Source organism: Holtiella tumoricola, from assembly GCF_027857615.1.
In the GTDB taxonomy this organism is placed as follows: Bacteria; Bacillota; Clostridia; order Lachnospirales; family Cellulosilyticaceae; genus Holtiella; species Holtiella tumoricola.
Genome location: NZ_JAQIFT010000043.1, coordinates 1 through 57,671 on the forward strand (window position 1 = coordinate 1; position 57,671 = coordinate 57,671).

Consider the following 57,671-nt stretch of genomic DNA (forward strand, 5'->3'; position numbering starts at 1 on the left):
GACTATGTAAAACATAGTCTTTTCTTACTTTATGATAAGATTTCTTACCATTTATCAAGTTATTAAAAGGTTAGAAGTAGAAAAAAATCAATAAAAATTAATATATTTCATGGTAAAAAAATGTGTAAAAGTATAAATTTTAGATATCAAATTACACAGGAGGGGTAGTAATGAAAAGAAAGTTATTTACAGCTGTATTAAGTGGTCTAATGGTAGCGTCATCATTAGTAGGATGTGCAAGTGGGGGAGTTAGTGATACAGAGAAAACAGATAGTACAGTAGCGGATACATCTTCTAATGAAAACAAACAAGAGAGTGGTAGTAATACAGAAAAGAAAGAGAGTTTAAGTGGAACACTTACTTTTGCTATTTGGGATAATAACTTAAATGATTTTATTGAAGAAAATGATATGATAGGAAAATTCCAAGAACAATACCCAGATATTGATATCGAAGTAGAAAAGATTAAAGATGATAGTGAATACTGGAATGCCATGAAGATGCGTTCATCTGCTAACCAATTACCAGATGTTATGTTTAATAAACCTTTTACATTAGCAAGATTTAAAGATTACTTAGTAGATCTTTCATCAACAGAGGCTTGTGCAAATAATGAATTAGCGGAAGGTTATGCAATTGATGGCAAAGTATTAGGTATTCCTATGACTTCAGGCTATGAGTATGTGTACTATTGGAAAGATATGTTTAAAGAAGCAGGGGTAGAGGTACCAACAACATGGCCAGAACTTGAAGAAGTAGCAAAAAAACTACAAGATTACTATGGAAAAGATAATAAAGATTTTATGGCTATTGCATGTGGTTTAAAAGATGAATGGCCAGACTATCCTTATATGGAATTTATGCCAGCTCTAGAATCAGGTAATGGACAAAACTGGAATACAATGGCGTCACAAGATGAACCATTTGCAGAAGGAACAGATGTTTATAAATCTTACGAAAAAATTTATAGATTATTTACATCAGGTGTACTTGGAAAAGACCCATTAGGTCTAGGAAATGATCAAGTAACTTCATTATTTGCAACCAAACAAGCAGCGATTATTGCATTAGGTGACTGGGGACTTCAAAATATCCAAAACAGTGGAGAAGATATTTTAGAACTTGGCACATTCTACTTACCAGCAAGAAATACAGTAAGTGATCCATATAATGTCATTGTACAAGGTGACTCTTTCATGGGTGTAACCAAACACTCTAAAAATCCAGAAGCAGCAATTGCTTTTGTAGAATGGTTCTACTCTGATGCATGGTACCCAGACTTTATTAACTATGTATCTTCAGCATCTTCAATGTCTAACTTCCCTAAAGACAAAGATCCTATTTTAGCGCAAGCAGATGAGCTATGCCCTGATAAAGTACTTATTATGTATGATGGCGGTGGCGATAACTTTATGGCTATCCAAAATGAAACAACTTTTGACTATAAGAAGTTAGGGGCTCAAATGTTAACACAAGGCTTTGATTTACAAGCTACATTTGGGGATTTGAATAGCAAATGGACAAAAGCAAGAGAGAAACTAGGGATTCAATAAGTAAATAGAAGATCTAAATATGAGGACTTAGTAATTAAGTCCTCATATTTGAATAGGGGGGCAGTCATGAATCAATTAGCTAAATCAAGATGGAAATTTATCATTATATCACTTATTATTCCTATTACACTTCTTATTGGTTTCGTTGTATTTCCGGGAATAGATTTAATTAGAATGAGCTTTACAAATTGGGATGGATATTCACCTAATAGCCAATTTATTGGATTAGATAATTATATTTCTATGCTACAAAATAAAGACTTGTGGTTATCTTTAAGAAATAATGCAGTGTATTTCTTTGTGCATTTACTCATGATTGTAGTAGAACTTGCCTTTGCTGTATTACTAACAAGTAAATTGCGTGCAGCCAAGTTTTATAAAACTATGGTATTTTTACCCTACATTATCAATGGAGTAGCTATTGCTTATGCATTTTCTTATTTCTTTTCACCAATAAATGGTGCTTTTGATGCTATTTTAGAATTTTTTAACTTAGAAGCATTTATTCGTAGTTGGTTGTCAGATCCTAAGGTTGTTAACTTTGTATTATCAGCAGTATCTGTTTGGCGCTTTAGTGGTTACCATGTCATTTTATTTATGGCGGCACTACAATCTATACCTCAAGATATCGAGGAGTCAGCAAGAGTGGATGGTGCAAACCAATGGCATTTGTTTAGATATATACAAATCCCATCTATTATGCTTATGGTAGATTTTGTACTCTTTGATAATATTAGAGGGGCTCTACAAGTATTTGACATTCCGTTTGTTATGACATCAGGCGGACCAGGATATGCATCTTCTACCTTTACTTTGTATACTATTAAAACGGCTTTTACCTTTTCGAACTTCGGGCTTGCAGCAACAATGGCAGTAGCTATTATGGTTATGATTATTATCATTTACTTCATACAAAATAAAATCATTCATGGCATTGTATTAAAAGAGAGGAGGGAGAAGAATGTTTAAACGTACGATGACACAAGTACTTAAGCAAATCATTTGTATTGGTATGGTTATTGTTGTTATTGCCCCTATACTTCTTACATTATTTGCAGCACTTAAAACAAAGGGAGATATGGCGACTACATCACCTCTTCTCTTACCTAGCTTTGATCGTATTACATTTGATAACTTTAGAAAAGTATTTTCTGATAAATACTTATTGATAGGATTTAAGAATACAGGAATTATCTTAGTCGTTTCTATTTTCTTTAATGTTATTTTTGGTACAATTACAGCTTTTGTTATTGAAAGATTTGATTTTAAATTTAAGAATTTTATTATTATGCTTTTCTTTATGGGCATGCTGATTCCTAGTTTTGTAACAGAAATAGCAAGATTCCAAATTATTCAAGGTCTTAACTTATATAATACTTTGGGTGCGCCTATTGTTATTTATGTCGCTTCAGATTTAATGCAACTTTATATCTATAGGCAATTTATTTCAAAATTACCGGTTTCCTTAGATGAAGCCGCACTAATAGATGGATGCTCCTACTTCGAATTATTTATTAGAATTATTTTTCCACTTCTTAAGCCAGCAACGGCAACAGTATGTATTATTAAAGCCATTAATATCATTAATGATATGTACATTCCTTATTTATACATGCCAAAAAATAAGTTGCGTACATTAACAACATTTTTAATGGATTATGCCAATGCACAACAAGGATCTTGGCAAACGCTAGCAGCAGGTATCATTATTATTATGATTCCAACTGTAATCATTTATATATTCTTCCAAAAATATATTTTAGCTGGAGTAGCTGCTGGAGCCGTAAAAGAATAAGAGAAAAGAGGAAGAAGAAAGGAAGGTATGATGGAAGCAGAAATAAAATGGTTAGATAATCCAGAAATTTTTCGTGTAAATCAATTAGCAGCTCATAGCGATCATACTTTTTATGAGAGCGAAGAGGCTTATCATAAGGGGGAAAGTGCACTTTTACAAAGTTTAGATGGTAAGTGGCGATTCGCCTATTCTGAAAATAGTAAGGTGAGGCCAGTAAGCTTTTATGAAGTAAGCTTTAATGATGAAGCATTTGATACAATTCAAGTGCCAGGACATATTGAATTAAGTGGTTATGACAAGATACATTACATCAATACAATGTATCCATGGGAAGGACATATTTTTAGAAGACCAGCTTATATCTTTGATGAAACGAGAGAAGGCATTGGATGTTTTTCAGAGGCAGCGTACAATCCAGTAGGTTCTTATAGAAAGTGTTTTGATTTAGATGAGGGGCTTAGAGAAAAAAGGGTATGTATTCGCTTTGAGGGTGTAGAAGAAGCCTTGTATGTATGGCTAAATGGTCATTTTGTAGGATATGCAGAAGATAGTTTTACACCTTCAGAGTTTGACTTGACACCTTATATAAAAGCAAAGGGGAATATACTTGCTGTAGAGGTACATAAAAGAAGTACAGCAGCCTATTTAGAAGATCAGGATTTCTTTAGGATTTTTGGTATATTTAGAAGTGTGATTTTATATGCCAAACCAGTTATGCATATTGAAGACATTTGGATTAAACCCGTATTACAAGAAGATAATGTAACGGGGCAAATAAGTGCAGATATAAAAATATCTGCTAAAACATTTGTTGGAAAGGTAAAAATGATACTTTGTGATAAAGATGGAAGCTGTATCTTAGAAAAAGAAGCTGCAATCGATCAACAGGTATGTTTTATGGTGGAAAAGATAGAACAGGTTAGTTTATGGGACTATCATAATCCCTATTTATACACTTTGATTATAGAACTTTGGAATGAGACAAATCATTTGGTAGAAATTGTTCCTTATCAAGTTGGATTTAGAAGGATTGAGATAAAAGATAAATTAATCTTATTAAATGGTAAACGCTTAATACTTAATGGTGTGAATAGACATGAATGGAATGCAAACAGTGGGCGATGCATTACTATAGAGGATATGCAATGGGATATTGAATGTTTAATGCGAAATAACATAAATGCAGTTAGAACCAGTCACTACCCTAGCCAAATACCATGGTATACAATGTGTGATCAACATGGTATCTATGTTATGGCAGAAACCAATTTAGAATCTCATGGTTCATGGCAAAAGATGGGAGCAATAGAACCTTTATGGAATGTTCCAGGAAGTCATCCTAAATGGAAGGATGCTGTGTTAGATAGAGCAAAAACAAACTTTGAGACTTTTAAAAATCATCCTTGTGTTCTATTTTGGTCATTAGGAAACGAATCTTATGCAGGCAACAACCTTTTAGCAATGCATGAGTATTTCAAAAAGATAGATCCATCCAGACTTGTACACTATGAAGGTGTATATCATAACCCTAAGTATAAAGATACTATTTCTGATGTAGAAAGTCGTATGTATGCAACACCACAAGAGATTAGAGCCTATTTAGAAAATGAACCTAAAAAGCCTTTTATATTATGTGAGTATATGCACGATATGGGAAACTCTTTAGGCGGGATGAAGTGCTATATAGATTTAATTGATCAGTATGAGATGTATCAAGGGGGATTTATATGGGATTACATTGATCAAGCGCTTTGGGTAGAAGATGAAATTACTGGGAAAATGGTATTACGTTATGGAGGCGATTTTGATGATAGACCTTCTGATTATGAATTCTCGGGTAATGGAATTGTATTTGCAAATCGTACTGAGAAACCAGCGATACAGGAGGTAAGCTATTATTATGGACTGTACAAATAAATTTAAAATAGTATATGGTGATGTAACGTTAGGTGTACTGGGTGAAGGATTTCATTATATATTCTCTTATCAGTATGGTGGATTAGAATCTTTAGTTATCGAAGGTAAAGAATGGCTTTATCGTACGCCTAAACCTACTTTTTGGCGTGCAATGACAGATAATGATAGAGGCAGTGGGTTTGGTATAAAATCTGGAATGTGGTTGAGTGCAGATATGTTTATGACATGTAAGGATATAGAAATAGCTATTGATGGAGAAAGAGTGCCTCAAGTCATAGCACCTTTTAATAATCGATTTATAGGAAATGAAACAGCTAATGAATTAAGCATAAGTTTTATCTATGAAACGATTACAGTACCTAAAACAGAAGTAAAGGTAAAGTATGATGTTACAGCAAACGGAGAAATTAAAGTTCATGTACATTATTTTGGAAAAGAAGGATTACCAGAACTTCCGGTATTTGGTATGCGCTTTGTGGTGCCAACTGCAGCAACGGGTTATACTTATGAAGGCTTATCAGGAGAAACTTATCCTGATAGAATGGCGGGAGGAAAGCTTGGGGTGTATCACGTAGAAGGCTTACCTATTACACAGTATTTGGTGCCACAAGATTGTAATGTACATATGGAGACAAAATGGCTAGAGATTTATCGTAGTAAAACCTTAAATAATGCCGATAAAGATGAAGTCACAACTAAAATACGTTTTTCACAAGGAGAGAAACCTTTTGCATTTTCTTGTATTCCTTATACTGCAGAAGAGTTGGAAAATGCAACTCACCATGAGGAGTTACCACTTGCAAGAAGGACTGTAGTAAGTATCTTAGGAGCTGTAAGAGGTGTAGGAGGTATTAATAGTTGGGGAGCAGATGTAGAAGACGGCTATCGTATAAGTGGTGAACATGACATAGTGTATTCTTTTATAATTTCGAGATAAATTAAAACAAGTAGAGAAGTGGCGATAGCCACTTTTTTATTAGAGAAAAAAGAAATAATATGATAAGATTTAAAAAGATAGAACCAGTTATCAAGAAGCAAGGGGAGCTTAGCATGAAAATACAATATTTTAAAGATCAAAAGCATGAAGAAAATTTTTATTCGTTACTTGAGCAAGCAGAGTTGTTAGGCTTAGAGAAAAGGGGAGAAAGGTTTGAGAGCTTATCTGAACAAATGAAAATACTCCGTTTTGAGGATAACATAGAGAAAAAACAGGTTGCCTTTTTATATCTAATTGCTCTTTATCAAGATGATTTTATAACCTACGAAGGAATGCCTTTTTATGTAGAAGTTTATGAAGAAATAAGCCTGGATGGTCCAGTTTATTTATTAGATGAAAAAGTTGGGAAGCCCACATATGAGCATGAATGGGGTGTTTACTATGGAAAAAAAATACTTCAAAATGAGCGAATTAATTTAGAAGAGGTTCCAAAAAATATGAAGAAGTTTGTAGAAAATGCTATGAAGATGTGTGGTTTGGTATAAAATATAAAAAAGACCAATAGAGAAGAACAAGAAAGGAAAGACACGTGAGCTATCAACAATATTTACTAGAATGGTTTGACAAAAATAAAAGACAAATGCCTTGGAGAGAAAGAAGAGATGCTTATAGTATTTGGGTTTCAGAAGTGATGCTTCAACAAACTCAAGTGGATACAGTAAGGCCTTATTATGAAAGGTTTATGGAGCGTTTTCCAACGGTAAAGGATTTGGCTAGTGCCGACAAAGAAGAAGTCTATACTTATTGGCAAGGATTAGGTTACTACAGGCGAGCAGACAACTTACATAAGGGTGCAAAAGTTGTAGCTGAGCAGTATGATGGTGTGTTTCCAATGGAAGCTAGATTGGTAAAAGATATACCAGGAATAGGACCTTATACTATGGGAGCAGTTTTAAGTATTGCTTTTAACTTGCCTTACCCAGCTGTAGATGGCAATGTAATGCGTGTTTTATCACGTCAATTTTTAATAGATGATGATATTGCTGTAGCTAAGACACGTAAGATTTTTGAAGCAAAAGTGATGTCATTGATGCCTGAAGACGCAAGGAATTTTAACCAGGCATTAATGGAATTAGGTGCTCTTATTTGTACACCGAAAAATCCTAAGTGTAATATATGTCCAATGCAAACATTATGTATGGCTTATCATGAAGGTGCACAAACAGAATATCCTGTTAAATCAAGTAAAACAAAAGCAGAGCCAGAATTTTATAAAGCGCTTGTTATTAAAAAAGAAGATAGTATTTATCTAGAAAAAAGAAAAGATGAAGGACTCCTGGCATCACTATGGGGAGTACCTCTTATTACACTAGAACAATGGGAAGTTGTTCAAAAGATGGGGATTGAATTTGAAGTATTAGATCAAGTGAAGCATGTGTTTACTCATAGAGTTTGGATGATGAGCCCTATTGTTATAGAGTATAATGAAAAAGTACAGGAAATAATAAATCGAATTTTACAAAATACTGGTGAGTTTGTGCCTGAAGGTCAAATTAAGGAGTATCCTGTAGCAACGGCTTTTACAAAGATTTTAAGAAAGTTGTAACAAATATTAAATTATGGGTGGAAATTTTTTAAAACTATAGTATAATAAAGTTATATCAATTATATGATATTTCCATTTCACTTAGGATTAAGATTGAAGTAAGACAATAGTGCTGTACTTCATTTCTTAATCCTATAAAACAAAAAGATATTGAGTACTCAAAAAGAGTGGAGGCAGAATACGGTTCTGATCCACTCTTTTATTATATGTTTTGAAACATTTAATAGGAAAGGATAGTGTAGAAATATCCCGAAAAACGTGATATACTATAACCTATACACTATATGAAATTATAGACTTGAAAAGGAGGGAGAAAAATGTTAGAAGAACTTAAGACTTTTATACAAGTAGTGAAGGATCGTAACTTTACAAAGGCAGCAAAAAAAGTAAACTTATCACAACCTACTGTAAGTTTGCATATTAAAAGACTTGAGAATTACTTTGATACTACCCTCATAAAACGATCAAGTAAGAGTAAAGAAGTTTTGATAACAAAAGAAGGTCAGCTTTTATATGAGAGAGGCCAAGATTTAATAGCAGGTATAGATTGCTTAAAGGAAGATATATTTAAACTTAGTCATCATGCTAAGAAGAAAATAGTAGTAGGTGCAAGTAAGACCATAGGTGATTATTATTTACCACCTCTTATTGGTGCCTTCTCAGAGGCATACCCTCATGTACAATTAGAAATCTTAATCGAAAATACTGCTCATATTTGCGATATGATGAATGAGGGAGAAATACAAATAGGATTAATAGAGGGTATAGATCCGTATTATGACTTTATAAGAGATTACTTTTATGAGGATAAAATGGTTATTGCCGTAAGTAATCAATCAAAGCTGGTTGAAAGTCCTGTTAACTTATCAGATTTAAATGATCAAGTTTGGATTAGTAGGGAAGAGGGCTCTGGTACTCAAGAGTACTTAAATCTCTTTTTGAAGATGCATCATATTACACCAAGAAATGTAATTGTATTCAATAGTAACTATGCAGTAAAGGAAGCAGTTAAGAATGATTTAGGCATTACTATTATATCGGAATGCGTGGTTAGCCATGCAGCCTTTGACAAAGAACTTACAATCTTACCTCTTGAAATAGAGCCTAAACGTAACTATTCATATATTTTACCTAAAGACAAAGTACTTGATGAAGATGTTGAAGCATTTATCAGAATACTTAAGGAATATAAACGATAAAGGATAGACTTTTGTATAACGTCAGTGAGTTATATAAGAGTCTATCTTTTTTTATTAACATATGTTAGAAAAATATCAAAGTCAATATGTAAACCTATAAATAACCATTACAAAACATAATGGTTAGCATTGAAATGTTAAATTGTAAAGTTGTCTATAGCTATAGGCAGGGGGGGTAAATAGGCATATAATAGAGATACAGCACTCCGTTAAAAATGTAACGGGGGGAATATGCGAATGGAGGACAAGAAGATGGGCTATAAATTAAGCTTTGAAACAGTTAACAGTCTCTTTAACGAATTAAGAAAAGAGTACAAAATTTATGCACCAAAAAGATTTCCAAAAGCAGGACGTTACTCAGATACAGATATTATCCGTTACGCTGAGATCAAAAATGTAGAAGAAATCGTATTTGACGAAAAATCTGACTATCCAGCAAAAGATGTGGTTTCACCAATCACTCAAACTTTATTCTACTTCACAGAAGATGAATACCGTGAAGCTAAAGTTCACGATAAAAAAGTTTTAATCTTTGCTAGACCTTGTGATATTAATGCACAAATGAACCAAGATAAAATTTTCTTAGAAAACGGTTTTGAAGATACTTTCTACAAACGTATGAGAGATAAAGTAAACTACGTAATGATGGAATGTTCTTCAAGTGAAGATACATGTTTCTGCTGTTCAATGGGAACAAACAAAACAGATAACTATGGCTTAGCTGCTCGCTTCGAAGACGGACAAGTTCTTATTAGCGTTAAAGATGAAAAATTCGCTCCTTACTTTGAAGGTAAAGAAGAAGCTGAATACACAGTTAAATTCATCGAAGAAAACCAAACAAAAGTTACAATCCCAACAATTCCAAACAAAGAAGTTCTTAACAAACTTAAAGAACATGAAATGTGGAATGAATTCAACAAACGTTGTATCAGTTGCGGAAGCTGTACAATTGCTTGTAGCACATGTACATGTTTCACAACAACAGATATTGCTTACAATGAAAATGGTTCAGTAGGTGAAAGAAGAAGAACTGCTGCATCTTGTCAAGTTGCAGGATTTGACGAAATGGCTGGTGGTCATGACTTTAGAAAAACAACTGCTGCTCGTTACAGATATAAAACACTTCACAAAATCCATGATTACAACGAAAAATTTGGCGAAGGCCATATGTGTGTAGGTTGTGGTAGATGTACGGAAAGATGTCCAGAGTTCATCTCATTCTCAGCGACAATCGAAAAAGTAAACAAAGCTGTAAAAGAAATCTGCGGAGGTGAATGCAATGCATAATGAATTAATGCCAGTAGCTTGTCAAATTCTTGAGTTCAAACAAGAAACAGAAACAGAATTCACAATTAAAGTTGCAACAGGTGACCTTAAAGTTGAACATGGTCAATTCTGTCAATTATCACTTCCTAAAATTGGTGAATGTCCAATCTCTGTAAGTGATTACGGCGATGGCTGGATGGATTTCACAATCCGTGCAGTTGGTAAAGTAACTGACGAAGTATTCAAACTTGAAGCAGGTGATACTTTATTCGTTCGTGGTGCATACGGTAAAGGTTGGCCAGTAGATCAATTCAAAGGTAAAAACGTTGTAATCATCGCTGGTGGTACAGGTGTTGCTCCAGTTAAAAGTATGATCAACAAATTTGCAAATGAAGAAGGTTTCGCACAAAGCGTAAACATCATTGCAGGTTTCAAAGATGAAAACGGTATCCTTTTCAAAGATACACTTAAAGTTTGGGAAGAAAAATTCAATACTATCTTCACATTAGATAGAGATGAAAAAGAAGGATTTAGAACAGGTCTTGTAACTAAATTCATCGAAGAAATCCCATTCAAAGATTTTGGTGATAACTATGAAGTAGTAATCGTTGGACCACCAATCATGATGCATTTTGCAGGTCTTGAATGTGTAAAACAAGGTATTCCAGAAGAAAAAATCTGGGTTTCATTTGAAAGAAAAATGTCATGTGCAATCGGTAAATGTGGACACTGCCGTATCGATGAGACATACGTATGTCTTGAAGGACCAGTATTCAACTACACTGTAGCAAAACAATTAATTGACTAGGAGGCCACACAATGAATCACGATATTGATGTAAAAGCAACCAGAATTAACTGTTTCCGTCAATCTAAAATAGCTGGAGAATTCATGTTACAATTACGTGTTCCAGGTTCTATTATCGATGCGAAACATTTACAAGCTGTACAACATATAGCACAAACTTGGGGTGATGGCACATTCCACGTAGGTATGAGACATACACTTAATATCCCAGGTATTAAATATCCAAGCATTCCAGAAGTTAACGAATACATCAACGAATACATCAAAGAAGTAGAAGTTGTTGAATGTGACGCTGAAATGGAAACATGTGGTAAAGGTTACCCAACAATTGGTGCACGTAACATCATGGCTTGTATCGGTAACACACATTGTATTAAAGCTAATATCAATACACATGAATTAGCTAAAAAAATCGAAAAAGAAGTATTCCCAAGTCACTACCACATTAAAACAGCTGTTTCAGGTTGTCCAAATGACTGTGGTAAAGGTCACTTCAATGACTTCGGTGTAATCGGTATTGCTAAAATGAACTACGATAGAGATCGTTGTATCGGATGTGGCGCATGTGTTGAAGCTTGTTCACACCATGCTACTCGCGTACTTTCATTAGTAAATGGTAAAATCGAAAAAGATACATGTTGTTGTGTAGGTTGTGGTGAGTGTGTAATCGCTTGTCCAACAAGCGCATGGACACGTGATCCTCAAAAATTCTATAGAATCATGCTTGGTGGTCGTACAGGTAAACAATATCCACGTATGGGTAAAATGTTTGCTAACTGGGTAACAGAAGATGTAGTACTTTCTATCTTCAGAAACTGGCCAAAATTCTCTGCATGGGCACTTGATTACAAACCAGTTTACCTTCACGGTGGTCACTTAATCGATAGAGCTGGATACATCAAATTCAAAGAACTTATTCTTGAAGGTGTTGAACTTAATCCAGAAGCTCAAATTGCTGAACGTATTTACTGGCATGAAGATGAAAAACGTGCTAACATTAACGTTAAACCAATTGCTAAACACAATTCAGCAGGTCCTGGTAGCCAAGACGGTCACCACTAAGATTTAGTTTATAGAGTCTTTACAAAAGATAAACTAATTTGATATACATCAGATAAAATGGGCAGGGTATTATAGGGGGCATTCTATAATACTCTGCTTTTTTATTAGGTAAGTAATAATTATTATTATTTTGAGTTTAGTAGTATTTTTAACTGGTAATAAATATAGTATAATAAAGGATGCAAAAGTTTATTGACTTAAATTAAGAGGTGGATAATGGATATTGCAGTAATTGGACTGAGTCATGTTACGGCTCCAGTCGAAGTTAGGGAAAAAGTAAGCTTTACAGATTCTAAAAAGATGGAAATTATAGATATACTTTTAGAAAAGTCAAGCAAGGAACTTGTCATTGTTTCAACGTGCAATCGTAGTGAACTTTATATTGCAGCAAAGAACATTGAAAATGCAATAGAAGATGTACATGAGTTATTAAATACAATATTAGGACAAGAAGCAAAAAGCTACCTTTATATAGAAACGGGAGAAGAAGCAATTAAGCATCTATTTGATGTAGCAGCAGGTCTAAAGTCTATAGTTATTGGAGAAGATCAAATACTTGGACAGGTAAAAGATGCACATGCTTTTGCTATGGAGATAGGTGCTAGTGGAAAAGTGCTCAATAAACTATTTAGAGAAGCCATCACTTGTGGCAAACTTATTCGTAGTGAACTTAAAATATCAGAATATCCTCTATCTATTAGCTATATAGGTATTAAGTTTTTAAAAGAAAGGCTAGGAACATTAGCAGATAAAAAGATACTTGTACTAGGTGCAGGGAAAATGAGTAAACTAGCTTTAAAATATCTAGCTTTAGAAGAGCCAGAAGTAATCTATATTGCTAATCGTACATTCTGTAAAGCAAGTGATTTAGCAGATGAGATAGACAAGGCTATACCAGTAGGATTTGATAAACGCTATGAGTTATTACAAGAGGTAGATGTAGTAATTACTTCAACAGCTTCACCACACCTTGTATTGCTAAAAGAACAAATGCCACATTTAAACAAACCTCTTACTATATTAGATATTGCAATGCCACGTGATGTTGAGAGTCAAGTTGCTACATTAGAAGATGTAAGTCTTTATGATGTGGATGACTTACAAGATATATCAGATAAAAATAGTGCTAAACGCGAAGAACTAGCAGAGGAAGCAGCAAAAATAACTAGAAGCTATGTAGAAGAATTTATTACATGGCTTAAGATGACAAAAATTGATCCAACGATACAATCACTCAATGAGAAATGCCAAGAAATTCATAGAGATAGTATGCATTATATAGAAAACAAACTGGACCTTACATCAAGAGAACATAAAATTATTGATAAGATGATGATGGCCTCTTTAAAACGTTTAATCAGAGAACCTGTTAAAGCGTTAAAAGAAATGGATGACACAACGAAACAAGAAGCTTATATGTCTATGTTGCAGGAACTTTTTGACCTTTAAATATAAGTTCTTTAGTGCATAATAGAATAAAGGAAGCAAAAGATTGAAATTAAGCAAAAGATTAGGATGGTGACGAGGATGAAAGTTGTTGTAGGGACAAGAGGAAGTAAGCTTGCACTAACACAATCCAAATGGGTAGTTAGTCAACTAGAAGCTTGTAATCCTGAAGTAGAATTTGAAATAAAAATTATAAAAACTAAAGGAGACCTTATTCAAAATGTACCTTTAGATAAAATTGGAGATAAAGGACTCTTTGTAAAAGAGATTGAACAACAGCTTTTAGATAGAGAAATTGACTTAGCAATTCATAGTATGAAAGATATGCCAAGCGAAGTATGCAAAGGCTTACAATTTACTTATACACCTGTTAGAGAAGATGTAAGAGATGTACTTATCTTAAAACAACCTATTAATGATTTATCTGAACTTCCTCATGGTGCACGTATTGGAACAGGAAGTAAACGTCGTAAATATCAACTTTTAGAAGCTAGACCAGATCTTCAAATTGAACCGATTCGCGGAAATATTGATACACGTATTAGCAAAATTGAAACAGAAAACTTAGATGGTATTGTACTTGCGGCAGCGGGTGTTAGACGTATTGGAAGAGAAGATGAAATAGGCTATTATTTACCAGTAGATGTGGTTTTACCAGCACCAGCACAAGGAGCATTAGCTATAGAAATTCGCGAAAATGATGAACGTATTTATAACTTAATTCGTCCAATTGAAGATATGAAAAGTCAAATACAGATAGAGGCAGAGCGTGCTTTCCTTGCGGGTGTAGAAGGTAGTTGCCACTTACCAATTGGTGCTTATGCCAATCTTGAAGCAGGAAGACTTCATTTAACAGCTTTACTAGGTGATGAAGAGGGAACAAAACTTGTAAAACAAGCATTAACAAGTGAATGTGGTAGCATTGAAGTAGCTAGACAGATGGGGTATAAATTAGCAGACAGCGTAATGGAGGAGCTAAACAGATGAGTGGAAAAGTTTATTTAGTAGGTGCAGGACCAGGAGACTTTAGACTGTTAACTTTAAAAGGATTGGATTGTATTAAAGAAGCTGAAGTACTTGTATATGATAGATTAGCAAATGCAGAGTACTTAAAGCTTGCAAGACCAGATGCAGAATTAATCTATGTTGGGAAAGCTTCTAGCAATCATACAATGACTCAAGATGAAATCAACGAAGTCTTAGCTGTAAAAGCAAAAGAAGGAAAAGTGGTAACACGTCTTAAAGGGGGAGACCCATATGTATTTGGACGTGGCGGCGAAGAAGGTGAATATTTATTAGAAAGAGATATTCCTTTTGAAGTTGTACCAGGTATTACTTCTGCTATTGGTGGACTTTGCTATGCAGGTATACCTATTACTCATCGTGACTATACACCATCTTTCCATGTTATTACTGGACATCTTAAAGATGAGACAAAAGACCGTATTAACTGGAGTGCACTTGCGAGTATGCAAGGAACACTTGTTTTCTTAATGGGACTTAGTAATTTAAATAAAATTTGTACCAACTTAATGCAGAATGGATTAGCAGAATCTACTCCAGCAGCAGTTATCAATTGGGCAACAAGAGCCAATCAAAAAGTAGCAACAGGTACACTTTTAACAATTGAAGAAGAAGTGAAAAAAGCAGGGCTTACTTCTCCAAGCTTAATTGTAGTAGGTGAAGTGGTTCAGTTACGTGATAAACTTAATTTCTTTGAAAAACGCCCTCTCTTTGGAAAAAATATTGTTGTAACACGTTCTCGTACACAAAGTAGCGACCTTAAAGCTAAGCTTCAAGAGTTAGGAGCAAATGTTTTTGAAATTCCAACAATAGAGATTGTGGCAAGACAGACAGATGAGATAGATGAAACTTTAAATAGATTAAATGACTATACTTATGTTGTATTTGGTAGTCAAAATGCGGTAAGTTTATTCTTTGATAGGCTTTATGCATTACGAAAAGATGCAAGAGCACTTTCTAATCTTAAAGTTGTAGCAGTAGGAAGTGCTACTGCAAAGGTACTTGAAGGTTATGGTATTCGCTCAGACTTTATGCCAGAGCGCTTTACACAAGAAAGTATTGCTGAACTTTTAGAAAGTAAATTGACAAATGAAGATAAAGTACTTATGCCACAAGGAAGCCTAGCGCGTGATATCCTTTCTACACGTTTACAAACGATTTGCCAAGTAGAACAACTTTTAATGTATGACACAGTGCTTAATAAAAATTCTAAAGCCTTATTAAAAGAAATTTTAGATGAAGAGACTATTGATTATATTACTTTCACAAGTTCTTCAACAGCTAATAATTTAATGGCACTTTTAGATGAAGAATATAAAGAAAAAGTTAAGACAATAAAATGTATTTCTATTGGTGAAATTACAAGCAAAGCCATGAGAAACTTAGGATTAGAAGTATATAAAGAAGCAAATCCGTTTACCATAGAAGGTTTGATTGAGTGTTTATGTGAAGCATAAACAGATTTCTTAGTTCAGGTGGAGTTTTATACTCCATTTGAACTTTAGAAATCGTTATCTAGGGACGTAGCATCTGTTTACTCCAGTTTATAAAGGATGGAGTATTACGGATGGTAGTCATCAGATAAATAAATTTGCCAGACTTTGTATATTGGAGTAAAATTTAAAGGATGTATACTGATGTTATAAACAAACAGTATACAAAAAGTCTAATAGATAGAAAGAAGGCTATATGATGATTAAAAGACCAAGAAGATTACGTGGTAATTTAGCAATTCGAGAAATGGTAAGAGAAACAACATTAGAAAGAAGAAACCTTGTGTATCCTATCTTTGTAGTAGAAGGTACAAATAAAAAAGAAGAAATATCTTCTTTAAAGGGCATCTTCCATTATTCTGTTGACCGTTTAGAAGAAGAAATTAAAGAACTTGTAGACCTTGGTATTAAATATGTAATTTTATTTGGTGTGCCAGATGAAAAAGATGCTTTTGGAAAAGAAGCTTACAGTGAAACAGGTATTGTACAACAAGCTATTCGCAAAGTGAAAGAGCTTGCACCAGATATGTATGTGATTACAGATGTATGTATGTGCCAATATACAGACCACGGTCACTGTGGTATTTTAGATAAAACAGGAAATGTACAAAATGATGTGACACTTCCTTACTTAGCACGTATTGCAGTAAGCCATGCAGTTGCAGGTGCTGATATGGTAGCGCCATCTGATATGATGGATGGAAGAGTAGGTGCCATTCGTACAGCATTAGATGAAGCAGGATTTATGAATGTACCTATTATGGCTTATAGTGCAAAATACGCTTCAAGTTTCTATGGACCATTCCGTGCAGCAGCACATTCAGCACCAGCATTTGGAGATCGTAAAACATACCAAATGGATATTTCAAACACAGATGAAGCTTTACGTGAAGTAGAGCTTGATATTGAAGAAGGTGCAGATATTGTTATGGTTAAGCCAGCACTTTCTTATTTAGATATTATTAGACGTGTAAAAGATAACTTTAACATGCCTATTGCAGCCTACAATGTAAGTGGTGAGTATGCTATGATCAAATTAGCGGTAGAAAATGGCCTTTTAGATGAGAAAGCAATTTATGAAAGTGTGCTTTCTATCAAACGTGCAGGAGCAGATATTATTATTACTTACTTTGCAAAAGAATTATGTAAGTGGATATAGGATGGTGGAGATTACAATGGAGCATAAACGTTCAGCAGAGATTTTTGAAGAAGCAGTAAAGTATATTCCAGGTGGGGTAAATAGCCCTGTTCGTGCATTTAAATCAGTAGGAATTAATCCTATTTTTATTGATCATGCACATGGAAGTCATATTTGGGATGTAGATGGTAATGAATATATTGATTTTATTTGTTCATGGGGCCCTCTCATTTTAGGTCATAGCAATGAACAAATTACAGCGGGTATTGCCGACATGGTAGCTAAAGGAACAAGCTATGGTGTACCTACTGCTATTGAAGTTGAAATGGCAAAACTTATTGTAGATGCCTATAAAGGAATCGATAAAGTACGTATGGTAAATTCTGGTACAGAAGCGACAATGAGTGCTTTACGTGTAGCAAGAGGTTACACAGGACGTAACAAGATTCTTAAATTTGAAGGATGCTACCATGGGCATTCAGATGCATTACTTGTAAAATCAGGTTCAGGTACAATTACTTATGGTGTACCAACTAGCCCAGGTGTACCAGCTGATGTTGTTAAACATACACTTGTAACACCATATAACAATATTGAAGCATTAGAAGCTATCTTTAACGAACAAGGTGACGATATTGCAGCTGTTATTGTAGAGCCAATTGGTGGCAACATGGGACTTGTACCAGCAGAACGTGACTTCTTAGAAGCACTTCGTAAAATAACACAAGAACATGGTACAGTACTTATCTTTGATGAAGTTATTACTGGATTTAGAATTGCATATGGTAGCAGCCGTGAGTACTTTGATATTGAACCAGATATGGTATGCTTTGGTAAGATTATTGGAGGCGGCCTTCCAGTAGGTGCTTACGCAGGTAAAGCAGAAATTATGGATATGGTTTCACCAGTAGGACCAGTTTATCAAGCAGGTACATTGTCAGGTAACCCACTTGCTATGTACATTGGTAAGAAACAACTTGAATATTTACGTGATCATCAAGAAGTATACAAAGAATTAGAAGAAAAAGCGAACTACCTTGCACAAGGTATTCGTACACATTTACAAGATTTAGGCTTAAATTATCATGTAGCACAAGCTGGCTCATTAGTATGTCTGTTCTTCACAGATAAAGAAGTACGCAACTATGAAGATGCCATGACATGTGATACAGAGAAATTTAATCATTACTTCCAAGCTTTACTCGAACAAGGTGTTCTCGTTGGACCAGCTCAATACGAAGCAATGTTCTTAAGTACAGCACATACAAAAGAAGATTTAGATAAGGCACTTGTTGCAATCGGCAATGCATTACGTATAGCACACAATAAATAAAAATACGATACAAGTCAATCTGAGAATACCCTCTTCCTTAGAAATGGGTAGACTTAGGTTGGCTTGTATTGTTGTATGGCAAAATCTATTGACAATAAGGAAAAGCAGTTGTTTAAAAGAATATAAGGTTTAAGTGCAATAAAGTGGTAGAGTATAAATGAAAATATTTGTGATAAATTGACTATTACATAAAATTAATAGATAAAGAACAATAAGGAGAAACAAAATGGTAACAATTGGAACAGGAATGGCTGTTATAGGTGCACTAGGATTTATTGTGGCAATCTGGATTTTATTTGGCTATCTTTATTTCAAAAAAGGGAGCGTAAAAAAAGGTTTCTTACTTTTAATTATCTCTTTGCTACTTGTAGCCGGTGGCGTAGTTGTAGGTATACAAGGAGAATGGAATAATGCAGCAGAGGGAATAACACTATCAGAAGATGTGATTCAAATTATTGATAACATCAGTGTAGAGGATGCGTCACAAGAGCAACAAGCAAAAGTAGGGCAAAGCGTATACTTGAAAATCAATGAAGAGGATTGGACAAAATACGAAGATAAAATTATGGAATATTATGTAGCATGGCAAAAAAGCTTAAATGATCAGGTGGATGAAGAGATGCTTAAAACAGAATTTGAAAACTTAAGACAGAAAGCCCTTTCAAATTAAGTAAAGAGGAAAAAGATGATAGATATAAGGATATTCGGTGCTAATAGTACGATGAATCGTCTCATAAATCCTAGCTTGAATGAGGATTACTTAGGATGTTATAATATTAATAATAAGTAATAATATCAAATAGTAGCACACCTGTTGGTAAGGCTACTATTTTTCATATGATAAAGTATGGCAAAAATCAGGAAACGATAAGAGAGATTGGACATGAATAAATTAGTAATAGGAATACTAGCCCATGTAGATGCCGGTAAGACTACATTATCTGAGGGGATGCTTTACCTAAGCGGTAAGCTGAGGAAGCTTGGGCGAGTCGATAAAAAAGATGCGTTTTTAGATACGTATGAGTTGGAAAGACAAAGAGGAATCACTATTTTTTCTAAGCAAGCTGTGATGGATTTAGAAGATATACAAATAACTTTATTAGATACCCCAGGACATGTGGATTTTTCTACAGAAATGGAACGTACGCTACAAGTATTAGATTATGCGATTTTGGTGATAAGTGGAGCAGATGGGGTACAGGGGCATACTGAAACACTGTGGAGATTATTATCTAAATATAAAATACCTGTCTTTTTATTTATTAATAAGATGGATCAAGATGGAACAGACAAGGATAAGCTTCTAGAAGAATTAAAGAAGCGTCTTGATGAGGGATGTACGGACTTCTCAGATGAGCAAGGTGAGGACTTTTATGAAAGTGTGGCAGTGTGCGATGAAGGGCTACTAGAAGCTTACTTAGAAACTGGAAAAGTTGAAGATGAAGCTATAAGTGAGCTGATTGCAAAGCGTCAACTTTTCCCATGTTACTTTGGTTCTGCTTTAAAGCTTGAAGGAGTTAAAGAATTTATGGCAGGTATAAGTAAGCATGCAAAAGTGCCAGAATACCCTGAATCATTTGGAGCAAAGGTCTTTAAAATTGCAAGAGATGAGCAGGGGAATCGCTTGACTTATATGAAGATTATAGGTGGTAGTCTTAAAGTAAGGTCAGTACTTACGAAAGAAGAGGAAAAGGTTAATCAGATTCGTATTTATTCAGGTAATAAGTTTGACGCTATTAATGAGGCTTTGCCTGGGACAGTTTGTGCTGTAACAGGGCTTACAAAAACTTATCCAGGTGAAGGGTTAGGCAACGCCGAAGCGACTAATCAACCTTTGCTTGAACCTGTACTGACTTATCAAATTATATTACCTGATCAATATGATCCTGCAGCAGTACTACCAAAGCTATTACAGCTCTCAGAAGAGGATCCACAGCTTCATATCGTATGGGATGAAGCTTTACAGGAAATCCAAGCGCAGATTATGGGTGAAGTTCAAATAGAAATCTTAAAACATATGATATTAGAGCGATTTGGAATAGACGTAAGCTTTGGAGCAGGCAATATTGTTTACAAAGAAACAATTACTAATGCAGTAGAAGGGGTAGGGCATTTTGAGCCATTACGCCATTATGCAGAGGTTCATCTTTTGATGGAGCCACTACCACAAGGAAGTGGTGTACAATTTGCTACAGATTGTAGTGAAGATAATCTAGGTAAAAACTGGCAACGTCTTGTATTAACGCATCTACAAGAAAAAGAACATAAAGGTGTATTGACCGGTTCCGTCATAACAGATATGAAAATTACTTTAGTATCTGGTAGGGCACATAATAAACATACTGAAGGTGGAGACTTTAGAGAGGCAACTTACCGAGCGGTAAGACAAGGATTAAAGCAAGCACAGTCCATACTTCTTGAACCATTTTATGAGTTTCGTTTAGAAATACCAGAAAATATGGTTGGTAGGGCAATGATGGATGTTGAGAAGATGTGTGGAAAATCTAATCCACCAGATATAGAAAAGGGAATGGCTATACTAACAGGAACAGCTCCAGTAGTGACGATGAGAGATTATCAAAAAGAGGTTATAGCTTATACCAAAGGGCATGGAAGGCTATTTTGTAGCTTGAAAGGCTATGAACCATGTCATAATGCTGAAGAAGTCATATCAGCTTATGGATATGATTCAGAAGCTGATATTGATAATCCAACAGGTTCAGTATTTTGTGCCCATGGTAGTGGATTCCTAGTAAGCTGGGATAGGGTCTATGACTATATGCATATTGAATGCCGCAAGTTGGGAAATACTACCACTCAAGAAGTTACTATACAAAATGAAGCTTATTGGGAAGAAGAGAGCATTGGTACAGACGAAATAGACGCTATTTTAGAAAGAACCTTTTACTCTAATCAAAAAAAAGAATATGTACCTAGAAAACGTATGGGCAAGCGCAATGAATGGGCTACTCAAATGCCTATTATTAGAACGGCAAGTAAGCCTACAAGTAAAGAAGAATACTTACTAGTAGATGGTTATAATGTCATTTTTGGATGTGAAGAATTAAATGAGACAGCCAGAACACACATTGATGCAGCAAAAGATAGATTGTTAGACTTGCTTTGTAATTACCAAGGATATCATAAGTGTCATCTAATGGTTGTTTTTGATGCCTATCGTTTAGAAGGTCATCCAACAGAAATTTATGACTATCATAATATCCGTGTTGTATACACAAAAGAAGCAGAAACAGCAGACCAATTTATCGAAAAGTTTGCTCATGAGCATGCAAGTAAATATCGTATAACGGTAGCAACTTCTGATGGAACAGAACAAATTATTACAAGAGGTAAGGGATGTTATTTATTATCAGCAAAAGATCTGTATGAGCAGATGGCTCTTACTGCTAAGAAGTACTGGGAAGAGTATGAAGAGAAAAATAAAAGTGACAAAAATTATTTGATAGATAATATGCCAGAAAATATAGTAAAACAAATGGAAGAGATTAGAATGACTGAATAGAGTAAATCAGAGGAGCGCTTTCCTATAGAAGGGAGGTGCTTTTTCTATAGGCAGTAAAACTAATGCATAGAGATTTAATCAAAAAATAAATTTTAAAAGTGAACTTTTTAAGACTATTTTTCATCTTTATAGTTAGAACCGGTTCAAAAGATAGGAGAGGCAATACTGTATGAGAGAGGATAGGGAAGAATTTGAGCAACTTTTAGAACAGCATAAAGATGCCATTAGTAGGCTTGTTTATTACAAAATACCTATAAGAGAAGATGCAGAAGATATATTACAAGAGATATGGCTTATAGGTTATGAAAAGTATGAGATGCTAAGAGACAAAAAGCTTTTTAAAGCATGGATGCTTAAAATTGCTAGCAATGCTTGTTCTAATTATTACCGTAAAGTATTTAAAAGTAATGAAGTGGCAATAGATGAACAAATATTAGAAAGTACTTCTGTGAAAGATGCTAGGAAATGGAGAATGAGAAGCGCTTTAGAAGAAGAGGTAATAGATACGTTACAGCAATTAAAAGAAGAACAAAGAGGAATTCTTCAACTTTTTTATTATTATCAGCTACCCATTGCAGAAATTGCCACAAGGCTAGGCCTACCAGAAGGGACAGTAAAAAGTAGATTAAATACAGCAAGAAAAAACTTTAAAGCTTGTTATCCCTATTATAAAGATAAAAAAGGAGATGAAAAGATGAAAGAAAGTATTTTTCCAGAGATTAGTCCAACAATTACAATTGAGAAAATAGATGAACCAGAGTTTGCAGTAAGATGTATGCAAGATATAGGCTATTTTATTAGACCTATACTAGGAAATAAAGTCAAGTTTGCAGATTATAACTTTAGCGTATACCCAGAGATGAAAAAAGGTGGTGAAGTGGAGGTTACAGTAGAGGGAAGGGCTAGTATTCATGGCATAGACTGTGTAGAAGTTAAAGTACAAATGGCCGTACATAGCTATAAATATTATTTGCGAGAAACCGAAGACTATATCCAAACATTAGCAGCATGGGAAGAGGATGCACAGGGAGTGAAAAAATTATCTACATTTTTAGATGATGACTTTTGGGCATTCTGGGGGATAGGAGAAGATAATTGTGGGGAAGCCATATTGAAGAAACATGGTGGGTACATCCAGATGCAAGAAGATGGAAGCCTCTATAAAGAGCATATAGAAGCACATAATTATGATATAGTGGGAAGATATAAAGTAACTATTGGTAATCAAACTTATGATACGATTAGGCAGATCTATTTTAATCAGCATGATGAATTAGTAGAAAATTATATTTCTAGAGAAGGGAAGAATATTTTATTTAGAAGGTTTAACAAGTACAACTGGAATGTAGGAAAAGACGGAGAATATACAAAACCATGGACCCAAATGCTACCAGATACAGATAGAGTGGTACTAAATGGAGAAATTTATGTGCACTGGTATAATTGCTTACCAGACTATGTGATCAATTAATAAAGGCTAAAGAAGGGGAAGTATGTTTAGTTTGAGTGAGATAAAAGATATTTGCGATAAATTTGATATTGAATGCAATCAAATAAGTGATGTAATAGATACATCTAGAAGCGAAGAGGATAGACGCTATAATTATAAGATTAATAATAGCTATTTCTTAAAGATTAATAATAGTAAAGCAATTAATGAAGTGTTTTTAGAAGATATTATGAATTTAACTTTAAGATATAAGGAAATAGGAGTCTATTGCCCAAGCTTAATAAAAGATGAAAGTGGAAAATTAGTTTACTTTTATGAAAAGGAAGATATACACTATGCTTGTTATGTAGAAGAGTGCGCTCCCTATAAAGTTTATTCATCAAAAGGTAATACTATAGACTATACATTTAAGAAAGCTGTCGTAGGACATCTTGGAAAGTTAGCGAGACTATTTTCTAATATTAATTTATCACAAACTAAATCAATGTGGTCACTTATTGAATTAGGCCCATTTGATATAGATAGAGATGAAAAACAAGAAAATTTCGATACCCTTGTTAATGCGCTGAAAAAATGCCAAGAAGATATATTGACAGAAAAATTAATAATAGCCAATCAGCAAATTAGAAAACAGATTGAGAAGTTTCTTGAGCAATTACCTAGATGCGTCTACCAAGGTGACTTAAATGAGAGCAACATTCTAGTTGATGATGAGGGAGTATTCAAAGGGATTATTGATTTTAATATGTTTGGTACAGAGGTTAATATTAATTGTTTTCTGAATGAAACGATGTACTATTTAGAAAAAGTAGATTTTGATACCTTAACAGTGCAAAAAATATTTAGTAAGATGGAGCAAGAACAAGAAAAAATGCTATCTGAAATACTGAAATGCTATCAATTAAATAGTTTAGAACATACTGCGTGGAGGTATTATAAAAAGATTATTTATATGTCCTTTTATCCTAACGTATGTTTATGGAATTCAATGCTCTTAAAACATCAACATGTAGATAAGGTTTTAAAATTAATTAATATTATTTTAGAGATGTAATAAAAGAAAGCTTAATAAAAGATATTGACAGAATAATTCAAGAAGAATAAGATATACTATAAATAACATAAATCTAAAACCAATGAGTAAGAAGAGTAGTTATAGCAGAGAAATTCCAGAGAGTTGCAGGTGGTGGGATGCAATATTTCAAGTTATAGTGAATGGGCTTACGAGGGGAACCTGAAAAGTTAATTAAACTACAGTAGGCGTTCACGGAAACTCTAACCGTTATGATGAGAGCATATGATAGTATGTGATAAGACCTTTTTAGGTGGCTAACAGACATTTAGACTTCTGTTCCTAATTTTAGGAATGGGAGTTTTTTTATTGTCATAAATTTGATAAAAGGAGATGATGGATATGTCGGATGATTGGTGGTGGCTAGAGAATACATTATAACAAAGGAGCGAATAACAATGGAAAATAAAAAAAGAATTTTAACAGGTGATAGAACAACGGGTAGGCTACATTTGGGACATTATGTAGGAAGTTTGCAAAACAGAGTGAAACTACAAAATGACTATGAAACTTTTATACTTTTAGCAGATATACAAGCATTAACAACTCATTTCAAGAATCCTAGTATGCTTAAGGATAGCATTTATCAGGTTGCAATAGATAATTTATCTGTAGGGTTAGACCCTAACAAAGTAACATTTGTACAACAATCTCAAATTGCTGCAATAGCAGAGTTAACTGTATTTTATTCAATGTTTGTACCAGTAAATGTACTCAGACATAATCCAACAGTTAAGGCAGAAGCAGCGCAGTATGGATATGATGATTTGACCTATGGATTCTTAGGATACCCAGTAAGTCAAGCAGCGGATATTACATTTTGTCATGCTGATTTAGTACCTGTAGGGGAAGATCAATTGCCACATATGGAGTTGACAAGAAAGATAGTGAGGCGCTTTAATGATTTATATGGACATGGTGAATCAATATTAAGAGAGCCAGATGCTTTACTTAGTGAAACACCAAGATTTATTGGATTAGATGGTGGAAGTAAAATGGGTAAAAGTTTAGGTAATGCTATTTATCTTTCTGATTCACAAGAGGTGATTAAGCAGAAGATTAATGGAGCTGTTACAGATCCAAACCGTATTCGTATAACCGATTTAGGAAATCCGGATATTTGTAGTGTAAGCCAGTATCATAAAGCTTTTAATCCAGGAGAATATAATAATATATGTGATATGTGTCGTAGTGGAAAAATAGGATGTGTAGCTTGTAAGAAGCAGCTAGGTAAGGCACTTAATGATATTCTTGAACCCGTTCAAACAAAGCGTGCTTACTATGAAGAACATCTAGATGAAGTGAAAGAAATTGTTCAAACAGGAAGTGACAAGGCTAATCAAATAGGTAATGAAACTGTAAGACAGATAAAAGAAGCCATGAACATTCATTTATAATAAAGCTATATGTCATTAATACTATATTTTAATTGTGAATTGGGATAAAAGAAAATAGAGGTACTTTAAGTATGATAAAAAATGAGGAATTTATAGAAATCACCATGAAAACATTAAAAGGACTAGAATGGGGAGAAAGGGTTATAGTCAGTTCCTTTAAAAAAGATAGACATATTATGGTTACGAAGAAAGAAGAAGGTTATGATGTAGTACAAGATGGATTTGAGAAGAGAAGCTATGAGAATGTTGATGAACAAAGCCTTATTAATCTTCTAGGCGTACTACAACGTAAAGAATTTCCACGTAGTTTTAAACTATGGTTTAGTATTGAAAAGAATAAGCATGAGCAGTTGTCATTGATAGATTATTATTAATTATTAAAAATAATCGTTGACATTATGTAAAATATATAATACAATTTAAAACAATATTATTTATAGGAGAATAAACATGAACTTAACTATTACTTTCAACCAAGTAAAATTTAATAACTTTTATTATGGCTATTATAGATAGGTTTGTATTTATGATATAGAGATCATCATAGATACAAACGTCAACAAAACGTTGTATCTATGATGGCTTACTTTGCGTGAGATAAGAGCAGGCCACATAGAAAAACTATGTGGCCTTTTGATATTACAAGACAAAAGCAGGCTACATAGAATTTACTATGAGGCCTGCTTTTTTATATTTTTAAAAGTACTTCTATAGGTGATAAAAATATTGGGAGGATCGAGATGAAAGAAAGAGAAAGCTTTTCAAACAAATTTGGATTTATTATTTCTTGTGTAGGAGCAGCACTAGGGCTAGGGAATATATGGATGTTCTCTTATAGGTTAGGGGCATATGGAGGACCAGTATTTCTAATTCCATACTTTATTTTCGTTTTTGTACTAGGATCAACAGGGCTTATTATCGAGTTTGCGTTTGGACGTCATTTCAAAGGCGGGTCTTATACAGGGATAAGAGAAGTCTTTAAAAGACGCAACTTTAAAGGTGGTAAAGTGGTTGGATTAATTCCACCAATTGGCCTTATGGGTGTATTAATGTTTTACAGTGTTGTTATTGGATGGATTTTAAAATACTTCTCAATGAGTGTAACAGGGGAGCTTATGCAGATTAATCCAGCTACATATTTTGATAGTTTTTCAGGAACTATGAGCAGTGTACCATACTTCTTTATTGCAATGCTTTTAACAGTTGTTATCGTATCTTTAGGGATTACAAAAGGAATCGAAAAATTAAATAAGTGGATTATGCCATTACTTTTTGTACTTTTCATTGTATTAACCATTAGAGGTATTACATTACCTGGTGCTATGGAAGGGGTTAAATACTTAATGACTCCTGATTGGTCATACTTATTGAAGGTTGAGACATGGGTTATGGCACTTGGGCAAGCATTCTTCACGGTTTCACTGAATGGTTGTGGAATGGTTGTATATGGTAGTTACATTAGTGAGAAATTTGATATTCCAAGTGCAGCATTTAGCACAGCTTTATTTGATACATTAGCAGCACTTTTAGCTTCATTTATGATTATGCCAGCTGTATTTGCATTTGGACTTGATCCAGCAGCAGGACCATCTTTACTTTTTATTACATTACCTCAAGTATTCCAAGCGATGCCATACGGTAATGTACTTAGTGGATTATTCTTCTTAAGTATTATTTTTGCAGCCATTTCATCATCTGTTAATATGTTAGAAGGTAGTATGGAAGCCTTCATGGCATGGACAAAAAAATCTCGTGTAGTAGCATGTGCAGTCATTGGAGGTATAAGTTTTATACTAGCATTACCACTAGCAACAAATGGGGCATACTTTGGGAAATTTGCAGACCTTATAACAATTGTAGTATCACCAGTAGCAGCGCTTATTGTAGCAGGGGTGTTCTTCTACTTAGTGGATGGCAAAGAAATTTTAGGAGCAATTAATGAAGGGGCGAAACGTCCTCTCCCAGCTAAATTTATTCCTTTTGGAAAGTATGTTTTTGTAGGTGTAACGCTCGTTGTTATCGTATTAGGCATTGCATATGGAGGCATAGGCTGAGATAATAGAACTAAGTTATATTTAATATAAACTTAGGGAGGGTGTGAGATATGCTCAGACGAATTAATCAAGAGATTTTAATGCTACAAGAAGAATATATTCATCCAGATCGAATTGCTAAGAAGATGAATGAGGCTAAGAAATTGCTAGAAGATACACGTTATGAGTTACGTAGCTTAGAAAAAAGCTTAGTAAAAGAAAACTTAGATGTTGAAAAGATAGAAAAAGGGAGTCTTACTTCAATTTTTTATAAATGTTTAGGGCAACATCAGAAAAAAGTTGAGAAAGAAAAAGCAGAAGCATTAGCTGCTAAGCTAAAATATGATGCGTGTAAAATAAGAGAAGAAAACTTAGTCAAAGACATGAGTAAGCTCAGTAAAGAACACTATAAAATGTCAAAGATTCAAGAAGAAATAGATAAGTTGAAAGAGCAAAAACGTAATTTGGTGGAAAACTCAAATAGTGTAGAAAGTCAATTGATTCAAAAACTTAGACAAGAAATAGTAAGTCTAAAAAATGAGATTAAAGAAATTAATGAGGCGATTTCACCAGGTAGGTCAGCTACATATGCTTTGAATGATGCTTTAGATTTATTAAATTCAGCAGGGAGTTGGGGAACGTTTGATCTTCTAGGTGGAGACTTAATGGCAGATATGATGAAGCATAGTAAGATTGATCAAGCAAAAGGGCGTATATTAGAAGCTCAAACTTATCTTCAAAGACTACGTGTGGAGCTGCAAGATGTGAATATGCAAATTTATTCAAGTATAGAAGTATCTCAAGGTGCAGTACTTGCCGACTTCTTCTTTGATGGACTTATTGCTGACTGGTATATGCAATCTAAGATTAAACAATCAAAAGAAAATGTAGCAAAGATTTTTGGTGAGGTCACGCAAGTTGTCAATGCCCTCTCTAAGCAACTTAATGAAAAAGAAAAAAGCTTGCAAGAAAAAGAAAGAAAGATAGAAAGACTTATTGAGCAAGCATAAGTGATATAAAATAGATGAAAAGATTTTTGAGTTATAAACAGGGCTAAGGATTTAATATTAAATCCTTAGCCCTGTTTATTTAAATAATTCCATTTACAGAGATAAAGCCCAATACAATACCTATAATGGCAAAGAGGGCAGGACGTCTGCCGTGGTGAAGTAAGATTGCTTGTGGAAGTACCTCACAAAAAGTAACGTAGAGCATAGCACCAGCTGCGAGAGCTAGAGAAACTGCAATAGGTAGGTCACCTACACCACCCAGAAGGGCTCCAATTAATCCACCAATTAAAGTAGGTGCACCAGAAAGAGAAGTAAGCCCAATTGCTTTCCACTTATTCATTCCACCTTCGATAAGAGGAACCCCAATACTCATACCTTCAGGAATATTATGTAGGGCAATTAAGAAAGCAAGGGTAAGTCCCATGGTTGCATCATGAGAAGTAGCTGAGCCAATAGCCATGCCTTCAGGTAAATTATGTAGGGCAATAGCTGCAAACATAATAAAGCCAGAGCGTAGCATAGATTTTTCTTGGGATGTAGAAATTAAACCTTGCTGATGACGTAAGTCTTCAAGCTCAACGTGAGTTTCTTCTGTATGAGTAATATGGTCAATGACTGTATTGAGTGCTTGAACAACCAAGATACCTAGGAAGATAGAAACAGCAGTTATAAGAACAGAACTGAGTGAAAGTGCCTCAGGAATCAGATCAAAACAAACGATACTAAGCATAACACCCCCAGCAAAAGAGAGTAAAGAACTTAATGCTTTTTTTGAACTATTGCCAAAGAACATACCGATGATACCGCCGAGACCTGTTCCAATAATACCAGCGGCGCTGGCAACGAGAAGAGTTTTTAACATATGAAGCCTCCTTTGTTGATACGAACAATAAAACTAAGATTAATTTTATACTAGTTTTTAACTTTTTTAAATAAATCATACTAATTATTTTTCAATTACTGATTAAAAGTTTGAGAGAAAATAGGAGAATGAAAAACAGATACCTGAAATGAAAAATGACTCATTATTTTACATAGACCTTTTCTTTAAAATAAAGATAATAGAACAATAAAGTAAAAGGAGACTTGAATATGTTTGATAATAATAACCGATTTATGATAAATGATTATACAAATAAACCTACGTTTGCTAGCTTCTTGCCAGGAATTAGTGGCTTAATGGGAACACCAATTTGGTGTTTCTATGTGAACCGTGGACAAGGAATTACTAGCTTTGGTGTAAAAGATAAAAATCATAGTATTATGGAGTTCCATGCAGCGCAACAAGCTTATCAAAATGTAAGTACAGTTGGATTTAGAACATTTTTAAAGATAGATAATAACTACTATGAGCCATTTTACAATGAAGGGCCAGAAGCAGCAGATGCTCGTAGAAGTATGTTTATTGGCGCCAATGAAGTAGAAGTTGAAGAGGTAAATAAGGAAAAAGGTATTCAAACGAATGTACTTTATTTCACATTACCAAACGAAGAAGTGGGTGGATTAGTACGTAAGGTGACATTAAAAAATATTAGTAATCAACCTTATACTTTAGATATTTTAGATGGTATGCCACAAGTTATCCCTTATGGTGTAGACTTAGGCGCTATGAAGATGATGGGGCAAACAGTTAAGGCATGGATGCAAGTACAAGATGTAGAAGCACATGTACCTTTTTATTCAGTACGTGCAAGTATGGAGGATTCAGCTGTAGTTAAAGAAGTTAAAGGGGGACATTTCTACCTTACAATGAGTGAGCAAGGTGCATTACTACCAGCTATTGTAGATACAGAAGTTGTATTCTTAGAAAATACTGCATTAACTAAACCTCTTGGCTTTATGAATCAAGATAGAGAGACACTTTTAGCAACTAAACAAATGTGTCAAAACAATTTACCATGTGGCTTCTTTAGTAACCAAGCGACATTACAACCAGGTGAAGCTTATAGTTTCTATAGCTTAATTGGTCAAGTAGAGCAAAAAGAACAATTAGAGGTTTTAAGAGCAAAAATAGTAGATGGCAATTATTTTGAGAATAAATATGAAGAAGCCAAACACCTGACAGAAGAAATCTGTGAAGTGATAGAAACAAAAACAGCTTCACCAGTCTTTGATGCATATTGTAAACAAACTTATTTAGATAACGTATTACGTGGAGGTATGCCACTTCTATTAGGAGATAAAAATATTTATCATGTCTATTCACGTAAACATGGCGATACAGAAAGAGATTATAACTTCTTTAGTATGAGTCCAGAATTTTATTCCCAGGGAAATGCTAACTTTAGAGATGTGAATCAAAATAGACGATGTGATGTTTACTTTGCAGATTTTGTAAAAGACTATAACGTAAAAACTTTCTACAACCTCATTCAATTAGATGGATACAATCCATTAGGAGTACAAGGGGTGAACTATACTCTTACAGAAGAACAAGTAGAGAGTATTTTAAAAGAAATTAATGGAACAGAAGCAATAAGAGCACTTTTAACACAACCTTTTACTCTAGGAAGTGTATTAAAAGCGATTATGACAGAAAATATTGCATTAAACGTTTCAAATGAAACCTTTATTGAATGCATTATGAAAGATGCTACATCACATGTTCAAGCTGTATTTGGCGAAGGGTACTGGACAGATCACTGGACTTATAACTTAGATTTAGTAGAAAGCTTCCTTGGTATTTATCCAGAGAAAGAAAAAGAACTTCTTTTTGATGATAGATCTTATACTTATTTTGAAAGCGGTGCTACAGTTAGACCAAGAAAAGAACGTTATGTATTAACTGAAAATGGTGTAAGACAATACAATGCCATTGACCATAACATCAAAGAGCATGTAAGTCATAAAGAAGCTAGAGAAAATAACGGTGAGGGTAAAGTGTATACCTCTAACTTATTTGAGAAGATGATGATCTTAGCAACTAATAAATTTGCAGCCTTAGATCCATATGGTATGGGTATTGAGATGGAAGGTGGCAAACCAGGTTGGTATGATGCATTAAATGGTGTACCAGGCATCTTTGGTTCTTCTATGGCAGAGACTTATGAACTGTATCGCATGGTAGAGTTTATGCTAGGAAGTCTTAAATTAGGGACAGATGTGATTACATTACCTATAGAAGTGATGTCCTTTATTAGATCTATTCAAGAGTCACTTGTTCGCTTCGAGGCAGGTAAATTATCAGATCTTGCTTATTGGGATCAAGTTAACGTAGCAAAAGAAGTGTATAGAGAAAAAATCCTATGGGGAATTCAAGGTGACAAAGAGCAACTTACACTTTATGAGGTAGAAGTGATCTTAACATCATGGTTAGAAAAGTTACGCCAAGGTGTTGAAAGAGCTGTGGCTTATGGAGAAGGCTTATGTCCAACATACTTTACTTATGAAATGAGTGAGTATACAACAACAGAAGAGGGTATTGTACCAAGTAAGTTTGACGTGGTGAAGATGCCTTACTTCTTAGAAGGACCAGTAAGATACCTAAAAATGGGTGAAGGTAGAAAAGAAGCAGCATCACTTCATGAGAAAGTTAAAGCAAGCGATTTATACGACCATAAGTTACAAATGTACAAAGTAAATGGTCCATTAAAAGATACGTCATTCGAAGTAGGGCGTGCAAAAGCCTTTACACCAGGTTGGTTAGAAAATGAATCTATTTGGTTACACATGGAATACAAATATTTACTTGAGCTATTAAGATCAGGTTTATATGAAGCATACTTTGAGTCACTTCAAAATGCATTGGTACCATTCTTAAATCCAGAGATATATGGAAGAAGTATTTTAGAAAATTCATCTTTCATTGCAAGTAGTGCTAATCCAAATGAGAAAATCCATGGCAGAGGATTTGTTGCTCGTTTAAGTGGTTCAACAGCTGAATTCTTACACATGTGGCAAGTGATGATGATTGGAGAAAATCCATTTACAGTAGAAGATGGCGTACTTATATTAAGTTTTGCACCAGCATTACCAGCTTATCTTGTTTCAGTAGATGAACCGGTAAAATGTAAGTTCTTAGGTGATATAGAAGTAAACTATCATTTTAAAGAAGTAAAAGATATAATGCCAGGGTATACAACGATAGAGAAAATAGAACTTATATACAAAGATGGTAGATGTCATACTGTAGAAGCTAATAAACTAAGTGGTGCATTAGCAGAAGATGTAAGAAATCATCACGTAACAAGTATTCATATTTATGCCTAAGGATACACAGTAAATAATATAAATTAAATGAAATAGAAATTAAAAGCAAGAGATGGAGGCAAAATGATGAGTTTTAATAAAGATTTTGTATGGGGAGTAGCAACTTCTTCTTATCAAATAGAAGGTGCAGCTTATGAAGATGGTAAAGGTTTATCAATCTGGGATGTGTATTGTACACAACCAGGTAGAGTTTATGAAGGACATAATGGAGATGTAGCTTGTGACCATTATCATCGTTATAAAGAAGATGTCAAAATGATGAAAGAAATGGGAATTAAAGCTTATAGATTCTCTGTTTCTTGGCCAAGAGTGTTACCAAATGGCATAGGTGAAGTAAATGAGTTAGGCTTAGCATTCTATGATAACTTAGTAGATGAACTGATTGAAGCAGGCATTGAACCATATGTGACTTTATTCCATTGGGACTTACCTTATGAGCTTCATAAAAAAGGTGGATGGATGAATCCAGATAGTCCAATGTGGTTTGCAGAGTATACAAAGGTCATCGTAGAGAGGCTTTCAGATAGAGTGAAGTACTTTATGACATTTAATGAACCACAATGTTTTGTAGGACTTGGCTATTCACAAGGTTTACATGCACCGGGACTTAAACAATCTATTCGTGATACATTGGAAATGGCCCATCATATCTTGCTTGCTCATGGGCATAGTGTGAAGACTATTCGTGAGTATGCAAAGGGTGAAGTAAAGGTAGGCTTTGCACCAACAGCATCTATGAATTATCCAGCTTCTGATAGCAAAGAAGACATTGAAGCTGCAAAACGTTCACTCTTTGAAATGCCACGTGAGATTCGTGAAGAATGGGCATGGAATATCACATGGTGGAATGACCCAATATTCTTTGGGCATTATCCTGAAGATGGCTTAGAACTTTTTAAAGACTACCTACCAGAGATTAAAGAGGGCGATATGGAAATCATTTCTCAGCCCCTTGATTTTCTAGGACAAAATGTATATAACGGAAGAGAAATTAAAGCAGGAGAGAATGGAGAAATTATCTATTTAACCAGAGAAGCTGGTTCACCTAAGACAGCTCTTAACTGGCCAATTACGCCTAAGTCACTTTACTGGGGGCCTAAATTCTTATATGAACGTTATAAAAAACCTATCTATATCACAGAGAATGGCTTATCTTGTCATGATGTTGTATCTTTAGATGGGAAAGTACATGATCCAAACCGTATAGATTTCTTACAACGTTATTTAAGAGAATTTAAGCGTGCAGGAGAAGATGGTGTAGAAGTTGCAGGTTATTTCCAATGGTCTTTAATGGATAACTTTGAATGGCACAGTGGTTATGGAGAACGCTTTGGTATCGTGTATGTAGACTATGCAACAGGTGAAAGAATCATTAAGGATTCAGGTTACTGGTATAAATCAGTTATTGAAGCAAACGGAAAAAACTTATAAAGTTTGACTCATAGTAAAGAAAATAAACCATCTAGATACCCTAGTGGAAGAGGGATCTAGGTGGTTTGTTTTTTTAGAGTACCCTTTATAAAATTTAGACACCTAATACAAAAAATGAAACGTTATGTAAGTAAAATTAGTCAATTATAATAATGTTATAAAAGATGATAACTTGATGAGGAGGATGGCGATGACACAGACAGTAAAGACAAGTACATTGAAAAAGCTTATAGGGCAGAAGTATTTGCAACTCATGGTTTTACCAGGTGTAATCTGGATGCTTATCTTTAACTATATTCCAATGACAGGAATTGTAATTGCTTTCAAAAACTTTAAAATTACAAAACCAATAGCAGATGCACCTTGGGTAGGATTAGAACACTTTATAGAGTTTTTTAGCGATCCAAACTTTGCGAATATTATGACTAACACATTAGGTATTAGCTTACTAAAACTTCTTATAGGATTTCCATTACCAATCTTATTCGCAATTTTATTAAATGAAGTGCGTCATGCGAGATTTAAAAAGACTATTCAAACAGTATCTTACTTACCACACTTTATTTCATGGGTAGTACTGGGTGGGCTAATGATTACATGGCTTAGTGAGCCAGGCATGATCAACGAAGTACTTGTAAACTTTGGAATTTTAGATAAACCGATAGCCTTTTTAGCAGATCCGAAGTATTTCTGGGGATTAACAGTTGTATCAGATGTATGGAAAGAACTTGGTTGGTCAGCAATTATTTATCTTGCAGCAATCTCAGGGATTGACCAACAAATGTATGAAGCAGCCACAGTAGATGGTGCAACAAAGCTTCAAAAGATCATGAAGATTACACTTCCTTCAATTAAAGGGACAATTGCAATCATGTTTATCTTAGCAGTAGCGAACATGCTCAGTTCAAACTTTGATCAAATCTTTATTCTTAAAAACGTGCTTAATGCATCAAGTAGTGAAGTTATAGATACATACGTTTACCAAATGGGTATGAGAGCGGGACGTTATTCTTATGCGACAGCCATTGGGTTATTCAAATCAGTCATTGCGATGATCTTACTTCTAACAGCAAACTTTACAACGAAAAAATTACAAGGAAGATCATTATTCTAAGGAGGGAAAAAGGTGGAGCGAAAAAAATTTAACTGGAGACAGCAGCGAACAAATGGTGAAATAGCCTTTGACTGGTTTAATGTTACTTTAATGGCCGTTATTTGTTTTATCACCCTTTATCCTATCTGGTATATTATAGTAAACTCACTTAATGAAGGGGCCGATGCGATGCTAGGAGGTATCTTCTGGTGGCCAAGAAAGTTTACATTAGACAATTATACAGCAGTATTCCAAAATAGTGGGGTAATTAAAGCTTTTGGTGTAACAATATTAAGAACAGTGGTAGGGACAGTAACAAACGTACTTTTCACTGCAATGGTAGCTTATCCATTATCAAAGGATCATTTAGTAGGAAGAAAGTTTTATATGGCTATGGGAACCGTTACAATGTTCTTTAGTGGTGGTCTTATTCCATCCTTCTTACTTTATAAAAACATGCAATTATTAGATACTTTCTGGGTTTACATTATTCCAGGTCTCTTCAACTTCTTTAACTTAATTATTTTTGTTAACTTCTTTAGAGAGATACCAGGTGCCCTAGAAGAATCAGCATCTATTGATGGTGCTACAGATTGGACCATATTTACAAGAATTATCTTACCATTATCAAAACCAGTACTAGCAACGATTGCACTTTTCACAGGTGTATATCACTGGAATGATTATTTTGCAGGTGTTATCTTCATCAATAATCCAAACTTACAACCGATTCAAACATTCTTATATCGTATTGTAGCAGAAACAGGTTCTACTCAGATGATGGCAACAGCAGGCAATATTACACGTACAACCACATCATTATCAATTAAACTTGCAACGATGGTTGTAACAACGCTACCAATAGTATGTGTATATCCTTTCTTACAAAAATACTTTGTAAAGGGTATGATGATTGGAGCAGTAAAAGAGTAAGTAATACATTATTAAAAATATATAGATACATATAAAGAGAGGGGTAGTAGTATGAACATGAAATTAAAAAGAACATTAGCAGCTACTATGGCTTGTATGATGGTAGCAGGGACTGTAGGATGTAGCAGTGGTAGCAAACCAGAAGCATCACAAGGAGTAGCTAAGCCAGAAGGAACAACACAAAAAGAAGTATCAGCAGATGAACCAGGCTGGATGAGAAATAGTGATGATAAAGTGAACCTTCAATGGTATATTAACTTCTCATGGTTTACAACACCATGGGGTGAAGATATGACTTCACAAAAGATCACTGAAGAAACTGGTATTGATATTGACTTTATTGTACCAGCGGGTAATGAAGCAGAAAAACTTAATACAATGCTTGCTTCAGATACACTTCCAGATATCCTAACACTTGGTTGGTGGGAAGGCCAAATCAAAGAAATGATTGATAGTGATATGGTCTATGCACTTAATGAACTTGCAGATCAATATGATCCATATTTCTTCAAAGTAGCGGATGATGCACGTTTAGGCTGGTATACACAAGAAGATGGTAATGTTTATGCTTATCCAAACTCATCATACACACCATCAGATTACGAAAAATATGATAATATCTCATCTAACCAAACATTCTTAGTAAGAAAAGATATGTATGAAGCAATTGGTAGCCCAGATATGAGCACACCAGAAGGTTTCTTAGATGCTCTTAGAAAAGCTCAAGAGATGTTCCCACAAGTAAATGGTCAACCACTTATTCCAATCGGATTCCATGAATTTGGTGAAACAGGTAACTGGTCAGTAGAAAAATACTTACAAGATTTCTTAGCGATCCCATACGAGAAAGATGGCAAGCTTTATGATAGAACAACTGATCCTGAATATGTTAGATGGTTAAAAACATTGAATCAAGCAAGTAGAGAAGGGTTAATTGCAAATGATGTATTTGTAGATAAACGTTCTCAAATGGAAGAAAAAATTGCACAAGGTCGTTACTTTGCAATGATGTATCAAAGAACAGATATGGCAGCACAACAAAAAATTCTTTACAACAATGATCCAAATAGCATTTACATTGCTATAGACGGACCAAAGAATGCAGCTGGTGATGACCACATCTTACAAGGTGGTGGTATTTACGGTTGGACAGTTACACTTATCTCTAAAAACTGTGAAAGACCAGATAGAGCTATTGAGCTTTTAACTTACTTAATGAGTGAACATGGACAAAAAAGAGTTTGCCTTGGTATAGAAGGTGAAACTTATGATATGGTAGATGGCAAACCAGTTGTAAAAGATGAAGTGAAACAACTTCTTCAAACAGACCGTACTGCATACGACAGAAAATACGGTGCAGATGATACATTCTGGATGCTTCAAGACTTAGCAATGCAACTTCAATGGACAGAAGGACCACAAGAACCACTTGCTCAATTAGAAGAATGGACCTATCCATATACAACTTTCTTATCTCAATATGAAGGGTTGGACCCAGCAGTTGGTACAGAAGAAGAAATTATTGGACTTAAAATAGGTAGAGCATGGGGGGAAGTTCTTCCAAAATTATTACTTGCACAATCAGATGCAGAGTTTGATGAGCTCTTCAATAAGTTCTTAGCAGACCGTGAATCTTTAGGCTATGAAAAACTTATGGCTGTTAAGCAAGCGATGATGGAAGAAAATAAAGTAAAACTTGGCTTAGAATAATATTAATAGAATGTAAAAGATAAATAACCTGAACCGACCTAATGGTTCAGGTTATTTTGAAAGGAGAAGGCTATGAATATTAAAGTGATTACAACCAACGAAGGAAAAAATCATTATTTACAACAAGTAGAATCTGTATCTTTTATACATCAAACAGATGCAGCTATGGAGGCTGTTAATATTTACCCGGAAATCACTTACCAAACGATTAGTGGATTTGGTGGTGCCTTTACAGAAGCGATGGCATACAATGTGCTTGGTTTACCAGAAGCAAAACAAGATGCACTGATTGCGGATTACTTTGGAGAACAGGGTATTGGCTATAATTTATGTCGTACTCATATTAATAGCTGTGACTTTGCACTTGGGAACTATGCTTATGTAGAAGATGAAACAGATACTGCATTTGCTACTTTTGATATTTCAAGAGATAAAAAATACATCATTCCTGTGATTAAGAAAGCACAAGTAGTGACTAAAGAGCCTATTGCATTTTTAGCATCTCCATGGAGTCCACCAGCCTTTATGAAGACAACAGGCGAGATGAATCATGGTGGTAAGTTAAAGCCAGAGTGTCAAAAGGCATGGGCACAATATATTGCTAAATACATAAAGACTTACAAAGAAGAAGGCATTGAGATTTCAATGATTACAGTGCAGAATGAGCCAGAAGCTGTACAAACATGGGATTCTTGTGTCTATACATCAGAAGAGGAAATGATCTTTGTACGTGATTATTTAGGCCCAATTTTTGAAGAAGAAGGACTAGAAGATGTAAAAATCTTCGTATGGGATCACAATAAAGAGCGCCTTTATGAACGTACAAGAGATATACTAAAAGATGAAAAAGCAAATCGTTATGTAAGTGGTATAGGCTTCCATTGGTATACAGGAGATCATTTTGAAGCAGTACAAATGGTAAGAGATATCTATCCAGATAAAGAACTTCTTTTCACAGAAGGTTGTGTAGAGTATAGTCGATTTGCCCAGGCCAATGCAGTTCAAAAAGCAAATATGTATGCTCATGATATGATTGGTAACTTTAATTCAGGAATGAATGGCTACATCGATTGGAATATGGTATTAGACCACAAGGGTGGGCCTAACCATGTAGGTAATTTCTGTGATGCACCTATTATGTGCAATGAGGAGCAAACAGATTATGAAAAGCGCTTAACTTACTATTATATAGGGCATTTTAGCAAGTATATTAAAAAAGGTGCTAAACGTATTGCAACGACTAAATATACAGCAGATTTAGATGTAGTAGGCTTTGTAAATCCAGATGATGAGAAGGTTATTGTTGTATTAAACCGTACATCAGAGGCTAAACATATTACATTAAGAGAAGAACAAAGATATGCAAAAGTTACTGTGGAACCACAAGCTATCTATACCTTTATTTATCAATAGATAGGGTATCTAGTAAACGATAATAAATTATGAGATAATAGTAAATATATTGATAAAGAAGGGAGAATAAGGATGAAAGTATTAAAATTTAAATTTATTAATTTTATAGCATCTATGAAAATAAGACATAAAATCTTACTACTCAATCTCCTTATTCTCATTATTCCATGCGTTTTCTTTGCTATGAGGAGCATTGAATACTATCAAGATAGACAGATACAAGAGCAAATTAATGATATGGAAAGTGATTTGATCGAAATTAGTAGCCAGTTCATGAATAGCTATGAAATATGTAATATGACTATGCAAACTATGCTTCTTAATAATGAGGTCGAAAAGTTTGTTGGAAAGCTATTAGATGGGGATACATTATCTGTTCATCAACTTATAGATTTTAATAATACAGAGATAAGAGCTATAGAACGACTTATTAATACCAATCCTTATATTCATAGTATAAGATTTTATATAAATACCAAGATGCTAGAACTTGCACCTGTTATTTATACCAGTGAGCGCTTTGATAAGGTAGAACTTCTACAAGGCTTTAAAGGAATCAATCTATATTTTGATGAAAGAGATACTGTTACACCCAGTCAGAAAGCATCACCCTATGCAGAGCCACTAGCAACACTTGTAGCACCATATCAAAACATAAAGAGAGAGCAAATAGGTGTTGTTGAAATTGCTACACCTATGCGCTGCATGTTCCCTCAAATGTATGGGACAACAGAGCAAGAGGTTATGTACTTTATTGATGCAGAAAAAAATATTTACCAAGATGATTATGTTCAAATAGATAAATGGAAGTTGCACAAGGATGACATTGTAAAAGTACTTGATAAGGACAAAAAAATTAATTTGGTGACTTTAGGGCAAGAGCCTGTTGTCATTGGATATCAAGCTATTAAAAGTATAGATGGACATATTATTAAGATCCGTTCATTAGAAGAAGTGTATCAGCAAATAAATTGGTTACGTATGACAGTTATTGTAGGAATGATCTCGCTAATCGCTCTTATTACATTTCTTATTAATAAAAGTACTCAGTTAGTGTTTAAAAACTTCTATAAGATACTTGATGCAATTCATGAAGTTCAAAAAGGTAACTTTGATGTAGAAATTGAAGATTTTGGTAACGGGGAAATGGGAGAGTTAGGAACAAGTATTCAGACTATGACCCATAGTATCAAAGAGCTTATGGATGATAAAATTACCCAGGAAACATTGGTAAAGGACTCACAGATTAAAGCGCTACAAAATCAAATTAATGCTCACTTTATTTATAATGTTTTAGAGTCTATTAAAATGATGGCAGAAATAGAAGGTATGTTTGATATATCAGATGCTATTACTTATTTAGGCAAATTACTAAGGTATAGTATGAAATGGCGTTCACCTATGGTAAAGCTTAAAGAGGAACTTGATTATATAGAAAATTATATGGCACTTTTAAATTTAAGATATGATTATAAGACTACGACGAATATAAGTATTCCAGACAACTTATATGAGCAAATGATTCCTAAAATGTGTATTCAGCCTATTGTTGAAAATGCTATGAAGCATGGTATAGAAGATGTTGCAGAAGATACGGCTATTTATATAAAAGGCAGAATGGAAAAGGACTACTTTATCATAGAGGTTACGGATTTTGGAACAGGTATGGGTAAGGTAGAACTTGATCAACTTAAAATGAAGATAGCAGGGGAACTTGTAGAGGAAAAACAATCTTCAAATGGAATAGGCTTGAAAAATGTACAAGATAGAATAAAACTTTGTTTTGGTGAAGACTATGGTTTAGAAGTTCAATCTAAAGAAGGTTCTTTTACAAAAATTGTGTTGAAGATTCCGTATAGTGTATAGGAGGAATAATGTGAAAACCATACTAATTGCTGAAGATGAGAAAATGATTAGGCAAGGCTTAAAAGCAATGATTGGGCGTTCAGGCGTAGAAGTGGAACAAATACTAGAATGTCCTAATGGTATAGAAGCACTTAATATTATTGATGAGCAAGAAGTATCTGTATTATTTACAGATATTAGAATGCCTAAAATGGATGGATTGGCATTATTAAATGCACTCAAAGAACGTACGAATCCACCAGAAATAGTTGTTATTAGTGGCTATGATGATTTTAGTTATGCTGTAGAAGCACTTAAATGTGGTGCAAAAGACTATCTATTAAAACCTGTAAGCCGTGAGGCGATTTATAAGGTGATGAAAGAACTAGAAGAAATCATCAAAGAGAAGAATAAATTAGTAGAAACAATGGAAGTGATTGATGATATACTTGAGCAACAAATTAAGTATATTTTCCTGAATACTTCTGTTACAAAAAGTGAATTATGTAGCTTTGAGCAAGGATTCTCTAACCATTGGATTAATCAAGAAGCCTATAGAGTTTTTTGCATGCATGAAGCCATCGAATTACCAACGGAAATAGAAGTGATAAGCTGTGTAGTTGAGAACTGCTATATAGTTATTGCAAAAGACGAAGATACGAAAAAAGTAGAAGCTTATTACCAAGGGAAAAATATAGGGGCAAGTAGTAGCTATGCATCTATTCATCATTTAAGAATTGCTTATGAGCAAGCCATTTTAGCAAGAAGATATGCCTATATTATGAACGTACCTTTTTTGAACTATGAAGATATCCCAACGCAACATAATTTGAAAATAGAAAACAAAGATATTACCAAGCTTATTCAACTTATAGGGACGGAAAGAAAAGAAGAATTTGAAGAAGTCTTTAATAAGATATTAGGTAAAGATAGTATAGAAGGACTAATCTACGATGATTTTGAAAAACTAATGGAAATGCTAATCGGTCATATTCTAGAAGCCTATGGTTCTTTAATCGATATCGTAGAGTTTAAAAAGGTGAAAGACTTTTATCAATATGCAGATTATACAAGTTATCAAGCACACCTTAAGGCTTATCTTTTAGAACTTAATGATAAAATCTGTGATACTCATGAGAGTAATAGAAATAACGTGAAGATGAAAGAAGCTCTAGCCTACATAAAATCTAACTATGAAAAGGATTTAAATATGGCTATGGTATCCAATCATATTTCTATGAACTACTCATTCTTCTCACAGACGTTTAAGGAATACACAGGGATGAGCTTTGTGAACTATATCAAAGATGTAAGAATTAATAAAGCAAAAGAATTATTAGAAAGCACCAATAAAAAAGTAGCAGAGATCGGTTATGCTGTTGGCTATGAAAATGAAAAACACTTTATGAAAGTATTTAGAAGTGTAACGGGGATTTCACCAACAGAGTATCGAAAAAATAGTCAGTTATAAATAGTAAAGAGCTCGTGCAAAGGCACGAGCTCTTTTGGCTAATTAAGATAAGTAGAGAACTATGCAGTGCATATTCTTTCGGCTTCAACTTCAAGAATGCTAGATAGTTGGACGCATGCGGTATTCAAGTTCGCTTGGGATATTTTCAATCCAGATTGGCTTGATTGAGAATGCGAAGTCGATTACTTTTTGATTGAACTCATAGTTAGAAGCAAGTTGTGGCCCACAGCTGTTAGAACCAATACCTGTTTGACGGTAATCAATGTGAAGAATTGTTTCTTTGCGTGGTTTAAGCTGATGTGCCATAGCTGTAGTTGCTAAATCTTCTGCTGTATAGTGAAGTGCACTAAAGTTAAAGTCTGTATCACCTTTAACAATAAGGCCAACACCTGAAGCATTATGAATATTTGCCCATCTTACTTTTGTACGGTTACCACATTCTTGTGGTTTGATATAAGGTTCGTACATGTTAGATACAGTTGTTTCAAAGCGTCCCATGTATGCACTTTGGCAAAGGTCCATATAGTTTTCATTTGGTCCCATACCGAAGTAAGCTACTTGTTCATTACCTGCTGGCATATGAAGTTCTAGACCAAAGCGAGGAAGTGCATTTAAGTTCGCTCTTACATCTGCATGCATAGCTACTTGGATTTCTCCAGTTGCCCAGATCGTATAAGTTGTTGTGCCTTGAAGAAGAGGACGAACAGCTGGACCACCAAGAGCGTAGCTTACTTCTAGTTTAACGAATGTATTTGTAGTTTCTAAGATAGAAGTGTTGTAAACATGTGTTGTAGCACAGTGCATCATTTGATGACGCCAACCGTGTTGAATATTACGGTCATTATCTGTAGGTGCACGCCAGATAGATGGCTCAGGAGTACTTGCTAAAAGTTCTACGCCATTTGTCTTGAGACTTTCAAAGCTTCCAGCAAATTTACTGAAGCGGTATTCAAAGCTTTCACCAATGAAAGTAAGGTGGGTAGGATCTTCTTTAAGTTCAAGTGTATCTACCACAGGGGCTTGAAGCATAGTTACAGCTTTTAATTCAAACTGTTGGAATGCTACTTCATAGCCACGTTCAGCCCAAGGTGTAGGTGCCTTTTGAACAAAGCTTAAATTAAGGAAGAAGTCTCCAGCTATATGAGAAGGTAGACTATAATCTAATTGAATCTCAGATGTAGTATGAGCTAGAACTTGAAGATTAGCCACAGTACCTGTTTGGTAAGGGTAACCATCTTTTGTTACAGTCCATTCAAGTTGTAAGCCACTAAGATCTAAGAAGTCATAGCGATTTGTAAGAGCTATTTTGCCACATGATAAGTCCGTAGCTTCTACTTGTACAGGTTGGATAACATGTTTGTAATCTTTAAGACCAGTATGAGGTACACGGTCAGGACTTACTAAACCATCTACGCAGAAGTTACCATCATGAGGGAATTCTTCAAAGTATCCACCATATACAAAGAATGGTTTACCTTCTTCATCATACTGACGTACAGAGTGGTCGCACCATTCCCATACACATCCACCAATAAGACGAGGATATTTGTAGAAGAGATCCCAGTAAGTTTTTAAATCTCCAGGGCCTACACCCATAGCATGGCTATACTCACAAAGGAAGAAAGGTCTATGATCAGTTGTATCTTGACCTTCTTTATTAACGTCTTCAGGAGAACGGTACATGTAGCTTACTACATCTACACATGGATGCACTTGCCCTTCTTCGCAGCCAATCTCTGTCTTACCTCTAAAGTGAACAGTTCCTTCGTAGTGAACAAGACGACTTGGATCACGGTCTTTAGCCCATTTAGACATAGCTATATGGTTTTTGCCAAAGAAGGATTCATTTCCAAGTGACCACATAATAATACAAGGGTGATTCTTATCTCTTTCTACCATACGAATCATACGATCGAGATAAGCTGTTTCCCAAACTGGATCATTTGTAAGGATATTGCAATCAGCAGCAGATTCTGTACCATGAGTTTCAAGATCTGCCTCATCTACTACATAGAAACCATATTCATTACAAAGTCTGAGGAACTCTGGTGCATTAGGATAGTGAGAAGTTCTAACCGTATTGATGTTGTGGCGTTTCATGGTTATTAAATCTTGGATCATATGAGCAATAGGTGTATAGTGACCAAGGTCTGGATGAGAGTCATGGCGGTTAACCCCTTTAAGTTTGATTGCTACACCATTTACGAGAAGTGCACCATTATCAGCTACTTCGATTGTTCTAAAACCAACTTGAAGAGGAATGAATTCATCTTTGTAATGAAGAACTAAAGTATAGAGATAAGGTGTTTCAGCAGTCCACTTTTCTACATTTGGTACTTCGAAAGTAAAGGTTTCTTGAGCACATTTTTTAGTAGCTACAAGCTGATGATTTGCATCAAATAAAGATACTTCATACTCATCTGAAAGAGATGTATTAAATGTAACAGTACCAGTTAAAGTTCCATTAGTATAAGTTGTATCTAAAGAAGGTTGTGCAAAGATATCAACAATGTGAGACTGAGGTCTTGCAAGTAAATACACATCACGGAAGATACCTGAAAGACGATAGAAGTCTTGATCTTCTAAGTAACTACCATCGCACCATTTAAGAACTTTGATTGCCAATTTATTTGTGCCTTCAACAAGGGCATTAGTTAAATTGAATTCAGCTGGGATGTGTGTACCTTGACTATAGCCAATGAAAGTACCATTGAGCCAGATATAGAAACAAGCATTAACCCCTTCAAAATTAATGAAAACTTGGTTTTCACTCCAATTAGTAGGAAGTGTAAATTCTTTAATATAAAGTCCTGCTGGGTTTTCGTTTGGAACGAAAGGTGGATTAACAGGGAATGGATAATTTACATTGGTATATTGAGGTTTATCATAACCATGAAGTTGCCAGTTAGAAGGAACAGGAATAGTGGCCCAGTCATCACTTGGGTAATCTAATTCATGGAAATTAGAAGGTGCATCAATATAAGTATCACAATAATTAAATTTCCAAGTACCATTTAAGAGTTTGTAGTAAGGAGAAAGCCCTTTATGGTGTGCTAATGCATCAGTACAACTAGCAAATGGAATATAATAGGCACGAGCTGGTTCACGATTAATTTGTACAATAGTTGGATCTTGCCATTCAAATTGATTTTGCATAATCTACTCCTTTATATGTAAATAATTGTTGTGTATATGAAAAAATATTAATATATACTAAAATTATAAATACTGATAAAATATAAGTAAATCTAAGGATATTGCAAAAAATATAAAAATATTGAACGGAGGAATGGTGTGCAAGCACAAGTTATCTTTCCGATAGTTACAAAAGAAATGGAGCAGTTGCCTTTTTATATAACAGGAGTGGGAATAGACTATGAAGAGAATGGTGTACATAGAGAAGAGGGCTATCAGGATTATCAGTGGGCTTATTGTCTAGAAGGGGAAGGTGTCTTTAAAATTGAAGGGCAGATCTACCCTATTAAGAAAGGTACAGCCTTTTTCTTTAGAAAAGGTATTCCTCATAGCTATGAAAAAGTAGCAGGAAATTGGCGTACCTATTGGATTACATTTAATGGGCAACAAGTAGAAAATCTTATAGAATATATGGGTATTGGTTCTACTATGGTACTAGAATTAGAAAAGGATTCAGAGATTAAGCACCGCTATAAAGAACTCTTCTATACACTAAGTACATTGACCAATCGCCATGAAAGTATGCTAAAAGCCTCAGGGGCTTTGTATGAGCTAATGATTTATATGCAGCATAGTAAAATAAGCCATGAAAACGAAGGTAAGAATAAGGCTTATCAAAGGTTAGCGCCAGTAATGAGATATATGGATGACCATTACCAAGAAGATTTGGCATTAGAAGACTTGGCAGAACAAATTGGTGTAACCAAATACTATTTATGTAGGCTTTTTAAAGAAACCTATGAAAGCAAACCTTTTGATTACTTAAATCAAATTCGTATCCAAAAAGCAAAAGAATATTTAGTTACGCAAGAACAGCTAAAAGTAAAGGAAATAGGAGAATTAGTAGGGTATAATGATACCAGCTATTTTTGTTCTAAATTTAGAAATTACGAAGGTTGTTCACCCATTGAATTTAGGAAAAAATATAATTCAAATACATTTTAAGTGAGGTAGAAGGAGAAAAAGATGAAAAGAAAGTTTTTAGATGGACGTAATTGGACATGGCTAGAAAAATACACTTATGAAATTAAGTATATCGAAGATTTATTTGAAGGATATATCTCGTTTCTTAAGATAGAAAGTGTTAAAGAGAAGTTAGTGGTAGACTATGATGACCGTCCAAATGTTTGTTTATGTGATGATGGATATAAGGGGCTAATTTTCTTGCCAGATCATGAAAAATGGTGTGCAAGCGCTGTATTTGATAGAGAGGGAAAGTTTGTTGAAATCTATTTTGATATTATTAAAGGGGCAGGTGTAAATGAGGAGGAAATCCCTTACTTTGATGACCTTTATTTAGATGTAGTTATGACAGCGGATACCAAGTTACGTATACTTGATGAAGAGGAGTTAGAAGAGGCTTTAGAGGTAGGGGATATCACAAAAGAAGACTATGATATGGCCTATGCCACAAGTAAGAAAGTTATAGAAGAAATTATACCTAATGAAGCTTTCACAATGGACTTCTTCAGACGCTATTTAAATCAGTTTGAAAGTGAAAAATGAAATATTAGATTATAAAAATTTCAATTTAAATTAAATTTAAGTATTGACATAAGTTCAAAACTTTATTAGAATACTTTCAACAACATAAGTAAATTCGATGACGAGAAAAAGTAAGTTATAAGATGTTCTACAGAGAGTTGGTACATGCTGAAAGCCAATGTTCAAATTATATCCCAAAATCATCTCCCAGAAGCAATACTGAAAAGCGATGAGTAAGTATTGACGTAGTCTTTCCACGTTACAGGATAAGCGTATTGTTAGATACGAATAGAGTGCTATAAAAGGTCTAATAGGCAGACACATTTTTATAGAATTAGGGTGGTAACGCGGCTAGTCCGTCCCTTGAGTAAAATCAAGGGGCGGTTTTTTTATTGTCAAAAAACAAAATGAGTCAACATAAAAGGAGGAAAATAATATGAAACAGTTATCAAAAAAAGATTTATTATTTGTGGGGCTTATGCTTTTTTCACTATTCTTTGGGGCAGGAAATCTAATATTCCCACCATTTTTAGGACAGTCAGCAGGAGATAAAGTTTGGATTGCGTTAGGGGCATTCCTTATTACAGCGGTTGGCTTCCCAGTATTAGGTGTTATTGCAGTAGCAAAATCAGGTGGACTTCCTAATTTAGCAAGTAGAGTACATCCACTCTTTGCAACAATCTTTACAATCTTAATCTATTTATCTATAGGACCATGTCTTGGGATTCCAAGAGCAGGAAGCTTACCATTTGAAATGGTTGTAGCACCTTACTTACCACAAGGTGTATCAGATATACTGGCACGTTTACTTTTTACGTTAGTCTTCTTCTTAGTAGCTTATTGGTTATCTTTATCACCAACAAAACTAGTAGATCGTATGGGGAAGGTTTTAACACCCACTTTATTAAGTTTAATTTTAGTTGTTGTCATTGGCTCAATCTTTAAACCATTAGGTGCCTATGGAGAAGCAACAGGGGCTTATATTGAATCACCATTTGTAACAGGATTCTTAGAAGGGTATTTAACAATGGATACCATTGCAGCTCTTAACTTTGGAATTGTCATTGCTCTTGCAATCAGAACAAAAGGCGTACAAGAAGAAAAAGACGTTGTATCCACATCCATTAAAGCTGGACTTATTGCGGGTGGCTTACTTGTAGTTATTTATGGTGTACTTGCACACTTAGGTGCAGCAAGTGGTGGAAGATTTGGTGTAACAGAAAATGGTGCACACACATTAACCAATGTTATGACTTACCTCTTTGGTCAACCAGGAGCAGTCTTACTTGCAGTGATTTTTACACTTGCATGCTTAACAACAAGTGTAGGACTTATTACTTCATGTAGCCAATACTTTGCAACATTAACAAACAAAGTGAGTTATAAAAACTGGGTAAGAATCTTAGCCATTTCAAGTATGCTTCTTGCCAATATGGGACTTTCAAAAATCCTTGCGATCTCAATCCCAGTACTTGATATGATTTACCCAATTGCAATCATGTTAATTGTCCTTGCTATGTTAGATAGATTCTTTAAACAAAGTAGAGCTGTATACGGCTTAACAATCTTACTTACAGGTGTTGTAAGTATAATGTATGGATTAGGTGGATTTGGAATTAATGTAGGTGCAAAAGTATTTGGTAACCTTCCACTTTATGCAAAAGGTTTAGGATGGGTAGTACCATCCCTAGTAGGAATGTTAGTAGGCTATATGATTGAGGTATTCATAGCTAAAAATAAAGAAGTAGAAAGTGTAGAGCTTACAGCAGAAGGTGAGTAAGGAGAAAGTTTATTTTTTCGTGATTTTCCCTTTTCTTAATCAATCAAGCTAAGCCGAAGTAGTAGAACTGTAAAAGGGTATCCGGGAAAGTCTAGTACTCTCTTTTTCCTACCTTGGAAAGTTCAGCTGAAGTAAAAGAGTTGTGTGGACATTCTGAAAGCTTCTTTATGAGATAATACTTAGAGCCTCTTAACGAAAATTAGTTTATGGATTTTAGCGTCATGTTTGAGCAAAGCGAGTTTGACACGTTCATAAACTGATTAAGTTTAGAGGCTCTTAGTGTTGCGGAAGTGGAAGCTGGAAGAGTAAACTTCACAGCTTGTTACTTCACTTTACTTCTCTTCCTTTTTCTTTTGTAAATATTTATCTACTGCCTCAATCATATTTTGAGGCATTTTTTGTTCTACTGGGAATACAGGTGAGTTGATTACACGGTCGCCAAAGGTTTGAACAAAGCGGGCAGTGTTTTCTAAGGATTCACCTGATAAGTAATCTATAATATCGTAGCGTGAGTGAATCATAGCACAACCTGGTGAGCCGAAACGGCAGAAGTTAACGCAAGGAATGCCCTTGTCTGCAAATGGTATAGAGTCACTTGAGTAAGTATCTTGTTTTACACTGATAGCAAAGCCGACTTCTTTAGCTAAGTAGTCAATATAATGACATAAGCTGTTATCAGCAGTAACAATGGCACGGTCTTCACCCATGATTGGACCAGCTACATCCACATTGATACCAAGTTTGATAGCTTTAAGAGTTTCTTCATTACTATTTGCAACATAAGCTTTACTACCGAGTAAGCCTTTTTCTTCTGAGCCAAACCACATAAAGCGCAGTGTACGTTTTGGTGGGTGAGCTAAGTAGTGGCGAACAAGTTCCATTAAAATAACAGACCCAGCACCATTATCATAGACCCCTGTACTAAATGGTACACTGTCATAATGTCCCATAAAGGCAATTTCTTGTTCAGGATAATCTGTCCCAGGAATAGTAGCATACACATTATGTGAATCTACCTCATAGTCATCTTGTTCAAGTACCATGCGTACCTTGGTTGCTTTGTTTTTAACCATATCAAAAGCATCAATAGCGCGAAGGGTTACTCCTGGAATTTGGCCAAGTTCTAAGTGTTTAGCACGGATTGCACGCAACTGTAAATCTGTTAATTCTGGGTCATCTATAATAGTACCACTATAAGTGATCACACCAGCAACTTCAGCTTTAATAAGGCGTTCGTAAGTTTCTAAAGAAAGGTGTGTATTAAGAAGTACAACTTTTCCTTTTACATCTAAAAGATCTACATCGGTAGCTTGTTGTACGTATTTGAACTCGGTCACAAGACCTTCACTTGGTGTGTTGCCAGAAAGACCAAGTCCTGTTACTTCATAAGTTTTTTGATAAGGCTCAAGAACTTCTAAAGTAGCTTTTTTTATTGTATAGTTATGTACTTTGAAAGCTTCAAGTGTACCTTCTACACCTATTGATTTAAGTTCATCTAATAAAATATGTGCAGCTTTTAATTCTTCGTCTGTCCCACTACAACGGATAAATCCAATCTTTTGAAGTAATTCAAAAGCACGATTACCACAAATACTCATTTCTAAAACCCCCTTTAGTTTGTTTTATTTAAGTGAACATAGTCTCTTATACATATACAACAAGATGGTTTTGAATACAATAGTATATTGTCTTAAATTTAACTAATTCAAATAAAAAATATCACCAGATATTTTTTTATAAGTCATATAGATGATATACTTATAAAAGAAAGAAGCGTTAAAAAAATAACAAACAAAAAGGAGATACTATGGGACAATCAATATCACAAATGGACAGGACAAAACAAATTAAATGGCTTTTAACAATCATCATTCCTATTTTGATACTATTTGTGCCAGAAACAGGTGGCATTACAAAAGAAATAAAGGTATTTTTTGCAATTACTGTTGCCGCTATATTATGTTTCGCATTTGAACTTTTAAACAATATGATACCAAGCTTGTTATTACCTTTTGCTTATGCTGTAACAAATTTGGTGCCATTAGAAGTGGCTCTTAAGCCATGGACTGTAACAGTTGTATGGACTGTATTATGTGGATTTATTTTATCTCTTGTATTAGAAAGAATAGGGCTTTTACAAAGGCTCGCTTGTTGGTGTATTTTAAAGTCAGGTGGTACATATAATGGGATTCTATATGGATTAGTAGTTGCAGGGATTGTGGCGAACTTAATCTTGCCAGGTGCATGGTCTGTAGCGTTTGCCGCACTTGGATATGGGATCTGTAAAGCTTTTAATTTAGGCAAATCAAAAGAAGCAGCAGGGATTATGATGACAGCTGCTATGGCAAACTTAATGCCAGGTTTCTTTGTAATGGACCCAAGTAATGTGGGAGTTCTTATTGGGGTAGCAGGAGGCGTTACTGATTTAACTATTACATATACAGATTACTTAATGCAAAATATTATTTTCTTACCATTCGGCTTCGTTATGGCTTTTACAATGAGCAAACTTTTTAAAGCTAATGTGACTATTGAAGGGAAGGCATACTTTAAGGCTCAGTTAGAAGAAATGGGTGCTTTCAAAAAAGAAGAGAAAAAGGTACTTGGTGTTTTAATCTTCTTCTTCCTATTCCTTATTACAAGTAATATTCATGGTATTGGACTAGTATATGGTTATATTTTTGCTGTTATTTTACTTTATATGCCAGGGATTGATGCAGGGACAAAAGAGGATATTCAAAGAGTGAACTATCCATTCTTATTCTTTATCACAAGTTGTATGTCTATTGGACAAGTAGCTAATGTCCTTGGTGTTGGAGAACTTATTTCCAGTTCAATTATTCCACACTTAGGTGGTATTGGACCAATTGGTTTCTTATTTATTATTTGGCTTATTGCTGTACTTACAAACTTCTTACTGACACCACTAGCAGCAATGGCAGCACTAGGTGCACCTATTACACAAATGGCACTAGATATGGGAGTAAGAGTAGAGCCAGTACTATATACGTTCTTTAATGGGCTAGATCAGATTATTATGCCATATGAATATGCCCTCTATATGATTTGCTTCTCTTACGGACTTATCCATATCAAAGACTTTATAAAAGCATTTAGTACAAAAATGCTTATCAGTGTAATCTATCTCTTCCTTATTGTTGTACCATATTGGAAGCTTATAGGATTGCTCTAAAATAATAAATAAAGAGGCTATACCATTTAGGATAGCCTCTTCATTTATACCTTTATTCAATGTACTCTAGAAGTTTTGCCTTATCAGCGATAATCGTATGATGCCCACGTTTAAAGATGATTCCTTCCTCTTTTAAACGTTTCATAAGCCTTGTGGTTGTTATAACATGAACACCTATGTATTTTGAGAGCTCAGCATATGAAAAACATTTATGGAGATGAAGCTGTCCATCTTTAACACAAGCGAGCTCTAGAAGTGCTTTGCATAAGTTAGAAAGATTATTACCATGCTCTAAGTGATGGAAATGAGCGAGTACACCGTCATAGTGTTGCAGTGTTATTTCAACAAGCCAAGGATAAAAATGTGGATGTGTATTGATAAAATAAGTAAATTGAGTATAGGGAATCTCATAAAGTATGCAATCTGATTTAGCTATAATAGAAAAGGCAGAAAAGGTATCATCTTTATAAGCAGGTGAATAGATAGGTGAAAAACCTAATAAGTCTCCAGCTTTAAAGTACTGGTAAATCTTTTCATCGCCATTTCTGGAAATACTAGTAAGAGCACATACCCCCTCTAGCAGACAGTAGACAAAGTGATGACCATGTTCAGAATTATAAAGTGCTTCATCTTTTACGGCAATCCTATGGACACCGATTTTTTTTAGTTGTTCAAAATGTACATTTCTTGATGTCATAATATGTGTCCTCATATCTATAAAATATAAATCTTAAGAAGTAATAATGTGATTATATAATATATTTTAAATGAAAAATGATAAATTTGGAATATATTTTAGTAAAATTTTAAAAAATATCACGTGATGTTTTTTACTAAAGCTATAAATGTTATAATTTTAACAACAAATTAATGAAAGAGGTGTAGATATGTTACAAGAAACGATTAAGTATGAAAAAATTGACCACTTAGTTAATAGACAATACGAGCAAGAACAAATGATGTTAAAAACTTTTAATGAAGGACACTATACTTTAGAAAATCCTTATGTAAAAGTAAATCCTTATTTTGTATCTCCTCTTACAGCGCTTGTTATGTTTAGAACTGAAGAATCTGTTACTGCTACCATTACTGTAAAAGGTAAAGAAGAAGCAGGAAATATTACGCATACATTTAAAGCAGGTACAGAACATAAGCTTCCAATTTTAGGTCTATATCCAAACTACCAAAATACTGTAGAGATTAAACTATCAAATGGGGAGAGTACACAAATTAAATTGCAAACAGATGAGTTAAATGATATGCCTCATCAAGCTACATATATCAAGACAACAAGTGAATACATGCAAGATCAAATTATGTTTGTCACACCATCTGGCGACTCACTTGCAGGAGGATATGATTATAGAGGGGATTGCCGTTGGCATTTAGTAGAACCTTTTATCTTTGATATGAAGCGTGCTAAAAACGGAAATATTTTAATTGGTTCTAATCGTCTTATGAAGGTACCTTATTATACAGCAGGATTATGTGAAATGAGCCTAATGGGGAAGGTTTATACAGAGTATTGTATTCCAGGTAGTTATCACCATGATCAATTTGAAATGGAAGATGGCAACTTACTGATCTTAACACAAGAAAAAGATGCTAAAACTTCAGAAGATATGTGTGTTCTTGTAGATCGTAATACAGGAGAAATTATCAAATCTTGGGATTACAAAAAAGTGCTTCCACAAGATGTAGCCAAGTCAGGTAGCTGGAGTGAGCATGACTGGTTCCACAATAATGCCGTTTGGTATGATAAACGTACAAATTCTCTTACCTTATCAGGTAGACACCAAGATGCAGTCATCAATATTGATTATGAAACAGGAGATCTTAACTGGATTATTGGTGACCCAGAAGGATGGCCACAAGAAATGGTAGAGAAGTACTTCTTTACACCTGTAGGAGATGGCGAGTTTGATTGGCAATATGAACAACATGCTTGTATGATGCTCCCAGATGGTGATGTGATGGTATTTGACAATGGGCACTGGAGAGCTAAAAATAAAGAAAACTATGTACTTAATAGAGATAACTTCTCACGTGGGGTTAGATACCGTATTAATACAGAAGATATGACCATTGAGCAAGTATGGCAATTTGGGAAGGAAAGGGCTAATCATTTCTATTCTTCTTATATCTCAAATGTGGAATACTATAGAGATGGGTATTACTTAGTACACTCAGGTGGTATTGGTTACAATCATGGTGTAACATGTGAAGAACTTCCTGTTTATATGGATTTAAGTGATCCAGAAAACAAACTTAACAGTATTACAGTAGAAATAATGGATGGGGAAGTAATGTTTGAAATGCATTTACCATCTAACTACTACCGTGCAGAAAAAATGCGTTTCTATCATGAAGGGGAGAACCTTACATTTGGTAAAGGACGTGTACTCGGTGAGATTGGTAAAACAGAAGAATTTGAAACAGGGATTCCAGGCGTAGAAATAACAGGAGAGCTTATCCCTGCATTCCATGAAGCAAGTGTAGTAGAAGAAGAAGACCGTATTGTATTTGAGGCTAAATTCAAACGTGGTCAACTTGCTATGCTTCAACTTGAAAGAGGTCAAGAGGAGCATAGATATTATATTTCAACAAGTGCGAAACCATTTCTTGCAATGTGTGTAGGTACGTTCCAACCAAAAGATGATCGTACAGTAACGATCAATGTAAATAAAGAAGGATTAAAAGGTGAGTTTGATTTAAGACTTATTGTAGATGATAAAAAATATGAGTCAGGATTGAAATTAAAATTTTAATAGATAATAAGGGGTTGCCAAAAGGTAGCCCTTTTTGATGTGGAAAATCCTTGACCAAGATGTGTTTTTGGGAGAATATAGAAGATAGGATAAAGCATAATTTTTAATAAAATAGGGAATAGATGGAGGCAAGAGATGTATACAGCATGTCTGAATTTAGAAGGTAAGAAAGTAACGATAGTAGGTGGTGGCAAGGTTGCATATCGTAAGGCAGTAGCATTAGAAAATGAGAAATGTGACTTACATATTATTGCACCAAGCTTTATAGAGGCGTTTAAAAGTCTAGGGCCAGAGGTTAATCTCGTTTATAAATGCTATGAAGAAGGTGATTGTGCCAATAGCTTTCTAGTAGTAGCAGCCACAGATGATTACGAGACAAATCAAGCCGTAGGAGCATTTTGTAAGCGTGCTAATAAACTGTGTAATGTGGTAGATAATAAGGAACTTTCTAGTTTTATTGTCCCTTCTTCCTTTAAAAGAGGTGATTTGATGATTGCTGTATCAACAGGGGGAGCCAGTCCTTCTCTAGCGGCCCTTATTAAAAAAGAATTAGAAGAAAAGTATGATGCATCCTATGTGGAACTTATGGATGTACATAGACGTTTAAGAGCACAAGTATTACAACAAGTAGAAGATGAAATGGAGAAGAAAAAAATATTAAATCACCTTGCTACTTTAAGCCTAGAGGAGTTGAAGACCTATGAAAAAAGCCATTTTGGTTGTTAGCTTTGGAACAAGCTATTTAGAACAGAAGAAAGAAAGTATTGATCCATGTATCCATGCCATTGAAGAAGCTTTTAGTGACTGGGATGTGTATGAAAGTTTTTCATCAAGTTTTTTGAGAAAGCGTTTATTAAAAGAGCATAATCTAAAGATGTTGTCACCAGAAGAAAGTATGGAAACGTTGCAACAGGAAGGATATGAGAAGGTTATTATTCAACCCCTCTTTTTAATAGAAGGAATAGAATATGATAAATTACTAGAACTTCAACAAGCCTATGAAGGAGAAACAGGCATTCATCAAGTTGCAGTAGGGAAGGCATTATTAAGTACACAACAGGACTACACAAAAGTGGTTAAGGAGCTTGAAGACCTTTACAGTGGGTTAGATTCAGATCTTCTTTTACTTGGACATGGTACAACGCATCAAGCACATGCATCTTATGCTCAACTTAGAGAAATGTTAGATAAGACAACACTAAACTGCATTGTGACAACCTTAGAAGATAGAAGTCATTTGGAGATGCTTCCTTTTAAAAATGAGAAGGTTACAGTGGTGCCTTTTATGCTTGTAGCAGGTATGCATATATTAAGAGATGTGATGGGAGACCATGAGGAATCTTTTAAATATGGGTTAGAGCAAATGGGTAAGCAGGTAGAGGTAGTAAAAAAAGGCTTAGGGAGTTATACGAGTACAAGAGCCGTATACATTGGACATATTCAAAATGTGATAGATACATGGGAAAATAAGTAGAATACTGGCTTAGGGTTTACAAAAAGAAGGTTTTTATATAAGATAGAAACGAGCAATGGACAAGACAGAAGGAGACTTTTAAGTAATGAATAAAGAACAAATGGTTAAAGATATATTAAGTATACGTCGTAGAGTGAATGTAGCAAAAGGAAAAAATATTAGAGAGATTGAGATTTTTGAAGAGCAAGTAGAGAAATCTCACAAACGTATAGAGCAAGCAAGATATATTTCAAAAAAATTCAATGAAGATGAACTTGTTCGTATTCAAAATGCTTATGAAAGCTTAAGAAGTGTACCAAGCGTACAACAATAAAGGATAGAAAAAGGGTGTTGCAGTGATTGCAACACCCTTTTTACTATATGTGATTAAAGTGCTGGTACTTCGTCTTCGTTACCAGCATTGTTTTCATCTTCGTTTTCAACTGACTTAGCAGCGAAAGCTTTTTTTACAACAACGATTGCAAGTGGCATAAAGATAACAGCACAAACAATCTCTGCAATTGGATAGCAGAACCATACGGCATCTAATCCTACGAATTGAGCAAAGAGCCATGCGCATGGAATGATGAGTACGAGCTGACGTAAAAGGGACATAACCAATGATTTGAAAC

The 57,671-nt window shown here is 34.6% G+C and carries 45 protein-coding genes and 1 other annotated feature (1 of these 46 running past the window's edge); of the genes, 40 read left to right on the plus strand and 5 right to left on the minus strand.

Annotated elements, in window-relative coordinates; all coding sequences use genetic code 11:
- Positions 1-170 precede the first annotated feature (170 nt).
- From PBV87_RS10220 to PBV87_RS10335, 24 genes are all read left to right on the plus strand, one after another.
- Positions 171-1,553 (plus strand): ABC transporter substrate-binding protein, encoded by a 1,383-nt coding sequence (locus PBV87_RS10220; protein ID WP_271012180.1) that lies wholly within the window; start codon positions 171-173, stop codon positions 1,551-1,553.
- Between the two features lie 66 nt (positions 1,554-1,619).
- Positions 1,620-2,522 carry a carbohydrate ABC transporter permease gene (locus tag PBV87_RS10225; RefSeq protein WP_271012181.1) on the plus strand — a complete coding sequence of 301 codons (903 nt, stop codon included), beginning with the start codon at positions 1,620-1,622 and terminating at the stop codon, positions 2,520-2,522.
- Complete coding sequence (locus tag PBV87_RS10230) at positions 2,515-3,348, plus strand: carbohydrate ABC transporter permease (RefSeq protein ID WP_053984629.1); 834 nt, start codon at positions 2,515-2,517, stop codon at positions 3,346-3,348. Before PBV87_RS10225 ends, PBV87_RS10230 begins: the two co-directional genes overlap by 8 nt.
- Before the next feature lie 30 nt (positions 3,349-3,378).
- Positions 3,379-5,265, plus strand: coding sequence for a glycoside hydrolase family 2 TIM barrel-domain containing protein (locus tag PBV87_RS10235; protein WP_271012182.1), 1,887 nt, complete (start codon positions 3,379-3,381; stop codon positions 5,263-5,265).
- Positions 5,249-6,202: a beta-galactosidase small subunit gene (locus tag PBV87_RS10240; protein WP_271012183.1), complete on the plus strand. Its 954-nt coding sequence runs from the start codon at positions 5,249-5,251 to the stop codon at positions 6,200-6,202. The genes PBV87_RS10235 and PBV87_RS10240 overlap by 17 nt, the downstream gene beginning before the upstream one ends.
- A 113-nt stretch (positions 6,203-6,315) precedes the next feature.
- Positions 6,316-6,747 carry a hypothetical protein gene (locus PBV87_RS10245; RefSeq protein ID WP_053984626.1) on the plus strand — a complete coding sequence of 144 codons (432 nt, stop codon included), beginning with the start codon at positions 6,316-6,318 and terminating at the stop codon, positions 6,745-6,747.
- Positions 6,748-6,791: 44 nt separating this feature from the next.
- Positions 6,792-7,808 (plus strand): A/G-specific adenine glycosylase, encoded by a 1,017-nt coding sequence (gene mutY / locus PBV87_RS10250; RefSeq protein WP_271012184.1) that lies wholly within the window; start codon positions 6,792-6,794, stop codon positions 7,806-7,808.
- A 317-nt stretch (positions 7,809-8,125) separates the two neighbouring features.
- A complete protein-coding gene (locus PBV87_RS10255) occupies positions 8,126-9,007 on the plus strand; it encodes a LysR family transcriptional regulator (protein WP_053984624.1) in 882 nt (293 codons plus the stop codon).
- 252 nt (positions 9,008-9,259) lie between these two features.
- Positions 9,260-10,294 carry an anaerobic sulfite reductase subunit AsrA gene (asrA, locus tag PBV87_RS10260; RefSeq protein WP_053986319.1) on the plus strand — a complete coding sequence of 345 codons (1,035 nt, stop codon included), beginning with the start codon at positions 9,260-9,262 and terminating at the stop codon, positions 10,292-10,294.
- Entirely contained in the window at positions 10,287-11,081 is a 795-nt protein-coding gene (asrB, locus tag PBV87_RS10265) for an anaerobic sulfite reductase subunit AsrB (protein ID WP_053984623.1), read from the plus strand. Before asrA ends, asrB begins: the two co-directional genes overlap by 8 nt.
- Before the next feature lie 11 nt (positions 11,082-11,092).
- On the plus strand, positions 11,093-12,142 hold the full coding sequence (asrC, locus tag PBV87_RS10270) for a sulfite reductase subunit C (RefSeq protein WP_053984622.1): 1,050 nt from the start codon (positions 11,093-11,095) through the stop codon (positions 12,140-12,142).
- A 216-nt stretch (positions 12,143-12,358) separates the two neighbouring features.
- Entirely contained in the window at positions 12,359-13,591 is a 1,233-nt protein-coding gene (hemA, locus tag PBV87_RS10275) for a glutamyl-tRNA reductase (RefSeq protein WP_271012185.1), read from the plus strand.
- Positions 13,592-13,669: 78 nt separating this feature from the next.
- Positions 13,670-14,575 (plus strand): hydroxymethylbilane synthase, encoded by a 906-nt coding sequence (hemC, locus tag PBV87_RS10280; protein ID WP_271012186.1) that lies wholly within the window; start codon positions 13,670-13,672, stop codon positions 14,573-14,575.
- Entirely contained in the window at positions 14,572-16,068 is a 1,497-nt protein-coding gene (cobA, locus tag PBV87_RS10285; RefSeq protein ID WP_271012187.1) for a uroporphyrinogen-III C-methyltransferase, read from the plus strand. Before hemC ends, cobA begins: the two co-directional genes overlap by 4 nt.
- 235 nt (positions 16,069-16,303) lie before the next feature.
- Entirely contained in the window at positions 16,304-17,263 is a 960-nt protein-coding gene (gene hemB / locus PBV87_RS10290; RefSeq protein ID WP_271012188.1) for a porphobilinogen synthase, read from the plus strand.
- Between the two features lie 16 nt (positions 17,264-17,279).
- Complete coding sequence (hemL, locus tag PBV87_RS10295; protein ID WP_271012296.1) at positions 17,280-18,575, plus strand: glutamate-1-semialdehyde 2,1-aminomutase; 1,296 nt, start codon at positions 17,280-17,282, stop codon at positions 18,573-18,575.
- A 226-nt stretch (positions 18,576-18,801) separates the two neighbouring features.
- Positions 18,802-19,245, plus strand: coding sequence for a hypothetical protein (locus PBV87_RS10300; RefSeq protein WP_271012189.1), 444 nt, complete (start codon positions 18,802-18,804; stop codon positions 19,243-19,245).
- A 213-nt stretch (positions 19,246-19,458) separates the two neighbouring features.
- Positions 19,459-22,098, plus strand: coding sequence for a translation factor GTPase family protein (locus PBV87_RS10305; RefSeq protein WP_271012190.1), 2,640 nt, complete (start codon positions 19,459-19,461; stop codon positions 22,096-22,098).
- 169 nt (positions 22,099-22,267) lie between these two features.
- Entirely contained in the window at positions 22,268-23,569 is a 1,302-nt protein-coding gene (locus PBV87_RS10310; protein WP_271012191.1) for an RNA polymerase sigma factor, read from the plus strand.
- Between the two features lie 22 nt (positions 23,570-23,591).
- The gene (locus PBV87_RS10315; protein WP_271012192.1) at positions 23,592-24,602 is read left to right on the plus strand and encodes a phosphotransferase; all 1,011 of its coding nucleotides are present in this window, start codon (positions 23,592-23,594) and stop codon (positions 24,600-24,602) included.
- 416 nt (positions 24,603-25,018) lie between these two features.
- Positions 25,019-26,017 (plus strand): tryptophan--tRNA ligase, encoded by a 999-nt coding sequence (gene trpS, locus PBV87_RS10320; protein WP_271012193.1) that lies wholly within the window; start codon positions 25,019-25,021, stop codon positions 26,015-26,017.
- A 71-nt stretch (positions 26,018-26,088) separates the two neighbouring features.
- Positions 26,089-26,391, plus strand: coding sequence for a hypothetical protein (locus tag PBV87_RS10325; RefSeq protein ID WP_271012194.1), 303 nt, complete (start codon positions 26,089-26,091; stop codon positions 26,389-26,391).
- Between the two features lie 366 nt (positions 26,392-26,757).
- Entirely contained in the window at positions 26,758-28,071 is a 1,314-nt protein-coding gene (locus tag PBV87_RS10330; protein ID WP_053984603.1) for a sodium-dependent transporter, read from the plus strand.
- Positions 28,072-28,121: 50 nt separating this feature from the next.
- Positions 28,122-29,060, plus strand: coding sequence for a coiled-coil domain-containing protein (locus PBV87_RS10335; protein ID WP_053984602.1), 939 nt, complete (start codon positions 28,122-28,124; stop codon positions 29,058-29,060).
- A gap of 79 nt (positions 29,061-29,139) precedes the next feature.
- Here PBV87_RS10335 and PBV87_RS10340 read toward each other — a convergent pair whose 3' ends face one another.
- Positions 29,140-29,922: a ZIP family metal transporter gene (locus PBV87_RS10340; protein WP_053984601.1), complete on the minus strand. Its 783-nt coding sequence runs from the start codon at positions 29,920-29,922 to the stop codon at positions 29,140-29,142.
- 230 nt (positions 29,923-30,152) lie between these two features.
- Between PBV87_RS10340 and PBV87_RS10345 the strand changes: the two genes are divergently transcribed.
- From PBV87_RS10345 to PBV87_RS22890, 8 genes are all read left to right on the plus strand, one after another.
- Entirely contained in the window at positions 30,153-33,269 is a 3,117-nt protein-coding gene (locus PBV87_RS10345) for a hypothetical protein (RefSeq protein WP_271012195.1), read from the plus strand.
- A 66-nt stretch (positions 33,270-33,335) separates the two neighbouring features.
- Complete coding sequence (locus PBV87_RS10350; RefSeq protein ID WP_271012196.1) at positions 33,336-34,700, plus strand: GH1 family beta-glucosidase; 1,365 nt, start codon at positions 33,336-33,338, stop codon at positions 34,698-34,700.
- Positions 34,701-34,890: 190 nt separating this feature from the next.
- Positions 34,891-35,814 (plus strand): ABC transporter permease, encoded by a 924-nt coding sequence (locus PBV87_RS10355; RefSeq protein ID WP_053984598.1) that lies wholly within the window; start codon positions 34,891-34,893, stop codon positions 35,812-35,814.
- A gap of 12 nt (positions 35,815-35,826) precedes the next feature.
- Positions 35,827-36,726 (plus strand): carbohydrate ABC transporter permease, encoded by a 900-nt coding sequence (locus PBV87_RS10360; protein ID WP_053984597.1) that lies wholly within the window; start codon positions 35,827-35,829, stop codon positions 36,724-36,726.
- 51 nt (positions 36,727-36,777) lie between these two features.
- Complete coding sequence (locus PBV87_RS10365) at positions 36,778-38,436, plus strand: type 2 periplasmic-binding domain-containing protein (RefSeq protein WP_271012197.1); 1,659 nt, start codon at positions 36,778-36,780, stop codon at positions 38,434-38,436.
- 72 nt (positions 38,437-38,508) lie between these two features.
- Positions 38,509-39,849 (plus strand): glycoside hydrolase family 30 protein, encoded by a 1,341-nt coding sequence (locus PBV87_RS10370; RefSeq protein WP_271012198.1) that lies wholly within the window; start codon positions 38,509-38,511, stop codon positions 39,847-39,849.
- 72 nt (positions 39,850-39,921) lie between these two features.
- Complete coding sequence (locus PBV87_RS10375) at positions 39,922-41,715, plus strand: sensor histidine kinase (RefSeq protein WP_271012199.1); 1,794 nt, start codon at positions 39,922-39,924, stop codon at positions 41,713-41,715.
- A gap of 10 nt (positions 41,716-41,725) precedes the next feature.
- Positions 41,726-43,165, plus strand: coding sequence for a response regulator transcription factor (locus PBV87_RS22890; RefSeq protein WP_271012200.1), 1,440 nt, complete (start codon positions 41,726-41,728; stop codon positions 43,163-43,165).
- A 99-nt stretch (positions 43,166-43,264) separates the two neighbouring features.
- Here the strand turns inward: PBV87_RS22890 and lacZ are convergent, their stop codons facing one another.
- Positions 43,265-46,321: a beta-galactosidase, LacZ type gene (lacZ, locus tag PBV87_RS10385; protein ID WP_271012201.1), complete on the minus strand. Its 3,057-nt coding sequence runs from the start codon at positions 46,319-46,321 to the stop codon at positions 43,265-43,267.
- Between the two features lie 138 nt (positions 46,322-46,459).
- Here lacZ and PBV87_RS10390 point away from each other — a divergent pair, with 138 nt between their 5' ends.
- The 3 genes from PBV87_RS10390 (at position 46,460) to brnQ (ending at position 49,625) form a co-directional block, all read left to right on the plus strand.
- Positions 46,460-47,305, plus strand: coding sequence for an AraC family transcriptional regulator (locus PBV87_RS10390; RefSeq protein ID WP_053984592.1), 846 nt, complete (start codon positions 46,460-46,462; stop codon positions 47,303-47,305).
- A gap of 21 nt (positions 47,306-47,326) precedes the next feature.
- Entirely contained in the window at positions 47,327-47,866 is a 540-nt protein-coding gene (locus tag PBV87_RS10395) for a DUF402 domain-containing protein (protein WP_053984591.1), read from the plus strand.
- An 88-nt stretch (positions 47,867-47,954) separates the two neighbouring features.
- Positions 47,955-48,212 (plus strand) — a binding site (T-box leader).
- Positions 48,213-48,281: 69 nt separating this feature from the next.
- Complete coding sequence (gene brnQ, locus PBV87_RS10400) at positions 48,282-49,625, plus strand: branched-chain amino acid transport system II carrier protein (protein WP_271012202.1); 1,344 nt, start codon at positions 48,282-48,284, stop codon at positions 49,623-49,625.
- Between the two features lie 332 nt (positions 49,626-49,957).
- Here brnQ and PBV87_RS10405 read toward each other — a convergent pair whose 3' ends face one another.
- The gene (locus PBV87_RS10405) at positions 49,958-51,223 is read right to left on the minus strand and encodes a M28 family metallopeptidase (RefSeq protein ID WP_271012203.1); all 1,266 of its coding nucleotides are present in this window, start codon (positions 51,221-51,223) and stop codon (positions 49,958-49,960) included.
- A 230-nt stretch (positions 51,224-51,453) separates the two neighbouring features.
- On the opposite strand from PBV87_RS10405, the gene PBV87_RS10410 reads away from it, so the two are divergent.
- Entirely contained in the window at positions 51,454-52,818 is a 1,365-nt protein-coding gene (locus tag PBV87_RS10410) for an SLC13 family permease (RefSeq protein WP_271012204.1), read from the plus strand.
- Between the two features lie 52 nt (positions 52,819-52,870).
- On the opposite strand, the gene PBV87_RS10415 is transcribed toward PBV87_RS10410, so the two are convergent.
- Entirely contained in the window at positions 52,871-53,515 is a 645-nt protein-coding gene (locus PBV87_RS10415; RefSeq protein ID WP_271012205.1) for a Crp/Fnr family transcriptional regulator, read from the minus strand.
- Positions 53,516-53,705: 190 nt separating this feature from the next.
- Here PBV87_RS10415 and PBV87_RS10420 point away from each other — a divergent pair, with 190 nt between their 5' ends.
- From PBV87_RS10420 to PBV87_RS10435, 4 genes are all read left to right on the plus strand, one after another.
- Positions 53,706-55,586, plus strand: a complete 1,881-nt coding sequence (locus PBV87_RS10420; protein WP_271012206.1) for an aryl-sulfate sulfotransferase — start codon at positions 53,706-53,708, stop codon at positions 55,584-55,586.
- Between the two features lie 135 nt (positions 55,587-55,721).
- Complete coding sequence (locus PBV87_RS10425) at positions 55,722-56,312, plus strand: precorrin-2 dehydrogenase/sirohydrochlorin ferrochelatase family protein (protein WP_271012207.1); 591 nt, start codon at positions 55,722-55,724, stop codon at positions 56,310-56,312.
- The gene (locus PBV87_RS10430) at positions 56,287-57,060 is read left to right on the plus strand and encodes a sirohydrochlorin cobaltochelatase (RefSeq protein ID WP_271012208.1); all 774 of its coding nucleotides are present in this window, start codon (positions 56,287-56,289) and stop codon (positions 57,058-57,060) included. The genes PBV87_RS10425 and PBV87_RS10430 overlap by 26 nt, the downstream gene beginning before the upstream one ends.
- Positions 57,061-57,145: 85 nt before the next feature.
- Positions 57,146-57,373 carry a hypothetical protein gene (locus PBV87_RS10435; RefSeq protein ID WP_271012209.1) on the plus strand — a complete coding sequence of 76 codons (228 nt, stop codon included), beginning with the start codon at positions 57,146-57,148 and terminating at the stop codon, positions 57,371-57,373.
- Between the two features lie 53 nt (positions 57,374-57,426).
- Here the strand turns inward: PBV87_RS10435 and PBV87_RS10440 are convergent, their stop codons facing one another.
- Positions 57,427-57,671: the 3' end of an MATE family efflux transporter gene (locus PBV87_RS10440; protein ID WP_053984581.1), read on the minus strand. The gene runs 1,171 nt beyond the window's last position; only the last 245 of its 1,416 coding nucleotides appear in the window; its start codon lies off the right edge, out of view; it ends in the stop codon at positions 57,427-57,429.

Coding starts and splice junctions, on each gene's coding strand:
- PBV87_RS10220 (WP_271012180.1), top strand. CDS start 171: ATGAAAAGAAAGTTATTTACAGCTGTATTAAGTGGTCTAATGGTAGCG.
- PBV87_RS10225 (WP_271012181.1), top strand. CDS start 1,620: ATGAATCAATTAGCTAAATCAAGATGGAAATTTATCATTATATCACTT.
- PBV87_RS10230 (WP_053984629.1), top strand. CDS start 2,515: ATGTTTAAACGTACGATGACACAAGTACTTAAGCAAATCATTTGTATT.
- PBV87_RS10235 (WP_271012182.1), top strand. CDS start 3,379: ATGGAAGCAGAAATAAAATGGTTAGATAATCCAGAAATTTTTCGTGTA.
- PBV87_RS10240 (WP_271012183.1), top strand. CDS start 5,249: ATGGACTGTACAAATAAATTTAAAATAGTATATGGTGATGTAACGTTA.
- PBV87_RS10245 (WP_053984626.1), top strand. CDS start 6,316: ATGAAAATACAATATTTTAAAGATCAAAAGCATGAAGAAAATTTTTAT.
- PBV87_RS10255 (WP_053984624.1), top strand. CDS start 8,126: ATGTTAGAAGAACTTAAGACTTTTATACAAGTAGTGAAGGATCGTAAC.
- asrA (WP_053986319.1), top strand. CDS start 9,260: ATGGGCTATAAATTAAGCTTTGAAACAGTTAACAGTCTCTTTAACGAA.
- asrB (WP_053984623.1), top strand. CDS start 10,287: ATGCATAATGAATTAATGCCAGTAGCTTGTCAAATTCTTGAGTTCAAA.
- asrC (WP_053984622.1), top strand. CDS start 11,093: ATGAATCACGATATTGATGTAAAAGCAACCAGAATTAACTGTTTCCGT.
- hemA (WP_271012185.1), top strand. CDS start 12,359: ATGGATATTGCAGTAATTGGACTGAGTCATGTTACGGCTCCAGTCGAA.
- hemC (WP_271012186.1), top strand. CDS start 13,670: ATGAAAGTTGTTGTAGGGACAAGAGGAAGTAAGCTTGCACTAACACAA.
- cobA (WP_271012187.1), top strand. CDS start 14,572: ATGAGTGGAAAAGTTTATTTAGTAGGTGCAGGACCAGGAGACTTTAGA.
- hemB (WP_271012188.1), top strand. CDS start 16,304: ATGATTAAAAGACCAAGAAGATTACGTGGTAATTTAGCAATTCGAGAA.
- hemL (WP_271012296.1), top strand. CDS start 17,280: ATGGAGCATAAACGTTCAGCAGAGATTTTTGAAGAAGCAGTAAAGTAT.
- PBV87_RS10300 (WP_271012189.1), top strand. CDS start 18,802: ATGGTAACAATTGGAACAGGAATGGCTGTTATAGGTGCACTAGGATTT.
- PBV87_RS10305 (WP_271012190.1), top strand. CDS start 19,459: ATGAATAAATTAGTAATAGGAATACTAGCCCATGTAGATGCCGGTAAG.
- PBV87_RS10310 (WP_271012191.1), top strand. CDS start 22,268: ATGAGAGAGGATAGGGAAGAATTTGAGCAACTTTTAGAACAGCATAAA.
- PBV87_RS10315 (WP_271012192.1), top strand. CDS start 23,592: ATGTTTAGTTTGAGTGAGATAAAAGATATTTGCGATAAATTTGATATT.
- trpS (WP_271012193.1), top strand. CDS start 25,019: ATGGAAAATAAAAAAAGAATTTTAACAGGTGATAGAACAACGGGTAGG.
- PBV87_RS10325 (WP_271012194.1), top strand. CDS start 26,089: ATGATAAAAAATGAGGAATTTATAGAAATCACCATGAAAACATTAAAA.
- PBV87_RS10330 (WP_053984603.1), top strand. CDS start 26,758: ATGAAAGAAAGAGAAAGCTTTTCAAACAAATTTGGATTTATTATTTCT.
- PBV87_RS10335 (WP_053984602.1), top strand. CDS start 28,122: ATGCTCAGACGAATTAATCAAGAGATTTTAATGCTACAAGAAGAATAT.
- PBV87_RS10340 (WP_053984601.1), bottom strand. CDS start 29,922: ATGTTAAAAACTCTTCTCGTTGCCAGCGCCGCTGGTATTATTGGAACA.
- PBV87_RS10345 (WP_271012195.1), top strand. CDS start 30,153: ATGTTTGATAATAATAACCGATTTATGATAAATGATTATACAAATAAA.
- PBV87_RS10350 (WP_271012196.1), top strand. CDS start 33,336: ATGAGTTTTAATAAAGATTTTGTATGGGGAGTAGCAACTTCTTCTTAT.
- PBV87_RS10355 (WP_053984598.1), top strand. CDS start 34,891: ATGACACAGACAGTAAAGACAAGTACATTGAAAAAGCTTATAGGGCAG.
- PBV87_RS10365 (WP_271012197.1), top strand. CDS start 36,778: ATGAACATGAAATTAAAAAGAACATTAGCAGCTACTATGGCTTGTATG.
- PBV87_RS10370 (WP_271012198.1), top strand. CDS start 38,509: ATGAATATTAAAGTGATTACAACCAACGAAGGAAAAAATCATTATTTA.
- PBV87_RS10375 (WP_271012199.1), top strand. CDS start 39,922: ATGAAAGTATTAAAATTTAAATTTATTAATTTTATAGCATCTATGAAA.
- lacZ (WP_271012201.1), bottom strand. CDS start 46,321: ATGCAAAATCAATTTGAATGGCAAGATCCAACTATTGTACAAATTAAT.
- PBV87_RS10395 (WP_053984591.1), top strand. CDS start 47,327: ATGAAAAGAAAGTTTTTAGATGGACGTAATTGGACATGGCTAGAAAAA.
- brnQ (WP_271012202.1), top strand. CDS start 48,282: ATGAAACAGTTATCAAAAAAAGATTTATTATTTGTGGGGCTTATGCTT.
- PBV87_RS10405 (WP_271012203.1), bottom strand. CDS start 51,223: ATGAGTATTTGTGGTAATCGTGCTTTTGAATTACTTCAAAAGATTGGA.
- PBV87_RS10410 (WP_271012204.1), top strand. CDS start 51,454: ATGGACAGGACAAAACAAATTAAATGGCTTTTAACAATCATCATTCCT.
- PBV87_RS10415 (WP_271012205.1), bottom strand. CDS start 53,515: ATGACATCAAGAAATGTACATTTTGAACAACTAAAAAAAATCGGTGTC.
- PBV87_RS10420 (WP_271012206.1), top strand. CDS start 53,706: ATGTTACAAGAAACGATTAAGTATGAAAAAATTGACCACTTAGTTAAT.
- PBV87_RS10425 (WP_271012207.1), top strand. CDS start 55,722: ATGTATACAGCATGTCTGAATTTAGAAGGTAAGAAAGTAACGATAGTA.
- PBV87_RS10430 (WP_271012208.1), top strand. CDS start 56,287: ATGAAAAAAGCCATTTTGGTTGTTAGCTTTGGAACAAGCTATTTAGAA.
- PBV87_RS10435 (WP_271012209.1), top strand. CDS start 57,146: ATGAATAAAGAACAAATGGTTAAAGATATATTAAGTATACGTCGTAGA.